The sequence below is a fragment of the Shewanella sp. SW1 genome (assembly GCF_025653545.1).
GTDB classification, from domain to species: Bacteria; Pseudomonadota; Gammaproteobacteria; order Enterobacterales; family Shewanellaceae; genus Shewanella; species Shewanella oncorhynchi.
The window spans coordinates 173,015-230,685 of record NZ_JAKKSG010000002.1; the positions used below are offsets into that span (position 1 = coordinate 173,015).

Below are 57,671 nucleotides of genomic sequence, written 5' to 3' on the forward strand. Positions count from 1 at the left end.
AACGCCATTGAGGTTTCTTGTCTTTATCAATCAAGAGTGCACGAACACCTTCGCAGAAATCACCGTGGGCACACACGTTAACACTTGCGGTTAACTCCCACTTGAAACATTGAGCTAAGCTAAGCTTAGTCCCTAACTGCCCTTGGATATAGACCAAGTGCCAGCTGATAGGGCTACCCGCAAGGAAGGTGTCCCGCGCTTTCATTAACCACTTTTCTTCCGATACCAAAGTTGACATGCGTGCTGCAATATCCTGCAGACTGCCCGCCATAAGCCTGTCGATTATGTCTTGGCTTTCGGCTAATACACTGTCGCCCTTAGGAATATCCACTTGATTAGACAGCTCGTTGATCATGCTATCTAAACGTTGATGATTAAGTGCTGGCGTATCACTCCAATCTAAGGTTGCCATGGCATCAAACATCAGTTCTTTGTCGTCACGGTTCAGGTAATGATCCGCAAGGCCCACATAACAGGCATCGGCGGCATTGAGTTGATAGGCGGTCAATCCCAAAAACAATCCCATCTTGCCCTGCATACGATTAAGGAAATAACTGCCGCCCACATCGGGATACAGGCCGATAGTCACCTCAGGCATAGCGATACGCGAGGTTTCGGTAACGACTCTGTGACTTGCACCCGCCATCAAACCGAGGCCGCCGCCCATGACTATGCCATCACCCCACACCAACACAGGTTTGCCAAAGGTATGCAGTAGATAATCGAGGCGATATTCCTCTTCGAAGAAAACCTTTGCTTCCTCAGTCACTTGCCCATTAGCGGCAATGGAAGCATGGTATAAAGCGCGCACATCACCACCAGCACAAAATGCCTTCTCACCGCTGCCATCTAATACGATGCAAGCGATAAGGGGATCTTTCTTCCACAGATTAAGCTGCGCCGTCATAGCGCGCACCATGCCTAAATCTAAGGCGTTGAGGGCTTTTTCCACATTGAGTGTGACTACTCCAACCAATTTGCCAGAAGCAGTGGCTAAGGTTTGAAACACCACATTTTGTGTGGTCGTGACCTGATTTGCGACATGCTCGACCACGTCATTATCTACTACATTCGTCATTAGCGGTTTCTCCACTCAGCTTTACGTTTCCCTAAAAACGCATTCACGCCTTCGGCCTGATCTTCAGTATCAAATAATCCGACAAATAACTCACGCTCAATCGGTAGCGCTTGGCTACGCGCCATAGTGCGCCCCGCTTGAATAAGCGTCTTACACGCAGTCACGCTGCTTGGGCTTTGATTCGCCACTTTGACGGCTAAGGTGATTGCCGCATTAAGCGCTTCGCCAGTATCGACCACTTCTTCCACTAAACGTAGATTCAATGCCTGAGTCGCATCGATACGCTCACCGCATAAAATCATCCGCTTAGCCCAACCTTCACCGACTAGAGCGGTCAGATTCTGAGTGCCACCCGCACAGGGTAATAAACCGACCGTCGCTTCGGGTAATGCCATTACAGCTTGAATTTCGGCGATACGAATATCGCAGGCCAACGCGACTTCTAAGCCGCCGCCCATGGCATAGCCATTAATCGCGGCAATCGACACACCGCGGAATTGGCTTAAGGTTTCAAAGGCTTCACCAAAATGCTTTGCCATCGTTGCCGCATTACCTTTGTCACCATCGCTAAATAGTTTTAAATCGGCGCCAGCGGAGAAGAACTTTTGCCCTTGGCCCGTTAACACTAAGGCGTAAATATCTTTATTGGCATTCAGCTCAAGCACTTTGGCTTTAAGCGCCTGCAAACTCTCGGCGGTCCAAGTGTTGGCTGGCGGATTGTTCATGGTCAGAATCGCCGTGTGGCCTTCGATACGTTCAACTAAATATTCCATCTTTATAGACTCCTTTTCAGTTATCGCCGACCTGTAAGTCACGCATATTGCGAGTTGAATTACAGGATTTGTCCTGCATTTTCATCGAGTAAACGACGGGCGATAATTAAGCGCATAATTTCGTTAGTGCCTTCTAAAATCTGGTGTACACGCACATCACGGAAATGACGTTCCAGCGGGTACTCCCTTATATAACCATATCCACCATGAATTTGCAGCGCCGCATCGCAGACTTGAAAACCCACATCGGTGGCAAAGCGTTTCGCCATAGCGCAATAAGCCGTGGCCTCAGGATCGCCACTATCGAGTTTAAAGGCCGCAAGGCGCACCATTTGGCGGGCTGCGACTAACTCGGTTGTCATATCGGCAAGTTTAAATTGCAGCGCTTGGAAAGCCGCTAAAGGTTTACCAAATTGCTGACGCTCATTCATATATTGAGTTGCGCGCTCTAAAGCCGACTGCGCCGTCCCCACAGAACAGGTAGCGATATTGATGCGACCGCCGTCTAAGCCTTTCATCGCGAACGCAAAACCTTGGCCTTCTTCACCGAGCAAGTTCGCTACTGGCACGCGCACGTTTTCAAAGGTGATTTGACGGGTCGGCTGGGCATTCCAGCCCATTTTATCTTCAGCTTTACCATAAATAACGCCAGCGGCATCCGCCGGAATCGCAATGGCCGAAATCCCCTTAGGCCCAGCTTGACCCGTACGGCACATCACGACTAAAAGCTCAGTGGCGCCAGCACCCGAGATAAACATTTTCGAGCCTGAAATCACATATTCATCGCCGTCGCGCACCGCTTTAGTTTGCAAAGATGCAGCGTCCGAACCCGCGCCCGGCTCAGTCAAACAGTATGACGCTAACATCTGCCCAGTGGTTAACGGCTCAGACCAAGTCTGACGCAGGGTTTCAGTGCCCCAAGTCGTCACCATCCAAGTCGCCATATTGTGAATGGTCAGCATGGCCGTGGTCGCGGTGCAGCCTTTGGCAAGTTCTTCAAAAATAATCGAGGCATCGAGGCGCGATAAACCCATGCCACCTTCGGATTCTGGCGAATACAGAGAGCAAAAACCTAGCTCACCGGCTTTTTGGATCACGTCTTTGGGGAAATGATGTTCTTCATCCCACTTGGCGGCGAACGGGGTTAATTCTTCCGCGGCAAACTGGCGCGCAAGATCGGCAAACTGACGTTGGTCATCGTTGAAATTAAAATCCATTGGGCTCTCCTATGACTCTATGGTCACTTTTTTATTGAATAAATTGGGCGCCATAAAGACGCCACGGTTTATAATCGAGCTTAGCGTAGGTTAATGCTCATATTTGGCGTTGAAGCTACGGCGATATCGGACTCAAACCAGCGGGAAGTGATGGTCTTGGTCTCGGTATAGAAACGCACCGCTTGCTTACCATAAGCATGTTGATCGCCGTAGAAACTGCCCTTCCAACCGGTAAATGAGAAGAAAGGTAATGGCACAGGAATAGGCACGTTAATCCCCACTTGGCCGACTTCGATTTCGTGTTGATATTTACGGGCCGCCGCGCCGCTAGCGGTAAAGATAGACGTGCCGTTGCCATAAGGGCTGGCGTTGACTAATTCGATAGCGGCTTCTAAGGAGTCTGATTTCATACAACAGAGTACAGGGCCAAAGATTTCTTCCTTGTAGATGCTCATCTCAGTGGTGACTTTATCGAACATGGTTGGGCCAATCCAATTACCGGATTCATAACCTTCTACGGTAAAATCGCTGCCATCGAGTAAACACTCGGCGCCTTCGGCTTTACCTTGGGCGATAAGTTTAAGCACCCGCGCCTTAGCGGCTGGGCTGATAACCGGACCATAACCCGCTTCTTTATCGTCCCATAAACCTGGGCGAACTTTGGCTAACGCTTCTTTTAATTCTGGGATCCACTCTTTCGCGGCACCCACAAACACGGCAACCGAAATCGCCATACAACGCTGACCCGCCGCGCCAACAGAAGCGCCGACTAAGTTGTTGATCACTTGCTGTTTGTTTGCATCTGGCATGATAACGCAGTGGTTTTTCGCGCCCGCAAAGGCTTGCACGCGTTTTAAGTTATCGGTACCTGTTTTATAAATATATTGACCCACAGCCACAGAACCGACAAAGGAAATGGCTTTAATCGCAGGGTCTGCCAGCAAAATATCGACGGCTGTTTTATCACCGTGCACTAATTGCAATACGCCTTTAGGTGCGCCCGCCTCAACAAACAGCTCAACCAGGCGCTGCGGCGTCATAGGGTCTTGTTCAGAAGGCTTTAAAATGAAAGTGTTACCGCAGGCAATCGCCAATGGGAACATCCATAACGGGATCATCGCAGGGAAGTTAAATGGCGTAATACCCGCACACACACCGAGTGGTTGAGTGTAACTGTAAGTATCAATTGAACGCGCGACGTTCTCGACGGTTTCGCCCATCAATAATGACGCCACGTTACAAGCATGTTCAGCAACTTCGATACCACGCCATACATCGCCCTTGGCATCTTCAAAGGTTTTACCAGTTTCCTTTGCAAGAATGGTCGCCAATTCGTCGTGATGTTCTTTTAGCAGATGTTGATAACGCAACATGACGCGCGCGCGTTCAGACACTGGCACTTCTTTCCAGGTTTTAAAAGCCGCTTTGGCGCTAGCAATCGCAGCGTGAACTTCTTCGCTAGTGGCAGCATTAATCACAGCAATCGGCGAGTTATTCGCGGGATTGGTGACAATAATCTGTGATGTGCCCGTACCTTGGATAAACTCGCCGTCAATGTAATGCTTTACTTGTGTGGTCATGTTGCAATCCTTTCCTTGTAGAGTGATGGGCTGGCGGTGCGATATTATGATTATCCTCAAGGGAAGTGATTGCCCTTGCCAGCCCCGTCTTGTTGATTTAACTAAAACCTGATTTGACAAAAACCTTTGCGATTAGACCTCAATCGCCATCGCTGTTGCTTCACCACCGCCGATACACAGCGAGGCGACACCGCGTTTAAGGCCGCGGGCTTTTAAAGCATGGATTAAGGTCACTAGTAAACGTGAACCCGAGCAGCCAATAGGATGACCTAAGGCGCAGGCACCGCCATTGACGTTAACCTTAGCTATATTTAAACCGAGCTCAGACACGGCAAGCATAGTCACCATGGCGAAGGCTTCGTTGATTTCGAATAAATCAACTTCATCCGTTGACCAACCGACATTGGCCAGTAATTTCGCCATAGCGCCGACAGGTGCAGTGGTAAAGAGTGAAGGCTCTTGGGCGTGGGTCGTGTGGCCTTTAATGGTGGCTAATACAGTTAAGCCTAAACGCTCAGCTTCGCCACGCGAGGTCAGCATCAATGCCGCTGCGCCATCGGAAATAGAGCTAGAGTTCGCCGCTGTGATAGTGCCATCTTTGGTAAAGGCTGGGCGCAGCGTAGGAATTTTTTCAGGGCGGGCATTACCGGGTTGCTCGTCGGTATCGATAGTCACATCACCACGACGATCGCTGACAGTAACTGGGGTAATTTCGGCTTTAAAGGCACCCGAGTCAATCGCGGCATTGGCTTTTTCGAGCGAACTTAGCGCAAAGGCGTCCATCTGCTCACGAGTGATCCCAAATTCATCGGCGGTTTTCTGGGCAAACGTTCCCATGGCGCCGCCAGTATAAGCATCCTCAAGACCATCTAAAAACATATGATCGAGCACTTTGCCGTGGCCCATGCGCATGCCGCCGCGGGCTTTATCCAAAAGATACGGCGCTTGGCTCATGCTTTCCATACCGCCAGCGATCACCACTTTTGCACTGCCCGCTTTAATCAAATCGTGGGCTAACATTACCGTCTTCATGCCTGAGCCACAGACTTTGTTCACTGTGGTCGCACCAACGGATAAGGGTAATCCCGCACCCAAAGTTGCCTGACGCGCAGGCGCTTGACCTAAACCAGCGGGTAATACGCAGCCCATCAAGACTTCATCAACATGCTCACCCGCTAATTGAGTCTCCGCCAACAAGCCCTTAATGGCTGTCGCGGCTAAAGTCGGTGATGCAACAGATGACAAACTGCCTTGAAAACCACCCATAGGGGTGCGTTTAGCGGCAACAATAACAATATCTTGATTTAACGCTTCAGTACTCATGCAGGCTCCAACCCAAATTGACCACAAGGCCTAGTGCTAGCCTTGGGACGTTTAATAAAATCGACAATAAACCACTCTGACGTTTACGCGAACGTAAAGCAAGTATTCCTTGGTCTAATGTGTCGATTTTATCGGGTGAAAATTGTCAGTAAGGATTTACAGCGAGGCAGGGATTAAGCGCAGTCAAGCGTGGACAACAGAATCTAAGGGAGAGATAAATTAAGAGCTTTTGGGTATCAGCTTAGGTCACATCCATGTGACCACATCACTATAAAAGGCTAAAAAAAACCTTAGCGCGATTCCCACGGCGTCATCGCCGTCATATCACTTAAGTCATAAGGCGTTAACTGGTAAACGTAATAATTGAGCCAATTACTGACCAACAAACTACCGTGGCTGTGCCAGCGGGCAATGGCTTCGGCTTCTGGATTATTATTTCGATAATAGTTTTGTGGCACATTTGGCGTTAAGCCTTGGGCTAAATCCCTATGGTATTCATCGTTTAAAGTCGATTTTTGATATTCAGGGTGCCCCATTACAAACAAGTTACGGTTATTGCGACTTAATACCAAATAGGCCCCGGCTTCATCGGACTGCGCTAACACTTGCAGCTGCGGGTGTTGCCTAATTTCTTCCACATCCATCTCAGCAAAACGCGAATGGGGTGCAAAGAACTCATCATCAAAACCACGTAACAGTGGGAAATGCTGACAAGTGCGCCTATGTACAAATACGCCAGAACGCTTCTGTTGCAATATTTTTCGATTTAAACCATAGAGATGATACAAGCCCGCATGGGCTGCCCAGCATAAAAACAACACTGAGGTGACATGCTCTTGGGACCAGTCGATGATTTCACGGATATGATCCCAATAAACCACATCTTCGAAATCGATTTGCCCAAGCGGCGCGCCCGTGATGATAAGACCGTCGTAATTTTTATGGCGCACGGCTTCAAAATCACGGTAAAAAGTATTCATGTGGTCGATGGAAGTATGCTTGGACTCTTTGTCGTGAATGCGCAGTAAATCCACATCGACTTGTAAAGGCGTGTTGCCCAGTAAGCGCAATAACTGGGTTTCAGTCTCGATTTTGTTCGGCATCAAGTTCAAAATCAGCACCTTCATCGGCCTGATATCTTGATTCGCCGCCCGCGTCTCGGACATAACGAAAATATTTTCTGACTCTAACACCCCTGCTGCGGGCAGATGATCTGGAATTCTAACCGGCATACCGCGCCTCTTCTGTTCGTAAATACTAACGGATTCGGCGCGTATGTCAGCTCACTTCTGAGCGAGCTAACTAGCCACCGACTTTCTCTAGCAGTATCGTCATTGGCTCAGTGGAATTGAGATCAATGTGATAGGCTTGAGTATTAATAAACAATAACTTATCACCCAACATAATCCGGGCACCTATGGCATAAGTGTGACCGGGTTGGAACTGATCGCTACCAATCGCAAAACTGAATGGCGCGGGTGTCGCAGCACCTTGTTGCACGCGCTCCGCCATCACTATGGCTGGCACATCCATTTTTGAGACATCAAGCAGTTGCACTATGACCTTAGCATCGGCAGGTAAGGCTATCCGTTCGCGATATAAGGTCTCGCCTTTTATCTCAACGATAGCATTCGGTGTCGCACAACCCGATAACACCCCCATTACGGCCATTAATGCTAAGGCTGTTAATCTCAACGCGCTTAAACGCAACCATTTGTTCATTTTGTTTCTCCTAATCATACATAAAGACTTCTAGATGTCCATACGCCCAAGCTATAAATCTTGTCTTGGTGAACATAACTTTCTATCATAAGCCACCATTTCGTTGCCGAAAAATCTATGACCCAAGCAACTGCAATCATTGTGGGAGCTAGCTCACAATTAAGTCGTGAACTTGCAAAGCAATTGGCAGATCAACAGGTTGAATTAGTCTTATTCGCCCAAGATCCAGAATCACTGCGCGATTTTGCCTTATCCTTGCCAACAAAAGTACAAGTTTTTGCACTTCAAATTGAACAACCTCAAGCCATCATCAACCAACTTGAATCAGTCTGGCAAACTCTTGGCGGCGCGCACTTAGTCTTAGTTAATACAGGCCTCAATAGCTATGACCCCGAGTTGCCTTGGCTACCGGAGCAAGACATTATCGATGTCAATGTGCGAGGTTTTGCTGCCATCTGCAATACGGCATTTAGACTATTTCGCGAGCAAGGTTATGGACAACTGGCGGCAATCAACTCGATTGCGGGCCTGCGCGGCGGGCCGAGTGTGGCCTATCACGCCTCAAAAGCCTTTGGCCAGAATTACCTTGAGGGCTTAAGTATGCATGCTCAGCGCCTTAAGTTACCGATTACGATTACCGATATCCAACTTGGTTTGCTCGATAAAGCCGCTATGCAGCAAAGTGCAATGTGGCTTGCACCATTGCCACAAGTCGCAGCGCAAATCATCAAGGCAATGAAACAAGGCAAACGCCGCGTCTATGTGACCAAACGCTGGCGCCTCGTCGCTTGGCTTACTGTGTTATTACCCGAATTTATCTATAACACTCGCCACTGGAAAGCTAAAAAGCCAAAGCGCTAAATCGGCTTAGCCTAAGTGGAACAGAACATGGCGCGATAAAAAGTGCAGAAACGAAAAAGGAGCCTAAGGCTCCTTTTTTACGCTTATCTAATCAGTGGATTAGAAAGTGTAACCCACGCTGACCATATAAACCCATGGGTTGATATCAGTGTCGATAACCACAGTGTCGCCCGCTAATTTAAACTTCACGTCACTGCTAATTTGTGCGTACCACACTGAAGCGTTCACTAACCAGTTTTTGTTAACCTGATAGTCAACACCTGCTTGTGCCGCTAAGCCCCACGAAGTGCTCATGCTCAAGTCAGTTAACGCACCATTTAAATCGTTGGTGAACTCATTGTCGAAGAAATTAGTATAGTTAACACCGACACCCACGTATGGACGTAATTTAGATTGCGCATCACCAAAGTAGTACTGCGCCACTAAAGTGGGTGGTAAATGTTTAGTTTCAGCAATCTTACCTACGCCAGCCAAAGAAACATCGTGGCTAAAAGGTGTGGCAGCTAATAACTCAACCCCAAAGTTATCTGTCAGCATGTAGCCAAAGTTTAAACCCACTTGAGTGTTATTGCTGATTTGGAACTCGCCGTTACCCGCAACATCATCACTTGATTCATTTGGCGCAACAACCACAGCACCCGCACGAACGATAATGTCACCCGCTTGGTGAGCCGATACAGAGGCAGAAAAACCAGCGGCTAAAAGGGTGGCAGCGACCAGTGTAGAAACAGTGTTTTTATTCATCATCATACTCCATATGTACAACATAGGTTTTTGTTTTGTATTACATCCTTAACAATTGACGCCTACACTGCCAGAGATATGCAGCTGATTTATTGATCCAAATCAAAGTGAGTGAGCAATACTCACTTATAGGTACTACACATGGGAGCTGAATCACGAAATTCAAACATTTATTGATAATACCCCTTTGTTTTCTGTGAGCTAAGTGCTGTATTAGCCATCACTAATGACTACCGCAAGAGGTAGTGATCAATAACACCACAAACATTTTAGTAACAATGAAAAGCACTTAACTAAGAGGTTATTTGAACATTAATTTCAAATTATAGAGACGGGTTGAATAATGCTAAAAGCAGAAAATGGACAAATAAAAACGGCTTGAGGATTATACCTATCATGTTAGATAACTAGATTGCATGGAATGACAGTGTGAGGCGGTTAAGTCAGTTTTAGACTGAACGAATAAGAAAGTGAGAAGATTAGCTTGAGTAGCAACACGTAAGCAAAGGATAGCGAGTTAGCCAGCCCTTAGTCGCAACTCTGTGCTCAAACAGTGGTAATGATCGCTTTGGATTGGCGCTCAATTTGAGGGCAAACAGGGAGTTCAGCCCAAAGGGAACCACCAGCTCAATACCGTAATGCATGGAATGATGAGCAGTCTCTGCATCTACCTGAGTATCTGTCTCAACATGAGATTTTAAACACACCCCAACCGCGGTTTCTAACTCTGGCCAATGGGCCATAGCATCAATACAAGATGTGTAAGCCATGTCTTGATTGCGACTATGCATGCGCGCCTGATTCTTAACCGACCAAGGTAACTCAGGGGCAAGCTGATGAAGATAGGTTTCAATCGCCAGATCCCGCTCAGGGCTAATATCTAAAGGGCAAAAATAGATCAGATCGATATCGTTCAGTGGACTCAACTCAAATTCGTGCAAACGATCCCAGACTAAATTACGGACAAATCCCGCCGCCAGACACCACTGCGGCATTGAGTGTACTTTGGCACATTGAAGCGCGAGTTCAAGCGCCCTCACCCGCTCGCAGTCTTGAGCTATCCATTCAAGTAATTGATGCTCTAGCGCTGCTTCACTCATTGCATCATTCATAACATTATTCGTAGCACCACTCATAACAGTATCGCCCGCTTCAATATCAGATAAAAACACGGGAAAGACATTAGGCTTACTCCACTTCGCCATCGGTTTCTGAGCACTTTACGACCTCATGACAGAGTAGTGAAACGAAACTATAAATAGGTGCCATTACCGCAACACAAATCCAAAAACCATGTACATCTTTGTCTAGCAGATTAACGCTAACAGTAAAGATGGGCATGAACAGTAGCATCCATTTTATTACATTGAGTTTGTACAGTATCGGCTTATCACAGTGGCAGCAGCGTCCTTCCTTAATCGGCACATCCTTAGCGCCGAGTTTACATTTGCAATACGGACATTTTTTACTGAAAAGCATTTAAACTCCATCGCTGAGATAAGACTCGCAAAGCAAGCCTCATCATCCATTCTTTCTATTCGTAAAAACCGTATCCGCGCAATTCGTTACACCGCATCCGCTTGACGCTCTGGCGCAGCATCGACAAAGGCTTCAAGCTGATTACACTCAGCCCACACGCGCATGATATTGGGATAAGGCGTTAAATCCACATTAAAACGCTGGGCGTTATACACCTGCGGTACTAAACACAGATCGGCTAATGTCACGCCATTCCCAAAGCAATAACGACCGCTATGCTGTGTTAACAAGGTTTCTAAGGCCGTAAAACCACTTGCGACCCAATGGTGATACCAAGTATTTTTAGCGGTGTCATCAACACCTAAGGTTTGCGTTAAATACTGCAATACCCGCAAGTTGTTTAATGGATGGATCTCACAGGCGACCGTAAGTGCCATAGCGCGCACGTGGGCACGTTCAAGAGCCGATGCAGGCAGTAATGGCGACTGTGGATGTATCTCATCAAGATATTCGATAATCGCTAAAGATTGCGACAATGCATCCACATCCAGCTCATCATCCACCACTAAGGTTGGCACTAACTCTAAAGGATTAAGCGCAATGTAGGCCGCTTTATGTTGCTCGCCGCCATCACGTACGAGATGTACTGAAAACTGTTCGGCTGAAATCCCCTTGAGATTAAGGGCAATTCGAACCCGATAGGCTGCACTGGAACGCCAATAACCGTAAAGTTTCATATTTTCATGTCCTTATAAAAGTCAGTATAAAAACGGGGCAATTAAGCCCCGTTAGTTTGAGTCGGTGTAGCCCTTTAAGGAAAAGCCTTAGGCTTTGTATTCAACCACTTTTTGATCGATAGAACCAAAAATGGTTACATCATTATCATCGAGCATTTCGATACGCACTGTGTCACCAAAACGCATAAATGGCGTAGTGGCTTTGCCTTCGGCAATCACTTCTAACATACGTTTTTCCGCTAAACAGCTCGAACCTGCACTACGGTCATAGTTAGAAATAGTACCAGAGCCTATAATTGCGCCTGCGCCCAATGGACGGGTTTTTGCAACATGCGAAACTAACTGACTGAAATTGAAGGTCATATCAACGCCTGCATTCGGACGACCAAATAATTCACCATTTAAATAGGTGATCAGCGGTAAATGCACTTTCGAATCTTCCCAACGGACACCCAATTCATCCGGTGTCACAGCCACAGGCGAAAAACTGCTCGATGGTTTAGATTGGAAAAAACCAAAGCCTTTCGCCAACTCACCAGGGATCAAGTTACGCAATGACACATCGTTAACTAGCATCAACAATTTAATGTGCTTAGCTGCATTGTCAGTGCTCACGCCCATAGGCACATCATCGGTAATAACCGCAATTTCAGATTCGAAATCGATACCCCAGTCTTCACTCGCCAATGGGATATCCGCTTTAGGGGCAATAAAGCTGTCTGAGCCACCTTGATAAAACAACGGATCTGTCCAGAAGGTTTCTGGCATTTCAGCGCCACGGGCTTTACGGACTAATTCAACGTGATTCACATAAGCGCTACCATCGGCCCATTGGTAAGCACGCGGTAATGGCGACAAGCACTTAGCTTCGTCGAACGATTGCGCGTTATCTAACATGCCTTCATTTAACGCATCGTACAATTCTTGCAATTGCGGTCTCAGTAAATCCCAACCATCGAGTAATTGCTGCATAGTGTGGGCAATGGCAGGAACGGCAACCGTTTTAGTGAGATCGCGGCTGACTAACATCAACTGACCATCACGACGACCATTGTTATAACTTGCAAGTTTCATATTGGCTCCAGTGCTCTTCGGCTAGGTGTACAATTTTATTGTGCTGGAAAACACGCGACGTCACCCAGCTTATATTCGGCGATTTAAATCGAACTTTTTGACTCATTAAGGGCATACATGTTACGCAGTTCGCGCCAACGAGGCATGCTCTGTTACTTGCTTTAACGTATTTGTTGCGCGTAGAAATACCCGATGCAGCTCAAGATTCCTATAGCGTGACCAAAATCACATTTAGGTCAATTATTTCACATTTTGTAAACTAATCATTACGTTTATAACCTAGTTACCGCTTATCAATATCTCGGTAAGCAATATGCCTGAAAAGTCGGCAACTAAGTGGAACGATACTGTTACATTGACTGTGTCAACCCAACGAGACTCTGACTAACGGCGCTTGGCTATCTTGTATTCACGCAGTTTATTAGCAATAGCTGTGTGTGATACACCTAGCTTTTTCGCCAACTGGCGAGTGCTCGGGTAGGCCGGATATAATCGACGCAACAAACTCGCTTCAAACTGCTTCATTGCATCGTCCAGATTGCCCTCAAACTCATTATCAAAGTAACCAAAACCTTCGGCGTATGACGGCAATTTCAGCTGTTCTACCGTCAACTCGGCCGAGCCATCCCACATAGACACGGCTCTAAATACCGCGTTCTTTAATTGGCGTACGTTACCTGGCCAAGCGTAGGTGAGCAAATGATCGCGGCACTGGGCCGAAATCCGCCGAACAGGGCTAGACAACTGTTGACTGTAGTGTTCGAGGAACATTTCCGTCAGTGGAATAATATCGACTTTACGCTCGCGTAAGGACGGAATGTGATAACTCAGCACATGGATGCGATAGTACAAATCTTCCCTAAACTCGCCGGTTTGGCATAGTTCAGCTAAATTTTTCTGGGTCGAGCAAATAATTCGTACATCAGCACGCACTTCTTCATCGCCCCCTATGCGTCTAAAAGTGCCATCTTGCAATAGCCGTAGCAGCTTAACTTGAGCCGCCCTAGACATTTCTGCCACTTCATCGAGAAATACAGTGCCCCCCTTAGCTTCTTCAAAAAAACCTCGTTTGACGACTTTGCCCTGACTGACGTAACCGAATAATTCCTCTTCGGCAGCGCTGTCGGGTAGAGCGGCGCAGTTGATGGCGATAAAAGGTTTTTCACGGCGCATCCCCGCATCATGGCTAGCTCTGGCCATTAATTCTTTGCCAGTACCCGTTTCACCCGTGATCAACAAAGGTGCATCGAGCTGGGCCATACGCCGCGCTTGCTTAAGCACTTCCTTCATCTTGTCACTGCTGGCTAATACATTTTCAAAGCCAGTGGTTTGGTTCTGCAGCGCGTTAAACTGTTTTCCAACGCGCGCAGGGGATTTCAGCGACACCACAGCACCAACCAAGATGGTTTTTTCATCCTCATCGGGTAGGTAAATCGGCAGCATTTCGGCAAGATACTCATTCGGACCAATTTGCACCCGCGCCGCTTGTGGCAATACTTGTGCTTCACTCAACCAACGGCTGAAGTTAAAACCTTGCACCCAATGATTAAGCGACTCTTCAAGCACTTCGTGCTCACCCATACCGATATTGAGCAAGGCGGACTCATTAACGATACGGATACGAGCCTTGGCATCGATAGAAAAAACGGAGTCCGGTAAGGTTTTGAGCAGGGTTTTAAGGGCGTAATGTTCTTGCTCTGAGGGCATAAATGACACCGTACGCACATCGTGGACACTTTCCACTTTGCGGATCTGCGGCATCAAGGCACTCAAGGTTTCAAAACTGATTTCGGCAAATTGTAAGTACAGGAATCCTTGGTTACTGGCATCAATGGCAATTAAATTAATACCATAACGCTCTAACACGACTAAGATATCTTTGGCTAAACCAACACGATCCTGACAGCTGACTTCCAAGCGCATAATGACTGATATTCCCTTTTTTGATTTGAATTTTGGGGATAAACCGTGCAGAGCTATTTTTCGCCTTAGGCTTTACAACAAAAATAACGCTTGCTAGGCAAATCGTTACCTTTGACGAAAACGTCAGCGATGAGGGGAAATAGCAGAGCCCGTATACGTTAGAAGGTTAAACTGAAAGTGGCAAGCCTAGTTTACAGTTGAATTGTAACAGGAAGAAAAAATCAGCATCGTAAAACACATTAAGATGCTGATTAAATTGATTAAATAATTAACCTAGTAACTGGTCTGTCTTGGCGGCCATGATGAAGTCATTCTTATGTAGCCCCTTAATGGAGTGCGACCACCAAGTGACAGTCACTTTGCCCCATTCTGTGAAAATGCCTGGATGGTGGAATTCTTCTTCCGCTAAATCCGCCAGCTTATTCGTGAATGCCATCGCCAGTTTAAAGTTTTTAAACTTGTAGACGCGCTCAAGCTGCATTACGCCGTCACGCACTTGCACGCCCCAATCAGGGATCATACGAATAAGTTCTGCCAACTCTTCATCGGTCACTTTTGGTGCATCGGCTTGGCACGCTTCACATTTCATATTCGATAACGCAGTCATACATACTCCTGTTGGCAACATTAATAGGGATATTCAGTTGCACTTTACTCATTACTTATTACTTATTAATTACTTAAATCACATGACTAAATTAGATGGCGACTCAAATAACACATCGAACTATCCATCGAATCGAGACTAGCTCGCCTTGGCTTTGGGAGGATATTTAGGTGCAAATAAACCTAACTGACGTGCCTTAGTGACATAACTCATGATGTCCATTTTGGCAATTTCATCAAGCATATCAATGTGCTCAATCACATAATAAATCGGCTGCATAATATCAATGCGATATGGGGTTCGTAGCACCTTCAATAAATCAAAGGGCTGACGTTCTGGCACGTCACTTTCCATTGCATATAAAGTTTCACCAGGTGAGCTTAAAATACCGCCACCATAGATACACAAGGGGCCATCTTTAGGCTGTAGCAAGCCAAACTCAACCGTAAACCAGTATAAACGCGCTAAAAATACCCTTTCTTCTTTGCTGGCATTTAAACCTAATTGGCCATACATATGTGAAAAATTGGCAAATGAAGGGTTGGTGAGCAAAGGGCAGTGACCAAAGATTTCATGAAAAATATCAGGCTCTTGCAGGTAATCAAACTCTTCCTTACGGCGAATGAATGTCGCCACAGGAAACTCTTTATTGGCCAGCAGTTCAAAGAAACGGCCGAAGGAAATCAGCGCAGGTACGGCTGCCGTTTTCCAGCCGGTGGTCGCTTGCAATACAGTATCAATTTCAGTAAGTTGCGGAATACGATCCTTTGGCATAGCCAAGGCATCTAGCCCTTGCAAATACTCCTTACAGGCACGGCCAGGCAGGTTTATCGCTTGACGGGCATAAAGCTGGCTCCAAATCTCATGTTCTTCTTGCGGGTAGTTGATAAACCCTGTGTCATCAGCTCTGTGAGCGATGTACTCTGTTCCTTTCGTCATAGTCTTCACTTAGTGGCTAGCGCTCATGGAACCATAGTGATCTAAGCCTTTAAATTTGTTAACTCCCTCACACTTTATTCTTGCACCACTACTGTGACGTAAACGTAAAGCAAATATTACAAGGGTATTAAAAACGCCATGCAAGTGCACATCACCCATGCTGGATTAGATGCACTGTGCTACCTTTGCTAAAACTTACGTCGACTTCGCTGTAAAAATACTTAAATATCCTAAGTTTTCAGCGTTTCTAAATAGCTTTTCTGTGCAGGTCATTTACAATATTGGCCATTAACCGCATCTCCTTGACCTAAAAGGTTCGCAATGAAACAACATCAAATTCGTAAAGCCGTTATTCCTGTCGCAGGCCTAGGCACTCGTATGCTTCCAGCGACCAAAGCAATTCCAAAGGAAATGTTACCTGTTGTCGATAAGCCATTGATTCAATACGTAGTCAGTGAAGCTATCGCGGCTGGGATCAAAGAAATTGTACTCGTGACCCACGCCAGTAAAAACTCTATCGAAAACCATTTCGATACCAGTTTCGAATTAGAAGCCCAATTAGAACGCCGCGTTAAACGTCAGTTACTTGAAGCCGTACAATCCATTTGTCCTAAAGATGTAACAGTGATCAGCGTGCGCCAATCTCAAGCTAAAGGCTTAGGTCATGCGATTTTGTGTGCTAAATCTGTCGTCGGCGATGCACCATTTGCCGTATTGCTACCGGATGTGATCATAGATGAAGCCAGCTGTGACCTTCGTAGCGATAACTTAGCCGCTATGGTTGCCCTGTTTGATGAAACCCAAGTCGGTCAAATCATGGTGGAAGGCGTGCCACATAACGTCGTCAACCAATACGGTATTGCCGATGTGAATGGTCATGATTTACAACCGGGTGAATCTGAGCCATTAGTCGAACTGGTTGAGAAGCCAGCCGTGGATGAAGCGCCGTCTAACTTAGCCGTTGTAGGCCGTTATGTGTTACCTGCCAGCATTTGGCCACTACTGGCTAAAACCCCTGCGGGCGCAGGCGATGAAATTCAATTAACGGATGCGATTGCGATGTTAATGAAGCAAGAAACCGTAAATGCTTACTACATGGAAGGTAAGAGCCACGACTGTGGTAACAAGCAAGGTTATATGCGTGCTAACGTTGAATATGCCCTGCGCCACAGCGAAATCGGTGAAGATTTTGCGCACTATTTAAAAACCGTTGTAAAAGGAATTAAGTAATGACGATTTTAGTGACCGGTGGTGCTGGCTATATTGGCACCCACACAGTAGTAGAACTGCTCAATGCTGGTAATGATGTGATTGTATTGGACAACTTGTCTAATTCAAGCATAGAAGCCTTAAACCGAGTCGAGCGGATCACTGGTAAATCGGTTACTTTCTATCAAGGCGATATTCTCAATAAAGCGTTATTGCAGAAAGTGTTTAACGATCATGCTATTGATTCAGTTATCCACTTTGCAGGATTAAAAGCGGTGGGAGAATCCGTCGCAAAACCCCTGAAGTATTATGAGAATAACGTTACGGGTACGCTTATCCTTTGCCAAGTCATGGCAGAATTTAAGGTAAAAAATCTCGTATTCAGCTCATCAGCAACCGTGTATGGCGATCCCGCAAGTTTACCGATCACCGAAGACTTTCCCACAGGGGCAACAAACCCTTATGGTCAGTCTAAGTTGATGGTTGAACATATATTGGCAGATGTACACAATGCCGATCCGAGCTGGAATATCGCCCGTCTGCGCTATTTTAATCCGGTTGGCGCCCATGCCAGTGGCTTAATCGGTGAAGATCCTAACGATATCCCTAACAACTTAATGCCCTTTATTGCGCAGGTTGCCGTGGGTAAACGCACCGCCTTAAGCGTGTTTGGTAATGATTATCCGACTCACGACGGTACTGGCGTGCGTGACTATATCCATGTCGTGGATTTAGCCAATGGCCATTTAAAAGCGCTCGCAAAATTGGCCACTAAACCAGGTCTAGTGACCTATAACTTAGGCACAGGCCAAGGATATAGTGTATTAGACATGGTTAAGGCCTTTGAAAAAGCCTGTGGTAACACCATTGCCTACCAAATTGCACCACGTCGCCCAGGGGATATTGCCGCCTGCTACGCCGATCCAACCCACGCAAGGGAAGATCTTGGCTGGCAAGCGACTCATACCCTAGAAGATATGGCCAACAGTAGCTGGCATTGGCAATCAACCAATCCGAATGGTTATAACGGCTAATAACTTGAATGGCTTGTGGAAATCTCCCAAGCCATTTTTCTTTACCCTCTAAATACCATCGCTTTACAGCATTAACCACCCGAGGAGCAACATGACTCAAAGTATTAATCACAGCCGTCGCAGCCTCTTTCGCCGGCGTAAAGATAATGCGATAAGGCTGCCTTGGGTACGTGATGATATCGAGTTTACCGATGTGTGTACTCGTTGTTCCGCCTGTCTTGAGGTTTGTGAAACTCACATTATCATCAAAGGTGATGGCGGATTTCCTGAAGTCTCCTTTAAGGACAATGAGTGCACATTTTGTACTCTGTGTGCTAAAGCTTGCCCTGAAAATATTTTCGATTTGACTCAAGCACCTTGGCAATACCAAGCCCATATTCAAGAAAGCTGCTTAACCTTTCAAGGGATCTGGTGCCAAAGTTGTAAGGATGCCTGCGAACCAAGAGCCATCAGTTTTGTGCTCAGTATTGGTCAGGCTCCGAGCCCCAAAATAGACCTTGATCTTTGTACTGGATGCGGTGCCTGCGTAGCTCCTTGCCCTAGCAAAGCCATTGAGATAAAACGACCAACTTGATAGAACACTGTAATTGCATTAACACATGCAGAGCTGTGCTTCTCATGGATTTTAAGCTAGTATCGCGCCTCTGTTGAACTCAGTTAATCCCTTCTCGAATTAAGTTAATTTATGATGATGTTTGTAAAAAAACTGTTTTTCCCGCCTAAAAAAAGTACCTCTTTTAGCTTTATTGCTCGAGGCACTAAACTCACGGGAAATATCGAATTAACAGGCGACGTGCTTGTGGGCGGTGATATCCAAGGTCAGCTGCTTTCTGAGGCCAATATCACCATAGAACAAGGCGGTATAATTCAAGGTGAAGTAAAGTGCCATGAATTTATCGTCGATGGGCACTTCAAAGGCAGACTCATTTGTGAGCGTTTAGTGATCCAACGTAATGGTGTTGTCGACGGCGAAGTGGCAAGTACCTCAATGCAAATCCTTGAGGGTGGCCAATTTATCGGGATGCGGATTAAAGAAGATGCACCAACCATTTATTCCCATACAATAGGCCATACACCAACAGCAGATCCACTCAACTTACCGTCCGTGCAAAACGACGTCATAGAATCTCGCTAATCCTAAATGCATCACTATCGTTTGCTCGCCGCCTTAGGCGAGCAGACTTTGACTCACTCTTTTAGCTCAATCATTCCTTTCCGCCCGATGTTAAACATAGCGCCTACTCATCTAACTCCCCCCTCCCTTTACAATAGTTAAATAATTGTTATTTTGCCGAGAGGGATCACAGTTAATCCGCATGCTGAATGTTAATCTTGGCAGTTAGTATCCATGATATTTGATCGCGGTGGTTCGGGTTATCGCAAGGACACAGAACTCCCCTAATAGCGCCGCAAAAACATTTAAGACTCATACAGGGCAAAATACAAAATGAGCAACTTATTACTAAAACAGATTTGTGAACTCGATGTTTTTACCTTGCTTGTATTTAAAAGTATTTTCGACACTGGACACGCAAATAGCGCGGCCAAAGCGCTAGATGTTTCTGCACCCAAAATAAGCCGCTGCCTCAATGCATTACGCCTAACCTTTAACGATGAACTATTTTATCGTCGTCAACAGGGGCTTAAACCGACGCCTTTAGCAGAAAGTCTCTATGTTGCTATTTGCCAGTTTACTGAATCGGTTTATCACCTCGAACAATCTGCAATCCAGATACAAAATGCGGCCATCAATACCGACTTACCGCTGCATATCGCTGCTTGTAATGGCCTGCTAAGCTTTTTAGCGCCTCAGTTAAGCACTCCTGAACTTGCCCAAAAGCTAGGACAAATACGCTTACATAAATGGCAGGAAAATAGCGCTGAGTTGATCCACGCAGGTGCGCTTGATTTTGGGATTACGTTTGAAAGTGCTGAAAATAAAGAATTAAGTTACACCAAACTTGGCTCAATCAATGGCATTTATATCGTTGCAGCCAAGCAACATCCGCTTTGGGACGTTGAGACAAATATTACCTTAGAGCAAATTTGTCGCCATCCGTTTCTATTTCAAGAACTCAAGGGCTTTAACAGTAAAATCGATCCCTTAGAATTATTTTGCCAACGCCAAGGTATCTTACTGCCTACCGTAGAGAAAGTGATAGACAGGGAGGAATGGTATGCCCATCTATTAACCATGAAGAGTGTGGCTTTTTGTTCCAGCATTGATATGCACACAGTTAAACATATGCCCGGATTACATCTCGAGCGCCTTAGCGACACAGAGCTTAATAGACTCCACGAAACTATGATGGCGCCACATTATTATCTGATTGAGAAACCTGCAGTTCATCGGCGTTACAGCCAAAGCCAGTGTGATCTCGTCGTGCGCTCCTTACTTGCCGCACTCGAACCAGCACACTAATACAAAAATAGATTACACACTAAGTTCATCAACCTAGCTTACGTCATGGATGTTAAATGGGTTAAGTGGGTTTACTAGGCTATACTTCTATTTATCCAAGGCACAATTCAATCACTTTAAAATGCCATATGGTCCCCCATCCTCGCCCTCTTATCCCATTGCTTTTATGCTCAAAACCTTAACATAACGACTTAAGATTTAGGCTCTCTTAACATCGTTCATTTTGCTTAACCGAAAATGAATTCATCATTTCGACCTAAGTTTAAAGATTGAAATTGTGATACACATCATAGGCTAGCAGCTTAATTTCACTATTTAAAATATCAAAATGCAAAGTTTAGAATTACCATTCACAGGTGTTAAATCATCGTTCACATATCAGATACAAATTTGCAAATACCACTTTATAAGTAGATGAATCCTCCTATATTAGAGGCACTGCACACGCAGTCTTATAGATAGAAAAAGGGACGCGATGATGAAAAACTACAATAAATCTCTACTGGCACTGGCTCTCGTCAGTACCTTAAGTCTTACCGCCTGCGGGGACGGAAGCGATGGTCAAGATGGGGCACCTGGCACACCAGGTACACCCGGAACACCAGGCACTCCCGGAACACCAGGTACACCCGGAGCCCCTGCGGGTTCCTTCGCAACGACAGCTCAATCCATTACAGATCTGGCATTCACGTTAAGTCCTGCCGACATTAAAGTGACCAGCAGTGAAGGCTTCAGTGTTAAATTTACTGTTACGGGTAAAAATGCAGGTAAAGTAGTCCCTTTCAAAGGACTGGATAAAATTGCAATTTATTCTTTAACAGCAAATGAAAACACCTCAGGTACTGGCGCGCCGATTGAGTGGCAAAATAATGCCACGGCAAATGCAGCTGGCACTTCGTTAACTTGTACTCTAAACGGCCTGAACGGAACTAAAAACGCTTGTACTTTAACCGAAGATACAGCGACGCCAGGCACTTACACAGCAACTTGGACTTATGGTGGCGCAGCGCCAATCATTAATCCAAATGATAATCCAAACGCAGTACACAGAGTCTTTTTACGTGCTTACAACATCGCCGATAGTACTGGTGTTGTCCTATCTGACAAGATTTTGTCTGTACCCGTTGATTTTATCCCTGCAACAGATGAATTAGGTATATCGGGTAAAGACACAGTATCTAGTGCGGCATGTAAAAACTGTCACGGTGAAGTAGACGGCCATATCGCGAAGATTGAAGCCCACCATAACTACCAAGATGTTAAAAACTGCGTAACTTGCCATAACCCTGATCTCGTTCCAAGTGACGCACAACTGGCCGAAGGTTGGGTATTTGATTTTGCTCCCATGATCCATAGGATCCACGCAGGTCATCACATCAGTGACAGCTTAAGTGGCGAAGCAAAAGAATATTTCGGTGAAGTTGGTTTCCCATCTGATTTGAAAGAATGTAAATCTTGTCATGATGGTGCACCAAGTTATAACACCAATATTTATGCACAAGCTTGTGTGGGTTGTCATATCAATGTGAACTTCACCACTGGCGAAAACCATTCAGAATTTGGTTTAGCCCAAGCTGATGATACTCAATGTAAATCTTGCCATGGCAGCGGTAGCTTAACACCTGAAGCTGTACACAGTGTCGGTAAACGCGCTGAGTATGCAAGCCTATTCAAAGTTGACTTTACCAGTGCTGCAGTAGTGACTTCAGCAGCACCTGGAATGAAAACATTGACATTAAAAGCCAATGTGACCATGAATGGCGCTGCAATTCCTAACGGAACCGATTTAAAAGTGTATAACGCGACAACTAACCCTACTGGTATGTTTGTGGCTAACGGCTTATTACTGGGTAACGTAACTACTGATGGTACTGTTTATGCTTGGAGAGATGTCAAACCAACAGCAATCGCTCTGACACTGAAAGATGGAACCTTATCTAATGGTGAATTAACTTTCGTAAAAGATATTCCCGATGCCCAAGCTGTAGGTACTATCTACGCCAGTTCAGAAGCCAACGTCTGTATCAAAGCAGGTAAAGTGAGTAGCTGTAATGCCACAGGACTTGAATTTGGCCCAACAAATCCAATTGGTAACACTGCTCCAGTTAAATTCTATAGTTTAGATACTACTGCGGTAGTTAAAGCTCGAATGACAGATCCTGCCCGTATTACCGTAGAAGAAGCAAAATGTAACGACTGTCACGGCACCTTAGATTATATCAAGGGCACCAGACACGGAACTTACACTTTTGATCAATGTATGCACTGTCACAACGATACAACGGGTGCATCAGGCCATAAAACAGTGGTTTCTAAAGGTGAAGACGGTAGCAAAGTCATTAATCCAGAAGTCACTTTCAATAACAAAGACCTATTCACCGTCGCCCACCGCTTCCACAGTGGTAACTTTGATGTTATCGCAGGGATCTTCCGCGATGCCAATGGTGAATTAGTCGGTTATCCATCACCAGAAACTGCATGTTCTGCATGTCACAAAGATGATGCAAAACTGTTTGCGACTGACGGTGGTTTAGCTTCTGAGAAACGTTCAATCAAAGTGGGTAGCAACTACATTAGCCCAGTAGCTGAATCATGCCGTAGCTGTCACGCTCACTCTGATGCAGCGGCTGTCGCTCACTTTAGAAGCAACGGTGCTGTGGTTGAAGCTGACGCAATGACAGATCCTAACTTACCAGTAGAATCTTGCGCAACTTGTCATGCTGAAGGTAAAACCTACGGTGTAGATAAGGTACACGCAGAGGTAGCACACTAGTACCTTTGGGTTGCCCCTGCACAACCCAAACTTTATCTCTGCAACTCATTGGGGACCCTAGGGTCCCCTTTTTTATTGCTGATGATCTTCAATTGAGATTGTAGATTTAACCAGCTGAGCAGCTACATTGTGCAATACGTTGTCTAAGTAACTTAATAAAGTCCTTAGGTTCCCTATCTAAACTGTCATGGGGAATATAAAAGTGATACCCTAAACGCGTATCTAACATCACGCAGCGATGTCCAAACATAGCTAATACGCCACGATAACGATCCCCTTCTATCACTAAAGGGCCAAATTCAGCGCCGAGATAAGTTTCTAAAGTCGCTAAGTCTGCATCTTGAGAGGCGGCTGTCACCAGCAAAGGTCGCTGTTCAGTTAATAATCCTGTTGCTAGACGCAGGGAAATATTATCGAGAATGGGATTTAAATGTTTCAGTTTAATGCCTAAATAAGATAACTCTATAGTATCTAAACCATTAGTCACCCGCGGAATATCGACCCGCTGAATATTATCCCAATCGATAGACACTTTGCCGCGGCGATGAAAATAGGTCAGCCCCTTGTCATCTAATGCTAGAGTCGTTTCCGGTTCATATACCTTGGCTAAACCGAGAATTAATGAAATCGCGCCCAAACTAAAAAACATCAAACCAACAGCAAACAAGGCCGGCCACGTCAGAAACAGTCCCAAACCCAGCACCAAACTTAAGCCTCCCAGCCAAGTTAAGGTTAACCCATTTCGTTTCGATAAAGGACGCACAGATACTATTTCTGACTCAATTGTCATTGTTCATATTCCTGTTAAAACTCACTATCTTTAGACTGAACTTGGCAAACCACACCTTTAACTTACGGCCTTTATCCATAACCACAAACGGCCAATGTATTCGTGAATCGCCCGTTGAGAAGCCACTAAATTATCGGCGGTTAACCGCCACCAAAAATCATCTCGGCCAATAAAATCCGTTGGGGCAGCATCGGGGTGTAAGCCTTTAGTGGCGAAAATAGCCATCGCCCTTGGCATATGAGTGGCCGATGTGACTAAGCGAAAGGGCTCCTCCCCTAACTCCCACTTTAAGTATTGCGCTTCTTCTATCGTATCGCGCGCCAGTGGAAATTGAATAATTCGGCTTTTATCAACACCTAGCTCTACCGCGGCTTTAGCCATCATTTCAGCATGGGAAAATTGAGTGAGTTCACCACCCCAGCCGCTGACGATCAACATACACTCTTGACCCAACTTAAGTTGCCGAATGCCTTCAGTTAACCTTGTAAGGGCGACGTCTGATAAGGATTGCACCGCAGTCGCTCCTGCTATATCAGCATGCCCTGAACCTAATACCATCACAAAACAAGCGCCTGCGATGGGCGTGGAATTAATAGGGTAAGCTGATTCTAACGGCCGCACTAAGGTATTCACACTCAGTTGACTGCTTAAAAACAGTAAGAGAAAAAAAGCGCAGGATACTAAGTATTTCGCCATACTGCGACGGCGCCATACTAGAAAAGAAATCAGTAATAACAATAGGATAAAGGGAATCGGCATCATCCCCTGTGAAACAACTTTCTTAACCCAAAACATGATGTCCATGCCAAGCAATCCAAAGGAGCGCAATCATAGCATCAAAATACGGGGGGAATACATCGCACATAAAGCTAGCCCGGCGTTTTACTGGGCTATTGTTTACAAGACTCTGATATCACTAGACGTTGATTTCATAGCGTAATGAGTTCACTGGTTGAGTTTATATCCTCAATAATGGATCACTTTTCCCACAACCAAGCGGCACCGCGCACTCCCGATGAACAACCGTATAGATTCTGCACCACAGGCGTATGACACTCACGTCCCACCACATAATGGGCCAGCAATGCCGGTAATCTTGGGTAAATCGCCGCGACATTCGACATTCCGCCGCCCAACACTATGGCATCGGGATCGAGCATATTGATCACATGTGCGAGTGAACGAGCGAGTCTATCCATATAACGATCAAACGCAGCGACCGCAATCGCATCCCCCTCATCGACTAACAACATAATATCGGCACCTGATTTTGCAGCAGCACGCATTGTGCCCGCCGCCGTCAATGCCGTATTAAAATCACGCACAAAGCCAGTGCCAGAGATAAAGGTCTCTATACAATCGGGATTGCCACAGAAACATCGGGTGGTATTGAACTCTTCCTTGGTCATCCAAGGCAAAGGATTATGACCCCATTCACCGCCGATACCATTACCACCACCGTGCACTTTGCCGTTAATTGCCACGCCAGCACCACAACCAGTACCAATAATCACGCCAAACACCACAGATGCACCAGCGGCGGCCCCATCGACCGCCTCAGATACCGCAAAGCAGTTGGCATCATTGGCAACCCGCACTTCACGCTGCAACAATTCCCCTAAATGTACATCGAGGGGCTGACCATTGATCCACGTCGAGTTAGCATTTTTGACTAAACCTGAATAGGGCGATACCACACCTGGAATACCCACGCCGACAGTGCCTTTCTCGCCAAGAGTCGCTTCCGCTTCCTTAACTAAATCAACCACCGCAGCAAGCGTGCCCTGATAGTCACGTGGCGTCGTCACACGCTTGCGAAATAGCTCATTGCCCTCATCACTCAGTGCGACTAATTCTATTTTTGTTCCGCCTAAATCGACGCCCATGCGCATCATGAATTACTACTCCAGTGTTTAGCTTGCCCTTTCATCAAGTGAGATTGATGCAAGGCAATCGTTATTTTACCCAGCCAGGAGCTGTGGCAATAAAGTAAGGGTTTAAAATGTCAGGTTTTTGATTATAAGTTAATGGTTCACCTGAGTCATAACAGACAACTGTGCCGCCTGCACTTTCGAGCACAGCTTGCGCCGCCGCGGTATCCCACTCACTGGTAGGACCCAGTCTGGGGTACAGATCGGCACTGCCTTCTGCCAACATACAAAACTTAAGCGAGCTACCCACGCTTAAGATGTCATGCTCACCAAACTGTTGTAAATATTGCGCTAAGCCAGGGCTCAAGTGCGAGCGACTGCCGACAATCATCGGCATTTCGCGTGGCGTGTTGGTGCCCAATAAGGGGCTCTCTTGACCCGCTTGTTGGCGCCACGCACCTAAATGTTTAGCGCCGTAATAATAGGTATCGAGCATAGGCGCATATACTACACCTGCGATAGCAACCCCTTGATGGATAAGCGCAATATTAACGGTAAACTCGCCATTGCGTTTAATAAATTCCTTAGTGCCATCTAAGGGATCAATCAACCAATAGGTTTGCCATTGACGACGCACGTCCCACGCGATATCCGCCGCTTCCTCAGACATAATAGGAATACCGACAAACTGCTTTGCCAATGCCGCCACTATCACGTGGTGCGCGGCTAAATCGGCGGCCGTCACGGGGCTATCGTCCCCCTTATGGCTCACCGAAAAGTCATCTTGACCATAAACCGTCATAATGGCATTGCCTGCGGCTTTGGCAATCGCGACCACTTGCAGTAGATCTTGTTTGGTCAATGTCTGCGCTATTGTCGTCTTGTCTGTCACTGAAACTTCCTTAATGCATTAAATATCTTGGCATTATGCCATTGTCATCCAAGGGGAATTTAGAACAAATTCATCATACATCAAGCAAAATAGACTAAGACTCGCAGCTTAAACCGCGGCGCGCAAAACCACAGATAAACAAAGTGATTACGATAGATACTAAGGCAAGCCATCGGCGCTGAGAAGAGGCTTAAGTCCAGCTGCATTCGTATTCACAGCCTATGTTTTCATATTGATAGTCTAAAGCCGTCACTTAAACCTGATTATTGGCGGGATTATTTTTTTCGACAGCGTTAATCACTGCGATAACGCAAACGCTTAACGCCTGATTAAAGCAGCCTAAAGCAAAATGTGAGTCACGCTCATTATCGTCAAGATAACCGCCGCAACATGCAATTCAGTTGCTGACGCCAATCTTGCCACTCCACGTTATCAGGTATCGACTGTGTGTTATTGGTCACCAAAGTGGAGCGTAATTTACCACTGTTCAACACACTATAACTCGGCCTTTTTGCCAAACTCACGCCGCGATTCAATGCTTGTTTAGCATAGTGAGCGCTGGTAATCGGCTGGATAACTACTGGCAGACTTAGCAGATTGAGCGCTAGGGCTTGTCGCTGGATTTCACAGGCAAACTCATACCAACTGCATTGGCCTTGAGCGCTGTAATGAAATACGCCCGAGCACTGTTGCATGACTAATGGCCAAATCACCTTAGCGAGTGCATCACTCCACGTCGGACAGCCGATTTGATCGACTATCACCTGCAATCTTGGTTGAGTGCGCATCAAGTTCAGCATGGTTTGGACAAAATTATGCCCATTTTGACCGTAGAGCCATGAGGTGCGCACAATCGTTGCATCCTCGCCCAGAACCGCCAATACCTTCTGCTCGCCGAGCAACTTACTCTTGCCGTAAGCAGACAACGGCTCGGGAGCATCAAGTTCAACAAATGGCCTTGGTACATGAACTTGGTTTGGATTTGGGTTTGGGTTTGAATTTGAAGCTGAGTCAGGGTTTTGATGCTGTTTAACGCCACTTTCTCTAGCATCACCCACTGCACGTTCAGCTGCATGAGCAATCTCGCAAACAGCATGACCACCAAACACATAATCGCTCGACACATGCAGTAGGCGCGCCCCCGACAGCCAACATTGCTGCGCCAATAACTCAGGGCCGAGTGCATTCACGCGATTGGCTTCGATTGCATCATACTCAGCTGCGTCGACCGCATTATAGGCCGCACAATTGATCACCCAGCTTGGTCGATATTGAGTAAACACGGCAGCAATATTGGCGGCATCGGTAATGTCTAACTGATTGCGACTCAGCGCATAAAGCTTAATTGGTGCGACTGAGTTTGTACTTGTGCTGGTATTTGGGACTAGCTCGCTAATATCGGCAGCGACTCTCAGCAAGGCCTGAGCGAGCTGACTCTTCGCGCCAGTGATTAACACCACTTGAGGAGTGTTAGCGACTGTGGCACTCGCCGCCCCGCATTGAAGTGGCGTCACTTTAGTTGCCACTATTTTCATCACTAATCAACAGCATGGCTCATCGTCACTGAATAAGGGGATCAAATCAGCAACGGTTTCATGGCCACGGGCGGCTAAAAAGGCCAAGAGTGCTGAAGGACTACGATTGAGTAATCGTGATGGCGGATAAGCCACTTCATCGATAATCGCTTGCGCCCGCGCAAAACCGCCTAAGCTAAAAGCCACATGGGAATCAGAGCCCATAACTAAAATCGTGCCAAATTCCTTGGCCGCTTTGGCAATCGCAGTGCAATTGGCTTCGCTGCCCTTACGGGACACTTCAAAGGAGGAATTGTTAATTTCGAGCGCCACACCGTATTCAGCGGCGGCGCGGGCAACGGCTTCAATATCAATTGGATAGGCGGGGTTTCCAGGATGAGTAATGATATCAACCTTGCCGCTCTTAATCGCATTAATCATGGCCTCTGTGTGAGTCGCTTTATCTGACGGAGGATAGACGGGCTCATGAAATCCTGCGAGCACAATATCGAGCTGCTTTAAATAATCACCAAAGAAATCAATCTCGCCGTCGATATTTTTGATATTAGCTTCGATACCCCGCAAAATCCCGACGCCATCAACCATACGTGGCAAAACTCTTAAATTCACAAAGTGCCAAAAATGCGGCGCATCGGCCATCGCAGGCCCATGATCTGTGGTGGCAAATAGGCGAATCCCCTTCTGCTTTGCCACCGCTAAGTAGTCATGAATCGTGCTATAAGCATGGCTCGAAGCCACAGTATGGGTATGAGTGTCGACTTGGTACTGCATGGTTCACCTCAGTCAAATGATTCAATCAATTTAGAAAAACTGGCCACGATTTAGCTAAAGAGCGATAACAGTTCATCGGCGCTTCCTTGCCATGTGCCCTTGCCTTTACCCTCGAGAATACTGTCCGCCAAACTTTGCTTATGCTGCTGCATTTCTTGGATTTTCTCTTCTACTGTACCTTCTGCAATCAGCTTATAGACAAAAACGGGCTTATCTTGGCCGATACGATGGGCTCTATCCGTAGCCTGTTTTTCCGCCGCAGGATTCCACCAGGGATCATAGTGGATCACAGTATCCGCCGCGGTGAGATTGAGCCCAGTGCCGCCCGCTTTTAAGCTGATTAAGAACACAGGCGTATCGCCCTCTTGGAACTTATCTATCTGCGCTTGGCGCAGGCGAGTTTGTCCTGTGAGCTTACTGTAATCGAGCCCCAAGTCCACCAGCTCAGCTTCAATTAAACTGAGCATGCTAGTGAACTGGCTGAAAATCAATATCTTACGCCCCTCTTGCACCATTTCTGGTAAGTTCTGCTTCAGCCAGTCTAACTTAGCATTATTCTTCACTTTCTGCGCTTGCTCTAACTTCACCAAGCGCGGATCACAGCAGGCTTGGCGTAGCTTAAGTAAGGCATCGAGAAACTCGATATGACTGCTACCAACGCCTTGAGTGGCAAATAAATCCCGCAGTTTTTTCTCCATCACCAGTCGAATACTCTCGTAGAGATTACGCTGATCTTTTTCTAACTCTAAACTCTGGTAAATTTCGGTTTTAGGGGGTAATTCACCGACCACTTCATCTTTGGTTCGACGCAACACAAAAGGCGCAATCCGCTGACTCAAGATTTGCGCTTGCTCCATATCGCCATAACGTTCGATTTTGTGCCTAAAGGATTTGTTAAAGAAGGCATTCGTGCCGAGTAATCCTGGCAAACTAAAATCCATCAAGGACTTAAGTTCGCCTAAGTGATTTTCAAGCGGCGTACCCGACAGGCACAATCTAAACGGCGCTTTAAGATCTTTAATCACTTGAGTCACTTTCGCCTGCGCATTTTTTATCTGCTGCGCTTCATCCAGCACGATATGTTCAAACACCTGCCGTTGATAATAGTCACTGTCGCGCACAATCAGCGGATAGGTCGTCACCACAATATCAAACTCATTTAAGCGTTCGAGCAAAGGCTTGCGTAAAGCACCATGAATAACGACTAGCTTTAACGAAGGCGCAAATTTCGCGGCTTCTTTCGCCCAATTACCCACCAAGCTCGTTGGGCAAATAATTAAACTCGGTGAACAACTTGCCACCGTGGATTTTAGTTCTTGCTGCTTGAGTAAAAAAGCCAAGGTTTGAATGGTTTTACCCAGCCCCATATCATCGGCCAAAATACCGCCAAGCTGATATTCCTTTAAGAAACAGAGCCAATTCAACCCTTGCTGTTGATACTGACGTAATTCAGCATTTAAGTTGTCTGGGACTGCGACCTCTAACACACCGTTAAAATTTTCGAGCTTAGTCGCTAAACTGCGCACTCGTTCACCATTAAGCAGACGAATATCACTGTCGGCAAAATCATTTAATAGGTGGGCACGGTATTTAGGCAAAGACACGCTGTTGCCTTTGTGGCTATCGAACAGTTCTAAAATAATGCTGATCAGCGGCTTAATCACGCTGGCTTTGACTTTTAACCAATCACCATTTGGGCTTGGTAACAGTAGTTCTGCATCATCGGCGGGCTCACCGTACTGCTTAAGCCAAGTGGCAATTAAGGGCAACATAGGCACGATTTGACCATCGATATCAGCATTCAGTGACAGAGAAAACCACCCCTCTTGCGTATCATCCAGCTCAATCGCCAGCGGAGTCTCAATGACATTTAAGCTGAAATTGTCGGCAAAATGCACTTGGTAGCCCAAGGCCTCCAGGATCGGGATTTCCTGTTGAATAAAGTGCAACCAAGCATCAATCGTTTCAGGCAGTGAACCTAACCCCCAAATACTGACATAGCTGCCACTGTTTGGGATAAAAGAAGGCGCCAGCTCCACCAGTTCCAATGCCATCAGACGATTAATCGCATCCATTTCCGCATCGAGTTGACGCACGACTTGATAGGTTTTGCCTTGATGAGTGACTAAGGACAAGGGCTCGTCGGGATATTGGCCGCCGAGCACCACGTCTTGATAGACAAATTCCAACAGCACTAATGGCTGCGCCATAGCAAACTCAGGTAAATCCTGCGAGGTTAAGGTCAACCTAACTTGAAGCGGCACTTGCAGCTCGACAAAATCAATCAAAGCAGGTGTAGGTACCGTTTTCGCCGAAAAATGCTTAATCAGTTTGTGGCTCACCAGTTCAATCTGTGAGCTAGGCACTGGAGGCATCTGACTGAGTAATAACAGCTTTTCAACACTGATCTCAGTGTCCAATGCGCCCACTTTAAAATAATCTAAATCGATATAAGTCGGTGGCTCACAGGGGATAAGCTCCCAATTGTCTTTATTGGGCAGCATTAACTGCATTTGTTTATGCTCGGCATCCTTATCTAGCCAAATGAATTCAGGCTTGCTCGCTTCACCTCGGGTGAGCGGTAAACGACTCTCCTCCCAAAAACACCGCCCAGTGACGAGCATTTTTTCCAGTGCCATGGCACCTAACTGAGCTTTAAGATACAGACGCGAGGCACCATGGCGACGGGTTGACATGATGAGATTAATGATGAGCACATCTTCTGCGCCAATCCAAGCGGGCATATAATATTGCACGTCAGACAAAGCGATTTTCGAGCCTTTGTTATAGCCGCCATTCTTTGCCAACTTGCCTTTTCTTAGCTCAAGAAACACACCGTTATCATCTTTAGATAATACGTAGAGCACGCGATCGTCGTAGAGTAAATCGACATTTGAAACCATGAGATCATCACTTTCGTCTAGCAGATGTAACCACTGAGCAATACGTTGATCTTCAACGGTTCTATCACTCAGTAAACTGTAAAGTACGGCAGCAATATGTTTGCAATGCCCAGTGGCGGGACATGAACAGAAGCCATTCATGATCAACTTATGGTTCATGCTGACAAGGCGAATATCCTGCCGATAGGGCTGGGATTCCGTCCCCATGACACGACCTTCAATATGACGAAAATCGGCGTTCGCTTTAGCGCTCAACACCCGTCCTTTCATCACATAATCACGGGCGCGCATTAAGGTTGGCGGCGTGAATAATGACTCTATAGTGGTTCGAGTCAATTGGATAGGATCTTGGGGGGACAAGCGATTCATGTAAAAACCTTGAAACTAAAAATATCAACTCCGAGCAATAGCAAGCCATTGCCGCGCGACATTTATCAATAAGTTGTGTGGGATTGTATTGAAAGCCTTGGCCGAAAGCCAGAATGATAGCCACGATAGACTACCCCACCATGCCCGCAGGATAAAAATAACAAACTTATCCGCAGACATGGAATTGGCCTCACTTGGATGTAAGTAATTGATAAATAATGCTTTACTATTAATATCCAAGCATTAACTGTTACCGCCAAACGCTAAATTTTCGCTTTAGCGTCAGTGGCTTTAGCCCCAGCACTTTTTTTATCAGCAATGTAGCGGTCGACCAGTGTTTCTAAGATATCCAAAGGAACTGCACCATTCTTCAGAACTACATCGTGGAAATCCCTGAGATCGAACTTATCACCTAAGGCCAACTTGGCTTTTTCGCGCAGTTCGAGAATTTTCATCATGCCAACTTTATAAGCCGTCGCTTGACCTGGCATAACGATATAACGCTCAATCTCAGCCGTGACATCGCGATCGGACATGCCAGTATTTTTCTTCATATAGTCAATCGCTTGCTCGCGAGTCCAACGACTATGATGAATACCCGTATCCACCACTAGACGCACAGCGCGGAACAACTCAGCCTGCAGACGACCGATATTATCAAAGGGATCCTTTTGAAAACCGAGCTCCCAAGCCAAACGTTCGCTATATAAAGCCCAACCTTCAATGTACGCCGTAAAAGGCGCCATCTTACGAATAAGTGGCATACCTTCTAACTCCATCGCCACCGCAATTTGGAAATGATGCCCAGGGATCCCCTCGTGGTAGGCTAAAGTGCGCATACCGTATTTAGGCGTGGCCTTGATGTCATATAAATTGGCATAGAAACGCCCTGGACGACTACCGTCAATCGCGGGCTGCTGATAATAGGCACCCGGTGCCGTTTTCTCTTTAAACTCAGGAATACGCACCACTTCCATGCCCGCTTCGGGTCGAATACGAAAGGCATCACCGAGTCCCGCATTCACTTCATCAAGAATCGCTTGATAATCGACGAGGATTTGCGCCCTACCCGCATCGCTATCCTCGTAGTAAAACTTAGGATCGGCGGCTAATGCTTCAATCGCGACCGAGAAACCTTGGCCCACATCGTAACCTTCAGCGGCTAATATAGTCATGATTTCATTTTGAATGCGATCTACCTCAGCGAGCCCTTTGGCATGGATTTCGTCCGCAGTGTAATTAGTGGTCGTAAAGAACTTCAGCAATTGCTCATAGGCAAGGTTACCATTTGGCAGCGCCCAATAACCATCATCCGTCCCAGCTTTGGCTTGTAGCTGGGTAAGGTAGTCGATAAATAATTGATACGCTGGATGCACGTAACCTTTAATGTCCGCTTCCACCGCTGCCAATAACCGTGCTTGCTCATCGGCACTGATATCCGTGTCAGCCAATTTAGTTTTGAAGGAACTGTAGAGAATATTGTCTTGAATCGGCGTCGCGACAAAATCATTCATCTCGGTGAGCACCCGCTCAATCACGAACTTAGGCGGAATAATCCCTTTAGCCTCACGAATTTTTAAACCTTCGAGAGTTTGCGCAAACTTAAGTTTCACCTTTTGTAAACGCGACAGATAGTTTTCTGCATCGCCCACAGAATGCACTTGGTGCTGCGCCTGCATAAAGCTTGGATACCCGTTTTGCACGCCAAATAACTGATTCAGCGGATAGTTATGGTAACGATACGGCTCAGAGACCAATGCGAAATCGGCAAGATATAGGGCAATATCCTTGGAGATACGTTGATTTTCATCTAAATCCGCATCGGAATAGCTCAATAGGGTTTCACGCAGATCTCGCACTTGCCCGAAAGTCTTATCCATCGCCTCTGGACTATCGTCATCCAACTCGGCGTTATGGCCTGTAATCCCTACCGATTCTAAGAAACCCAATGAGGTTAAGGTCTCAGGGCTTTCGAAAGCCATCTTGACCACACTGCGGTCTAGAAATGCGCGAAAGAAAAACGGCTTTTTCGCAAACCATTCATGGGCGGCCAGCGCCACTAATAACAGCACTAAGACTAAGCTGCCGAGTCCAATCCGTTTTAGTACTGTTTTCAACGTCATTCTCCATTCTTATTATATTCAATCTAAAGTTATCGTCCTGAATCCATAGCTCAAGCACGTTTTTATTGAATGACGAGAATACCATCAACCACAAATAAGCAACAATTCAATAACGTAACAGATCGTGACAGAATTCTTACCTAAGCATACAAGCCGCATTTAAACCTCATGGAACGGATTGAAAGGTTAATCGCAAGTCAGTCTGGCAAACATAAAAAATATTTTTACACTAGCCAACAATCAAACACAAACCTATTACTTTGAATATTAAGAGTTATATCTAATTTCGCACTCAATAAATCGCAAAAAAGCAGTTTCGAGATGAGAGGTATTTAAAAATAAAACTATACAAACCCCTAGAGTATGTTAATCTGCACTCCGGCCTGTGATTCAGACCTATTTATAAGCAATATTATGTATTTGAAAACCTTCGCTACGCCTGTAATATTTTTTTTGCTGTCATGAAGCTTTCCACTCATAACTTATCATCAATGTAAATAATTCTATTTCTGGCTAACATACCGCATAATTGCGAATTATTTGTTTGAAAATTTTGGAGACATTCATGTCTAAAACTACTGGTGTAGTTAAATGGTTTAACGAAGATAAAGGTTTTGGTTTTATTTCTCCTGACAATGGTGGCGCTGACGCATTCGTTCATTTCCGCGCAATCGTTTCAGAAGGCTTTAAAACTCTTGCTGAAGGTCAAAAGGTTTCTTTTGACATCGAACAAGGCCAAAAAGGTCCTCAAGCTGCGAACGTAGTTATTCTGTAATTAGACTTTGTCTAATTTAAGTTAACAAGTTCCAGACAAAAATGCCGACACTATGTCGGCATTTTTATATCTGCATTTTCATCCATCTCAAAAGAGTGAACCTCAGGCCTTTAGCCATGTAAGAGCTTAGCCTCAGCTTTCTCAAGTCGTCGTGGTTTACCCACTATCAGTAAGATATCCCCTGCACGAAAAACCCAGTCCTGCTCAGGATGTTCCACTTCAGCGCCATTGCGACGAATCGCCCTTAGCTCTACTTTCAGTGTTTCCCACAGGATATCGGCAACGGTTTTACCAATCGCATCTGCACCACGCGGTAACGCCACCGCATGCAATGACTCTAAGGTGAAGTCGGTTTCTGTACCGGAAAAGAAGCCATGTAAAAATTGATAATGATTGCGCCGCTCTGACTCTAAGCGTTTTAAAATGCGCGCCAGTGGCACACCACATTGATGTAACACCTGTGACACTAACATCAGGCTGCCTTCCAAAGATTCTGGGATCACTTGATTGGCACCGGCTTTTTTCAGTAAGTCTAAATCACTGTCGTCTTTAGTTCTGACTAAAATTTTAGCGTCTGGCGCCAATAACTTACATAAGGGTAGAACTTCTTCCAAACTGCGCGACTCACAAAAAGTGATGACGATCATCTTGGCCTGCTTAACGCCTATTTGTTTTAACATCGCCCGTTTACACACATCACCAAAATAAATAGGTTCGCCAGCACGGCGCGCCTCAGAGACACGAGTCGGATCGAGATCCATGACCAGATAAGGTACGGCTTCGGTTTTCAAAAAACGGGCAATGGTCTGCCCGACTCGGCCGTAACCAAAAATCATCACCAGATCATGCTCATCCATCAAGAGTGGCACAGCTTCATCCACATGTTTTGCCTGCCTTATTCCTAACACCCACTTAGCAATATCCACGCTATGGCGAACTAACCACGGGGCTATCGTCATGGAAAGCACGGCGACCATGACTAACATGGTACTGATTTCATTATCTAGAAGTTGATAGTTAACCGCTAAAGCCAACACCACAAAACTGAACTCGCCCACTTGGGCTAGGCTCATGGCGGTGCTCATCGCAATCCGAAAGGGTTCACCAACCGATCTTAAGATCCCATGAATGATCAGCGCCTTACCGAGTACAACGGCCACTAAGATCAACAATATCTGCCACCAGAAACGCATCACTAAGGTAAAGTCGAGCATCATGCCGATGGAAATGAAAAACAGCCCCATCAATAGATCGCGAAACGGTCGTATATCCGCCTCAAGTTGGCGGCGGTACTGGCTTTCTCCCAGCAGCATACCCGCCATAAATGCCCCCAGCGCCATAGATAATCCTAGCCACTGAGTAAAAGCCCCTGTGACAAGCGCAACGACTAAGGTCGATAATACAAACAGCTCATTGGAGCGAGAACGCGCAACCTCATCAAATATCCGCGGCAACGCCCACTTACCAAACGCCATTAAGAGGAAAAAAGCCAATATGCCTTTAAGCAAGGCAAAGGCGATGTCCGCGACCATCAAAGGTTCGCCACCATTGGCCAATAATGGCAATAGGATCAACAACGGCACAACCGCTAAATCTTGGAACAAAAGCACGCTGACGGAGAGTTCACCGTGACGGCGCCTCAGCCATCCCTGTTCATTGAGTAATTTGAGGACAATAGCAGTAGATGACAACGCGATGGCAGCACCGATAACCAAGGCTTCAACCCAATTCAGGCCGCACAATAGGGCCACGCCCATAGTCAACAGGGTCGTGATCACCATCTGCGCACTGCCTAAGCCAAATACAGTGCGGCGCATGGCCCACAGCCGCGGCACAGAGAACTCTAAGCCTAAGGTAAACATCAGTAGCACAACCCCAAGTTCAGCGACAGATTGCATTTGATGCTGGGTAAACCAATGAAAACCGCTCGGTCCACTCACAACACCTGTGAGTAAATAAGCCAGAATTGCGGGTAGGCCCAAACGGCGCAGCACAGCAATGGCCACAATGGCAATCACGAGCATAAGTAATACTTGGATTAAAAAGCTATGTTCCATTGGGGCTATGACTCCTGTCAAAATGCTGACGTGTCAAAAAATCTAACTCTCAGTTTTAAGCTTAACTGAATGACTAACAAAGACAAATTTTATTAAAAAATATTGCGGCACGGTATTTGCTTAGACTAGGTTAGAGATGTATCGCACTAACATTTGCTGGAGTGATGATTATGGACTTTGGCCTAGCGACCGAGCTGTATCCCGACGAATATCGCTATCAAACAGAACATTATAGTCCCAATGATAATCCATTGGACTTGATACAAGTGATCCAACAACTGCACGCCAGTTTAGATCCAAGGACAGTCTTTGCCTGCTATGGCAAAGTGCTGGGACAACACTTGCCGATCCAAGGCGTGCGCTTAACCTATGGCGAGCACAAATTCAGCTGGGGCAAACGTTATGGTATCAGCGTCAAACGACAGCTCATGTGTGCAGGAATGCCATTAACGATTCAGTACCAACTGGTGACGCCATTTACGCCATCACAAACCTCAAACTTACAGGATATTGAACCGCTGTTATTGCAACCTTTATTAAATGCGTTGCAATATCAAGAAATGTCGATGCAAGCTATGTTTGACTCGCTCACTGGCTTAGGCAATCGCCATTATTACAGTCAGAGTCTCAGTAATGCGACCGCCAGAGCCCATCGAAAACAAGGAGCAGTCGCTCTCATAGTGCTCGATCTTGATAACTTTAAACAACTTAATGATAAATTCGGCCATAAATGTGGTGACTATATTCTGAAGGAATTTGGTGACATCATTCGTGCAACCATACGCAACACAGATCAAGCCTTCCGGATTGGTGGTGATGAATTCGTCATTATTGTCCAAGGCAATATTCATGCGGCTGGCTTGTTATGTGAACGGATTGTCTCGGTAATCAATCAGCACAGTAGTTTCAATCAATTTGGGGTGAGCTGTAGTTTAGGGGCGGCAGAATCACACGATACTATTGAAGCCGAACAACTTTATGAACTTGCCGATAAGGCGCTTTATCAAGCCAAAGCCGCCGGACGTAACTGCTATAAACTCAGCCAAAATCAATTAGTTTAACACGCGCAGGGATGCCAAATGAAATGCGATAACTCACTCGCAGCGCGTACCCCATAAAGGTCTAAATCAAACTGACGCGCTGCGTTCCACTCTCCTCTCGCTTTCCTAGAACACACCAATATTCCAGGATTAACTCTCGACTAGAATTCCTTTGCTTCCTCAACAAACACCTGTAAACCAAGTCCATTCGACTCAACAATAAAGCCCTTTTCAACCCACAGTCCAATTGCCATCACCAGTTGCTCGCCATAAAACACAAACCCCACCTTTTCGCGTACCCAAGGCGGAATGGCAAACTCTTGCCACAGTTTCTTTAATTCTCGCCCCTTACCCCGAGAATGCGGGTGGCAGCGAAATTGTCCCGCAAGTTGATAACGCACACTAACGACTTCATCAGGCAAAGGTAAACGGACTCTGGGACCTTGTTCTGTCACTATCAGCCTAATCTGCTCACCATTCGCTAAGCCCTCTGGCAACACGACTAATTCGGTACTATCTCCCTGTAATAAAGAAATAAAGTCATGCTGTGGCAAGGTCCAACTCACAGGCTGAGTGTGACGTTTGTGAGTTTGATACTTGAATAAATAGACTTGATTAGCAAAGCGGCGGATTTCACACTCACCCACTCGAATATGCACTTTAGCATCGTCTTTCGCGTTAAGAAGCTGAGTGATGATTTGCTTAAGCTGCACCTTTGAGGGCAAAGCAAAACCTTGGGATTCAATAAAGCCACGCAAGAGTAACGCTTGCCAGTCGGCTGACTGTTCGGCAAAACCATCGAGCTTGAATACACTTTGAGTATGGTAAGGCGCTTGGGTTAACCATAAAGGTAAACGTTCACTCACCTGTAAATCCAGCGTCGCCTGTTGTTCGGCGCACAATGCCGCACTGCGACTCGCAGTTGTCGCAATACTCGGCCAACGCGCTTTTAAGCGGGGAATGATTTCTAAGCGTAAAAAATTTCGATCGTACTTATCGTCTTGATTACTTTCATCTTCAATATGCACTAAGCCCTGCTGTTTTGCGTAGGCTTCAATCTGCTCACGGCTGATATCCAATAACGGCCGCAATTGTTTGCCTTGTGCTAATGCTTGTACTTGCCCCATGGCCGCCAGCCCTTTCGGGCCTTGACCACGTTTGAGCGCCAGCAGAATAGTTTCGAGCTGATCGTCTTCATGGTGAGCTGTCAACAACACATCATTTTCGCTTAAATGCCGTTCAATCGCTTGATAACGGACTTTTCGAGCTTCGGCTTCAAGGCTCAATCTTGGTCCACGATTAACCGCGACTCGCTCAACCGTCACGGGCAGGTCGTAATACTGGCCCCGCTCAAGGCAATGCTGTGCCCAAGCCTCAGCGTTATCGCTTAGGCCATGGTGTACATACACTAGCTGATAATTAAACTCCGGATGTTGCCGTGCAAACTGGCTTAAACCAAAGGCCAAGACTTCGGAATCAACCCCACCACTGTAAGCCAGTACTAACTTGCTGTCAGGCGCTAAGGATTGCGCAGCCAAAAAATCACAGATATGCGCGCTGAGATCGCCAGCAGTCGACGCTTCGTCACGCTTAGCCGACATAAGTTAACTTCATCTGTTTACACCTAAGACATTCGCCAACATTAGAATAAAATTCTCACCTTGTTTGGCCCGAGGAGCGATTCGAGCGAGAGCATCAAGTCATCGGTCGGATTCACTCGCCAAGCATCGGCTAACCTAAACTGACCTTTGGCTTGAGCTTGAGTGTAATTGATCACCACAGGCACGGCGCCGTTACGCCACGGGCTTAGGGCTTGCTCGAAAGTGTCTAACGCCGATGGCGTTAACTCGCTGCCATCCATATCAATTTCCAGCGCTTTGGCAAAGTGGCTGCGCGCCTCACTGATATCTATGATGTTACGCGCCGTCATACGGTTGCCGCCGGCAAAATCATCGTAACTCACCTCACCTTCACAAATGAGGATGCGGTCTTTCTCCAGCAGATGATTAAACTTTTCAAAGGCTTCGGTAAACAACATGATTTCAAGACGTGCGCTCTTATCATCGAGCGTCAACAGACCCATTTTCGAGCCGCGTTTGGTCAGCATCACTCGCGTTGCCACCACTAAACCCGCAGCCTTAGCGGTTTTACCGCGTTCGGTGGGATGCACATCTTTCAAACGACCGGACGTGTAATGCTTAAGCTCTTTTAAATATTGATTGATCGGATGACCGGTCAAATACAAGCCTAGGGTTTCGCGCTCGCCTTCGAGCCAAATTTTATCTGGCCATGGGGTACATTCGACAAACTGCTGCTTACTGTCTTCGGGTTCACTGTTGAGCAAACCAAACATATCGTGTTGGCCAATCGCCTCTGCTTTTGCATGTTGATCGGCAGCGCGAATCGCTTCGGGCAAGGTTGCCATCATAGACGCACGATGCGGCCCAAGAGTATCGAGTGCGCCCGCGCAGATCAGCTTTTCAATCACGCGCTTATTGAGCTTTTTCAAATCAATACGGGCACAGAAATCGAATAGATCCACGAAGGGGCCATCTTTACGCGCCTCTAAAATCGATTCAACTGGACCTTCACCCACGCCTTTAATGGCGCCAATGCCATAAACGATGCGCAAATCATCATCGACGGTAAATTTGAACAAGCCTTTGTTCACATCCGGAGGAATGAGCGGTAGCCCCATACGCTCACATTCATCGACCAAAGTCACAATTTTATCTGTGTTGTCCATATCGGCCGACATTACCGCCGCCATAAACTGCGAAGGATAATGGGTTTTTAGCCATAATGTCTGATAAGACACAAGCGCATAGGCGGCTGAGTGAGATTTGTTAAAACCGTAGCCGGCGAACTTTTCCACTAAGTCGAAGATCTTCATCGACAAGTCGCCGTCGACACCGTTATTGATTGCGCCCTCTTTAAAGATACTGCGCTGCTTGGCCATCTCTTCGGGCTTTTTCTTACCCATAGCACGGCGCAACATGTCGGCGCCGCCAAGGGTGTAACCCGATAACACCTGTGCAATCTGCATCACTTGCTCTTGATACAGAATAATGCCGTAGGTCGGCGATAGCAGTTCTTTTAGGGATTCATGCTGGTACTGAGAATCGGGATACGATACTTCCTCGCGCCCATGCTTACGCTCGATAAAGTTATCTACCATGCCCGATTGCAAAGGCCCAGGACGGAACAATGCCACCAGTGCGATCATGTCTTCAAAACAGTCGGGCTGCAGACGTTTAATCAAATCCTTCATACCGCGGGATTCCAACTGGAATACCGCGGTGGTTTCATATTTTTGCAACAAGCGGAAAGATGCAGCATCCGTTAACGGAATCGCTTCGATGCGCACAGGTGGGCGACCGTTTTTGACCTCGACCTTGTTCACCATCTCCAGTGCCCAGTCGATGATTGTCAAAGTACGTAAACCCAAAAAGTCGAATTTAACTAAACCTGCGGTTTCAACGTCGTTTTTATCGAATTGCGTTACTGGGTTTTTACCTTCAGCATCGCAATAGAGTGGCGCAAAATCGGTAATTTTTGTTGGTGCAATCACCACACCACCAGCGTGTTTACCCGCGTTACGCGTCACACCTTCGAGCTTGCGACACATGTCGATCAGATCTTTTACGTCTTCATCGGCATCATAGGATTCTTGCAGGGCTGGCTCGACCTCAAACGCTTTCGCCAGCGTCATCCCAGGTTCTGGTGGAATGAGTTTAGAAATTCGGTCAACGAAGCCATAGGGATGACCCAGCACACGGCCAACGTCACGAATAACCGCTTTTGCCGCCATAGTTCCGAAGGTGATGATTTGCGATACCGCTTCGCGGCCGTACAATTCGGCCACATGGTCGATCACTTCATCACGTCTATCCATGCAAAAGTCGACGTCAAAGTCGGGCATAGAAACCCGCTCAGGGTTGAGGAATCGCTCGAACAGTAAGTCAAATTCCAATGGGTCTAAGTCGGTAATCTTAAGCGCATAGGCCACGAGTGAACCCGCGCCCGAGCCACGACCAGGCCCTACTGGAATACCGTTATCTTTACCCCATTGGATGAACTCCATCACGATCAAGAAGTAACCGGGGAACCCCATCTGGTTGATCACTTTAAGTTCAATGTCGAGGCGCTCATCGTATTCGCCGCGTTTCTCGGCGCGCACCTCAGGATCAGGGAACAAAAACTCGAGCCGCTCTTCAAGACCCTTCTTCGAACAGTCGACCAGAAAGTCTTCAATGGACATATCGCCCGTCGGGAAATTAGGCAGGAAATATTCGTATAAACGAATCGTGACATTACAGCGTTTAGCGATTTCGACACTGTTCGACAACGCCGCAGGAATGTCGGCGAATAGTTCACACATTTCCTCTTCGCTACGTAAATACTGCTGTTCACTGTATTTTTTAGGTCGGCGAGGATCCGCAAGGGTAAAGCCATCGTGAATTGCCACCCGAATTTCGTGGGCATCAAAATCTTCGGGTTTAAGAAACACCACCTGATTAGTAGCCACCACAGGGATGCCCTTCTCCTGCGCTAAGGCCACAGCCATATGCAGATAACGCTCTTCATCGGGGCGACCTGTGCGGATAAGTTCGAGGAAATAACGGTCAGTGAAATGGGTCTGATAAAAGTCGCATAAAGATTCGACTTGTGTGCCATTGCCCTTGAGCAGTGCCTTACCCAGATCGCCTTCTTTGGCGCCCGATAACAGCAAAATGCCTTCGTTATAAGTGAGTAACCACTCTTGGTCTATCACTACACGGCCGGCCACTTGGCCACGCAAATAAGCCTGACTGATGATTTGGGTCAGATTTTGATAACCGACATTGTTCATCGCAATAATGGTTAAGGCGCACAATTCGCCTTCAAATCCGGGCACTTGCATCCAAAAATCGGCACCAATAATCGGCTTGATCCCCGCACCATGGCAACCACTGTAAAACTTCACCAAACCACAAAAGTTATTTTGGTCAGTCAAGGCGACCGCAGCCATTCCCTGCGCTTCCACCTGCGCCAAAATAGGCTTGACCTTGGCCACGCCATCGGTCATAGAGAAGTCACTGTGGACACGAAGATGCACAAAACGAGGATCGGACATAATTAGGATTATCTTTGAATAGCAGGTTAACAATAACTAGAAAGCAGACTAACAAAGTCACGCAGCCAGAGCCAGTGACTTTGCTGGATAACGGGAACTTATACCCAAACAACCTGAAACTCGTATCTTCAGGTAGCTTGGGAGCACAGCTTATAGTCCCAGTAATGCCTTGACGGGTTTAAAACTTTTACGATATTGGTCAAACACCCCATGTTCGGCGATGGCCTCAAAATGCGCCTTAGTCGGATAGCCCTTATGCTTAGCAAAACCGTATTGCGGATAAGCAGCATCGAGCACATCCATCTCACGATCCCGCGTCACTTTGGCGATAATCGATGCGGCACTAATACTGGCAATTAAACCATCACCTTTAATGATGCTGTGACTGGTAAGCCAGACGCCATTATGGGCAACAAATGCCGGACTGCGATTGCCATCGACTAACACCAACGCAGGCGCAATCTTAAGCCCTGCAACCGCGCGCTGCATTGCCAACATAGTGGCATGCAAGATATTAAGCGTATCGATTTCAGCAGGACTGGCGCGGCCCACGTGATAACACAGGGCTTTTTCACAAATCTCATCAAACAAAGCTTCGCGGCGCTTCTCACTGAGTTTCTTGGAATCATTCAGACCACTGATGGGCTTGTTTGGATCTAAAATCACAGCGGCAGTCACCACATCACCAACTAAAGGCCCACGGCCGACTTCATCCACACCAGCAATTAATCCCGTCGAAAAGGCCAGCAAATCGGCTTCGGTTAAACTTTTAAAAGTTGCCACTAGTTAGCCTCCAGCGATTTAGCATGACTTGGTTTAGGCTCAACCAGTGCCATTACCGCTTCAGCGGCTTTTAAGCTCGCATCACGGCGTAACACTTGGTGCAGGGCATCAAACTCAGCTTTGAGCGGCGTAAAATCTCGATTTAACTCGACTGTGACCGCCGCAGCTATTTTCTCTGGCGTGCAATCTTCTTGAATGAGCTCAGGGACGAGATCTTTGCCAGCCAGTAGATTCGGTAAAGAAAAACGCTCGACCTGCATCATGCGCTTAGCAATCCAATAGGTCATAGGGCTAACACGATAAGCCACCACCATTGGACGCTTGACCAACATGGCTTCTAACGTCGCGGTACCAGATGCTAATAAAATGCCATCGGCAGCCGCCATGACTTCGCGCGACTGGCCTTCGACCATATGAATTTCGAGATCCGGTGCAAAATCCTTCAGCGCTTGCTCAAATTGCTCACGGCGTTTTTGATTGACCAGCGGCGTCACAAAACGTATATCAGGGAAGTTCTGCTTAATCAGTAAAGCCGCCTTCACGAAAGGCTCAGCCAGTTGCTTTAACTCGCCACCACGGGATCCCGGTAGAATCGCTAAATATTCTGCATCGGCATCGAGTTCAAGTAACTGGCGCGCCGCCGCTTTATCGCTTCGCAACGGAATATCATCCGCTAAGGTATGACCCACAAAGGTACAAGGTACTTGATGCTTGTCATAAAAAGCTTTCTCAAATGGCAATAGCGACAACACCATATGGGTCGCCTTCGCGATTTTGAATATACGTTTGGGGCGCCATGCCCACACGGATGGGCTCACATAATGAACGGTTTTAATACCGCACGCTTTGAGTTTAAGCTCGAGGCCTATATTAAAATCCGGTGCATCTATACCAATAAAACAATCGGGCTTAAGCGCGGTGATCTCTTTAATCAAGGATGACCGCACTTTTAATAAGCGAGGTAGACGGGATAACACTTCAACGATTCCCATCACTGCGAGTTCTTCCATCGCAAACAGGGATTTGAAGCCGAGGGCTTCCATGCGGGGTCCACCGATACCGACAAAGCGCGCATCGGGATGGGTCTTTTGCAGCGCAGCCATTAAACCTGCACCTAAAATATCGCCTGAGAGTTCTCCGGCAACCATGGCAAACACTAATGGAGTTTTATTGCTCATAAACCAATCACGTCTCATGAATTAATGGCATTGGATGAAGAGGTAAACCGCACCTAAAATGCATCGTTCCAAGCCTACACTTATGTTAAGTTAATGATTCAATTAATGACTAAGCTCATTTATGGTCGAATGCATTGATGAATAAACGCATTTTTAACGACTACGTCTACCACAAAAAAGGCTTAAACCAATAATACAAAAGGGCATAAAAATGCCCTTTTGTTGTCTTGTGGTCATCAAGTTAGCGAATAATGCCGCGACTCGATGACTTTACAAACTCAAGCAGTAATTTGACTTGCTCATCGTTCTGCGCATCTTCAGCTAATGCTTCAATCGCTTCTTCTACCGTTAAACTACTACGATATAAGGTTTTATAAGCACGACGTACGGCTAACTGGCTTTCTTTAGAAAAACCGCGACGCTTCATACCCTCGCTGTTTAAGCCGCGAGGCACCGTCGGTTGACCCGCTGCCATCACAAAGGGAGGCACATCCTGCAGTACTAAAGAACAACCAGCAGTAAACGCATGGGCACCAATATGCACAAACTGATGCACACCTGTCATACCGCCTAAAATAGCCCAATCACCAACGTGCACGTGACCTGCAATAGATGCGTTATTCGCCATGATGACATTATCGCCTACCACACAGTCATGGGCGATATGCACATAGTTCATAAACAGGTTATTCGACCCAATACGGGTTTCACTGTTATCTTGAACTGTACCACGGTGAATGGTCACGTTTTCACGGATGACGTTATTGTCGCCAATGATCAGTCGTGTCGGCTCACCAGCGTACTTTTTGTCTTGGCATTCTTCACCAACGGAGGCGAATTGAAAAATACGATTCCCTTTGCCGATAATCGTTGGGCCTTTGACCACCACATGGGAACTCAACCAACAATCATCACCAATTTCGACGCCCGCACCGATATAGGTCCAAGGGCCAATAGTGACGTTATTGCCAATTTTTGCATCGGGATGCACAAACGCTAATGTATCTATCACTGACTAATCTCTCTGCGGGCACACATGATTTCAGCGGAACAAACCACTTCACCATCCACTTTGGCCTCACCGTAGAAAACGCCAATCCCGCGGCGCTCTTTAATCATTTTGACATCAAAATGAATTTGATCTCCTGGCTCAACCACACGTCTAAAACGCGCATTATCGATACCAGCAAAGTAATACAACACACCTGGTGGTGGTACATCACTACTCATCGTTTTAAAGGCTAACAGGCCAGTTGCCTGTGCCATCGCTTCTAAAATAAGCACACCTGGCATCACAGGTTGTATCGGGAAATGTCCCTGAAAAAATGGCTCATTTATTGAAACGTTTTTGATCGCCTGCAGACTAACACCAGGAGTGTAATCAAGCACACGATCGATCAATAGGAATGGATATCTATGGGGTAGATATTTAAGTATTTCTTTAATATCCATAGTGTTCATTTGATTAGACACGAACCGAGTTCCTCAAATTGCCTTGGGGCAATTAATCTGGTGTTTTTAAATTTTTTTCCAACGTTTTAACACGCTGGAACAGTTCATCTAACTGACGGAAACGAACTGTATTTTTACGCCAAAGTTTATTGTCCATTGCCACGGTGGCAGAAGAGTATAAGCCAGGCTCACGCATATTAGTGGTGATATTGGTAGCACCAGACACATGCACACCATCGGCAATGCTCAAATGACCTGCGATGGCACAGCTACCGCCAATAATACAATATTTACCAATAGTGACACTGCCAGCAACAGTAGTACTGCCTGCAATAGCAGTATTTTCGCCGATTATATCGTTATGGGCAATTTGCACTTGGTTATCAATAATCACACCGTCGTGGATCTCTGTATGGCCTAATGCCCCACGATCTACCGTTGAATTAGCACCAATCTCAACCCGATCGCCAATACGCACGCCACCTGTCTGCGGAATTTTAATCCACTGACCACGTTCGTTAGCATAACCAAAACCATCTGAGCCTAATACGGCACCCGAATGGATAATACAATCCTGTCCTAAATGCACATCGTGATAGACGGTGACATTAGCCCACAAACGTGTTTTTGAGCCAATAACCACATCTTGTCCCAGCACAACACCGGCACCAATCTGCACATTTTCACCTAAAATGACGTTCGCACCAATCACAGCATTCGCGCCAATAGCGACACCTTCCCCTAAATGGGCTGAAGGATCAATTTGTGCCGAAGGATGGATACCCACCGCCGCTTTGGGTGTAGTGTCCAAATACTGAGCAACACGAGCAAAACCGACATATGGATCTTTTACAATTAACGCAGTACCTTGATAATCCTGCGCATCTTTAGCTGACAATAACACCGCACTCGCTTGAGTTGCCTCAAGCTGAGAGCGGTATTTACTGTTGGCTAAAAAAGAGATCTGACCCGCCTTGGCATTTTCTAAGGTCGCCACACTATTAATAATTAGCGTTTCGTCGCCTTGGATATCACCGTCTAATAACAGGCATAGCTCTTTTAAAGTCACACTATTCATCTATTACTTGCCTTTGCTTAAGGCTTCAACCACTTTGCCACTGATGTCAGCGTTAGGCTTAACATAAATGACAGCACCACGTTGTAATACCAAATCATATTGGTCTTTTTCAGCGATAGTGTTGATGGCTTTTTGCACTTTAACTAACAGTTTATTTTGCTCTTCACCTTGGCGACGACGTAGGTCTTCATCCAATGCTTTGCCTTTTAACTGATATTCAGATTTTAGCGATTCCATTTTACGAACCAGCTCAGTTTTTTGTGCATCGTTCATTAATGCACCATCACGTTGCTGCTTCTCCATCAGAGAACGCATTTCTTCTTGCATTTTTTGGACATCAGCTACGCGATCACCAAACTCTTTCTTCAGAGATTGGGAGATCTGTTCACGTTGTGGGAGCTGTTCAAACACAGCGCCCATATCCACTACGGCAATTTTCTCAGCATGTGCCACTAACGGCGCGCCTAACAAAACTAACGTCATCAGCGCGCAATTTACCATCTTGTTCAAAATAAACTCCTTGTTACCTTGTTATTGTCAGCAAAACTTGCCGAGTGTATGCCTTTTAAAAAGTTTTGCCAATATTGAAAGAGAAGATCTCCGTTTGGTCACCTTCATATTCTTTAAGCGGCCACGCCAAGCTGAACACCATAGGTCCCATAGGTGATAACCATTGCACACTCAAGCCCCAAGAGGCGCGCAGGCGAGCTGGATCACTATAGTCTTGTAACTTAGCAAACTCGTCCGCCGGAAGTGTTTGATATGACTCGTAATCAAACTCAGTATCCCAGACGTTACCCGCATCGACGAAGAAGCTAGTACGAACTGAGTTAGTGTAAGCCTCATCCAGGAATGGGGTTGGTACAATCAACTCCATACTTGCCGTTGCAAGGGCATTACCACCGATAGAGCGGCCAGAACTGACTTGGATACTATTAGGATCGCCAGGCAAGCTACAGCCATCGCCCGAAGGATCCGGTGCACACGGCTCACTACCTCGGTAGAGATAGAATGAACGTGGACCTACAGAGTTCGACTTAAAGCCACGTAGCGAACTACTACCACCTGAGTAATAGTTTTCCCAGAAAGGTAAAATTTGGTCATTATCATTAAATTGACCATAACCGTTACCATAACCTAATCGACCACGGGCCAAGAGCACAACGCTCTGACTGCGGTTAACAGGGAAATAGTAGTTAGTGTCAAAGTCTGTCTTAAAATACTGTAAATCAGACCCTGGCGAAGTCATTTTGCCGTTCAGACGCTGGGACGAGCCATCTGTTGGGAAAGTGCCACGGTTCAAGGTGCTACGATACCAGCCCAGACTGAGTTCAAAGTTATCGAAACTTAAGTCCGCGTTTGGATCGTCATCACGATAGATGTTATAGAAACGCAGCGCCTGCTCATAAGCTGAGATCTCAGAAATCGTGTTGTGACGATAGCCAATACCACCATTGATACGGTTGTATTCGTTAATCGGGAAACCCGAGTTAAGCGCCACACCATACGAACTGTTTTTATAGCGTTCTAAGTTAGCTTCATTGGCGTCAAACTCACTCCAATAAACGCTCCCGCCTAAACTCACACCGTCTTTTGTCCAGTACGGATCGGTATAGGATAAGTTAACGTTTTTAGAGTACTTGTTGGTGCTCAAGCTAATACCCGCTTGATTACCTGTACCTAAGAAGTTGTTTTGTTGTACACCAAACTGCAAGCTCAGGCCTGATTCAGTACCATAACCGACACCCGCGTTAAATGAGCCCGATGGCTGCTCTTTCACTTTAACCGCAACATCAACTAAGTCATCAGTACCCGGCACTTGAATAGTTTCAGTGTCAACGGTTTCGAAGAAGCCCAAACGGTTAAGACGCGCTTTAGATTGCTCAACTTGCGCAGAGTTTAACCAAGCCCCTTCCATCTGACGCAGCTCACGGCGCATCACTTCATCTTTAGTCACTGTGTTACCAGTGAAGTTAATCGCCCGTACGTAAACACGTTTACCCGGTTTAACATTGATGTTTAAGGTGACTTCTTTAGTCTTATCATCAATTTCAGGGTAGGTTTTCACTTCAGGGTAAGCATAACCGAAGCGGCCTAAATACTTGCTGTACATTTCTTCGGTGAAAGTCACATCACCGCCGTTGTACATATCACCCGCTTTGATTGGCAGAATTGATTTCATCAACTCTTCACGGCCCATCAAATCACCCGTCAGGTTTACTTCTTTAACTTTATACTTCTCACCTTCATCTACGTTGATGGTGATATATAAACCTTTACGGTCAGGCGTCATAGCCACTTGAGTCGAGGTGACTTCGAAGCGGATATAACCTTTATTGTGATAATAGGTTTTGATGGTCTCGAGATCGGCCTGCAGTTTTTGCTTCTGATAACGACGCTCACCAAACAGATCCCACCAAGCCACATAATCTTTAAGTTCCAACATGCCGATCAGTTCAGCATCGGTGAACTCTTTGTTACCGACCACGTTAATTTGGCGGATTTCGGCCGCTAAACCTTCGGTAAACTTAAATTTCAGCTCAACCCGATTACGGGGTAAGTTAATCACTTGGGCTTCCACTTTCGCGCCGTATTTACCCACGCCGTAGTAGAAATCCTGCAGACCCTTTTCAATACCAGTCAACATAGTACGATCGAGCGACTCACCGACTTTAACGCCAGAACCGTCCAGACTTTCCTGTAACTGTTCGTCTTTAATGTCTTTGTTGCCATCGAATGTCACGGCACTGATGGTGGGACGTTCAGTGACTTTCACCACTAATACGCCGCCATCTCGACTCACGGAGACATTTTCAAAGTTAGTCGATGCATACAAGCTTTTAATCGCTTGCTGGATTCTTAACTGGTCAACAGTATCACCTACTTTTACTGGTAAGCTTAACAAGGCAGCACCGAGTGCAACTCGTTGCAAACCTTCAACTTGGATGTCGGTCACTTCAAACGGTTGGAAAGTATCTGCCAACACAGTCCCTGAAAACGACGCACCGACGAATAACATCGAGGCAAAAAGTTTATTCAATCTCATAGAGCACTTCTAATTATTAGTCTGTCCTTGCTCAGAGTCGGGCAAAATCATTGAAAAGCGCAACGCTCATCAACATCAGCAGTATTGCTGCCCCAAATCTGAATCCTATTTCCTGCACCTTTTCAGGTACAGGTTTACCAGTTATTACTTCAATAAAGTAATACAGCAGGTGTCCCCCATCGAGCACAGGTAAAGGCAGCAAGTTAATGATGCCTAAATTGACGCTGATGAGCGCGAGGAACCCGAGAAAATAGACCAAGCCATAGTTTGCACTACTGCCCGCACCCTGTGCGATCGAAATGGGTCCACTCAGGTTTTTCACCGACACATCGCCGGTAAATAATTTGCCAATCATCTTAAAGCTCACAGCAACAAGTTGCCATGTTTTATCTGCTGCTATACCGAAAGAATCGATTGGTCCATATTCAAGTTGTAAACGCATATTGTCTGGCCATTGTGCTTGGGTTGGGCTCACCCCGAGCATACCTATCTCTTGGCCATCGGCATTTTTACTGCTTAAGGGTGTCACTGCCACATTAAACTGTTCGCCATTGCGACGCACTGTTAAACTCACAGGCACATTGGCAGAATGTTGAATAATGTCAACAAAAGCCTGCCAATCAGTATAATTTTTACCATTTATTGCGACTAAGGTGTCACCGACTTTTAGCTCACTATTCGCAGCGGCACTGTCAGGACTAATCGCAGCAATGGTGGGGACGATTTCGGGACGATAAATCCCTAACCCTAATGCCGTAATCGGGGATTCTTTTTCAGGATCAAAACGCCAATTACGCGTATCTAAGGTATAAGACCGCGCACTAGAGTCTAAACCTTGCAAACCATTCAATGGCGTTAGCGATACACTCAGACTTTCATCACCTATGTGGCCGACTAAAGCTAAATTCACTTCTTCCCAGTTACGCACAGCCTGACCGGAAATGGCCGTTATTTGCATTGGCTCTGTGATTTGAATTTGCGCAGCAGCAGTCCCGGGTATCGTCGAGGTGATCACAGGCTTAAGTGATGGCACACCAATCAGATACATAAAATACAGGGCAACGATGGCAAAAATAAAGTTAGCAATTGGACCTGCGGCCACAATCGCAATACGTTGCCATACGGTTTTACGATTGAACGCTTGATCTTTTAATTCATCGGGAACATCTTCAACACGCTCATCGAGCATTTTGACATAGCCGCCAAGGGGGATCATGGCTAACACATATTCAGTGCCGTCTTTACCAACACGGCGCCAAATAGCCTTACCAAAACCAATGGAGAAACGTTCGACTTTCACGCCACAACGTCGCGCGATATAGAAATGGCCGTATTCGTGGGCAGTAATTAACAGACCCAGTGCAACGATGAAAGAACCTAAGTTCCATAAAAAATCTAACATCCCACTCCTTACGTTATAAATTTAATCACTCAGCTATTGCTAAGTGATGCTTGCTAATGTCTCACGCGCATAGACGCGGGTTTGCGCATCTAAGGCTAAAATATCTTCTAGACTACCCATAGGACGTTTAGGCACAGTGACTAAACAAGCCTCATTCACTTTTGCAATTTGCGTAAAACCAATTTGCCCCTGCAAGAATGCTTCAACAGCAACCTCATTGGCAGCATTTAATACGGTTGTTGCCTCTTGGCCTTGGGCACACGCCTCCATAGCCAAAGCCAAACAGGGGAAACGTTCAAAATCAGGTTCATAAAAGCTTAACTGTCCGACTTTGAAAAAATCTAAAGGTTCAACGCCCGAATGAATTCTTTGCGGATAAGCCATGCAATGGGCAATAGGCGTACGCATATCTGGGTTACCCATTTGGGCGATAACTGAACCATCACGGTACTGCACCATAGAGTGGATCACGCTTTGCGGATGAATAACCACTTTAAGTTGCTCAGCCTGAGTGTTAAACAACCACCGCGCCTCAATGAACTCTAAACCCTTATTCATCATAGTGGCGGAGTCAACAGAGATTTTAGGTCCCATGGACCAATTAGGGTGTTTACAGGCTTGGGCAGGCGTCATGGCCGCAAGTGTCGCAAGCTCCGACCGCAGGAAAGGTCCGCCAGAACCGGTTAACAAAATATGGGATATACCCGACGCAGCTAAATCGCAACGGCCGAGGTTAGCCTGCACTTCTAGGGGTAAACATTGAAAGATAGCATTATGCTCACTGTCCACGGGCAATAGCACAGCACCAGAGCGCTTAGTCGCCTCAATAAACAACTCACCCGACATGACTAAAGCTTCTTTATTGGCCAGTAATACTCGCTTTCCCGCCTTCACGGCTTCAAGGGTTGGTACTAGCCCTGCCGCCCCGACAATCGCTGCCATTACAGTATCCACTTCAGCAGCCGTCACTAAACCGAGTAAATCGTTCATGCCAGTAGTGACTTGGATATTGAGCGCAGCGGGTAAAACGGCGCGTAACTGTTTCGCAGCCTCTTCATCCACCATATGCGCGACTTTCGGTTTATGGGCTACACACAAAGCCAGCATCTTATCAACGCTCGTATTGGCCACCAATCCATAGATGCTATAAGCCAATGGATTAGCCGAAATCACGCTTAAGGTACTAGCACCAATTGAACCGGTAGCACCCAAAATCACCATATTTTGCATAGCGTTACATCCAGAATGCAATGTAGATCAGGGTAAACACCGGCAAGGCTGCAGTCAGGCTGTCGATGCGGTCGAGCACGCCGCCGTGACCGGGCAAAATAGTGCCAGAATCTTTAATACAGGCCGCACGCTTAAACATACTCTCAGATAAATCGCCCAGCGCTGACACTAAAGCAACAAATAAGGTCACTGCCACAACTAAACCCAGTTCTTGCTCTGGCGAATAATACATAACACCTGCAACCACGAGCATAGTCGTCACTAAACCACCAACTAGGCCTTCCAAGGTTTTAGCAGGGCTCACTGCAGGCATCAGTTTCGTTTTACCTATCGCTTTACCGACGAAGTAAGCCCCAGAATCCGCGGCCCACACAATCAACATCACTAACAGTACTAACACTGGGCCGTAATAGGGTGAAGTTTGTGAGCTAATGGATTTGAGTGCGATAAGAGCAACAAAGCAAGGCACTAAGGTTAACTGTCCAAACATGGACTTAAACATAGGATTCTTTTGCCAGAACTTAGCGCTTTTAGGATAAGTTACCACTAATAATAGTGATGCTAACCACCAGAATGCGCCTATATAAAGAATGGCCAAATAAATAGGATGTAACTGATGGCTTAACCAAACTGCATCGATTGGCACAATCAGATTAATTGCCACCAATAGGATGCCGACTGTAAACGTAAAGCTCCACTGGGTGACATCACACTGATTATCGATAATTCTTCCCCATTCCTTTGCTGCAATAAGGAAGACGGCAACTAAGGCCCAGGCGAAGTAGCTGGCAGGGAGCAAAAATATCGCCCCTAAAACTAATGGAACTAACCAAGTTGCTGTTATTATTCGTTGTTTTAGCAAAAAAAATCCCTCATGAGGTTTTACAATGCACGCATCTCATCAATCTGACTTCCAGTCAGACCAAAACGGCGCTGGCGACTTGCAAAAATGGCTATCGCTTCATGAAAAGCCTGTTCATCGAAATCAGGCCAAAGGGTGTCGGTAAACACCAATTCTGCATAGGCCGCCTGCCACAGCACAAAATTGCTGATGCGACAGTCCCCGCCCGTGCGGATCATTAAATCAACTTCACTCTGATTTTGCATGCACAAATGTGCACTTAAGGCTTCTTCGGTGAACTGACTGCTGGTCATTTCGCCAGTTTCGACCTTTTCCGCTAATTTTTGTGCTGCTTGAAGTATGTCCCAACGGCCACCATAGTTAGCCGCAACATTCAGAACCAAGCCAGTATTGCGAGATGTCTTCTCTTGGGCAGCAGCAATTTGCTTCTGTAATCGCGCCGAAAAGCGGCTGATATCGCCAATAATGTTGAGCTTAACCTGATTCTTATCCAGCAATTTAATTTCGCGCTGTAATACGGTAAAAAACAACTCCATCAGCAAGCTGACTTCTTTATCGGGTCTACGCCAATTCTCGCTAGAAAATGCGAATAAGGTTAGCGATTCAATGCCTAATTGGCTTGCCGTGCTTACGGCTCTTCTAACGGCCTTAACACCAGCCTTATGTCCCATCACTCGTGGTTTACCTTGGGTTTGTGCCCAACGCCCATTGCCATCCATGATAATAGCAACATGCTTAGGTAACGACTGTTTCACGAGTTCGGGTAATTGTCCCGGCAAGGTCGTTTGAGTGTATAAATCACTCTCACTCGTCCTAGGGTGCGGATCAAGTTCCACTGTGGATGACATCTAATACAGCCCTTTAAAATAGACAAACGCCGTGTAGTATACCCCTACACGGCGCATCAACTCTAGCTTATCGAACTGAGATTAGACTTCCATCAACTCAATTTCTTTGGCCGCTAAAATCTCATCGACCTTTTTAATGTGAGCATCGGTGAACTTTTGCACTTCTTCTTCACTGCGACGCACATCATCTTCAGTACAAGCTTTAGCTTTTTCAAGCTTTTTCACTTCAGAAATCGCATCACGACGCACGTTACGGATAGCAATACGACCGTTTTCAGCTTCGTTACGCACCACTTTGATGAAGTCTTTACGACGTTCTTCGGTCAGCGCGGGTAATGGAATACGTAATGTCGCGCCAGCTGACATAGGGTTCAGACCTAAATCAGAGCTCATAATAGCCTTTTCAACGGCTTGGATAGCACTACGGTCAAACACAGTCACAGACAGAGTGCGTGAATCTTCAACGCCCACGTTAGCCACTTGGTTTAGTGGCGTCATAGTGCCGTAGTAAGAGACTTGAATGGAATCCAACAGGCTTGGGTGGGCACGACCGGTACGCACTTTTGCCATTTGGTTTTTAGTCGCGTCAACGCATTTACCCATACGCTCTTGCGCATCTTTCTTAATGTTCTCAATCACGTTAAATGTCCTTCTTGGTCATTAAATAACTTTTTTCGCTCTGATCAGCGTGCCTTCTTCTTCACCCATGATAACGCGGCGTAGAGCGCCAGGTTTATTCATGTTGAAGACTAAAATAGGCATGTCGTGATCACGCGCCATAGTAAAGGCGGCTAAGTCCATTACTTTTAATTCTTTTTCCAGAATTTCCGCATAAGTCACTTCATCATACTTAACAGCATCTGGGTTCTTCATTGGGTCTTCAGAGTATACACCGTCGACTTTAGTGCCTTTCAATACGACTTCAGCTTCGATTTCAATGCCGCGTAAACAGGCCGCAGAATCGGTCGTGCAGAAAGGATTACCTGTACCGGCAGCAAAAATAACCACTCGGCCAGATTTTAGCAAGCTGATCGCTTCAGCCCAATTGTAATCATCACACACACCCTTTAACGGGATAGCTGACATCAGACGAGCATTAACATAGGCACGGTGCAGGGCGTCTCGCATTGCCAAGCCGTTCATAACCGTTGCCAGCATACCCATGTGATCGCCCACCACACGGTTCATGCCTGCTTTTGCTAGGCCTTCACCGCGAAACAGATTACCACCACCAATAACCACACCCACCTGAATACCCAGCTCAACCAGCTCTTTCACTTCCTGAGCCATGCGATCTAATACTTTAGGGTCGATGCCGAAGCCTTCGTCGCCCATCAGTGCTTCGCCACTTAATTTAAGAAGAATGCGTCTAAATGCGGGTTTTGGATTGGTGCTCATAATTTTTATCCTGGTCATAACAAGACCGCAGCTATTGCCGCGGTCTTGGGGGTATTTAGCGTTGGCGATTAAGCCTTTTTAGAAGCAGCGATTTGAGCAGCAACTTCAGCCGCGAAATCTTCTTCTTTCTTCTCAATACCTTCACCCACTTCTAAACGAATGAAGTTAGTGACTTTAGCGCCTTTCTCTTTCAGAATTTCGCCAACAGTTTTCTTTGGTTCCATGATGTAAGCTTGACCAGTCAGAGAAATCTCACCGGTGAACTTCTTCATACGACCAAGAACCATCTTCTCAGCGATCTCTGCCGATTTGCCTTCGTTCATTGACATTTCGATTTGCAGAGCTTGTTCTCTTGCAACGATTTCTGCAGGAACATCTTCTGGGTTCACGTATTCAGGCTTAGAAGCAGCAACATGCATTGCGATGTGCTTTAAGGTTTCTTCGTCAGCTTCACCGGCAACAACAACGCCAATGCGCTCACCGTGACGGTATGAAGATAGGTTTGCACCATCGATGTACTCAACACGACGAATGTTGATGTTTTCACCGATTTTAGTTACCAATGCAACGCGTGCATCTTCGAACTGTGCTTTTAAATCTTCAAGAGTCACTTTAGATGCAGCAGCGGCATCTAATACTGCGTTCGCGAATGCTAAG

The 57,671-nt window shown here is 46.3% G+C and carries 48 protein-coding genes (2 of these 48 running past the window's edge); 9 read left to right on the forward strand and 39 right to left on the reverse strand.

Annotation, left to right across the window (positions count from 1 at the left end):
• The 7 genes from L5M71_RS02630 to L5M71_RS02660 all read right to left on the reverse strand — a co-directional run.
• Nucleotides 1–1,078, reverse strand: partial view of an enoyl-CoA hydratase/isomerase family protein gene (locus L5M71_RS02630; RefSeq protein WP_028760562.1) — the 5' portion only. Its footprint begins 92 nt before the window's first position; only the first 1,078 of its 1,170 coding nucleotides appear in the window; the start codon lies at nt 1,076–1,078; the stop codon falls past the left edge of the window.
• Entirely contained in the window at nt 1,078–1,851 is a 774-nt protein-coding gene (locus L5M71_RS02635; protein WP_263206287.1) for an enoyl-CoA hydratase, read from the reverse strand. The genes L5M71_RS02630 and L5M71_RS02635 overlap by 1 nt, the downstream gene beginning before the upstream one ends.
• Before the next feature lie 59 nt (nt 1,852–1,910).
• The gene (locus tag L5M71_RS02640) at nt 1,911–3,068 is read right to left on the reverse strand and encodes an acyl-CoA dehydrogenase family protein (protein ID WP_263206290.1); all 1,158 of its coding nucleotides are present in this window, start codon (nt 3,066–3,068) and stop codon (nt 1,911–1,913) included.
• A gap of 80 nt (nt 3,069–3,148) precedes the next feature.
• Nucleotides 3,149–4,648: a CoA-acylating methylmalonate-semialdehyde dehydrogenase gene (locus L5M71_RS02645; protein ID WP_263206292.1), complete on the reverse strand. Its 1,500-nt coding sequence runs from the start codon at nt 4,646–4,648 to the stop codon at nt 3,149–3,151.
• A gap of 132 nt (nt 4,649–4,780) precedes the next feature.
• On the reverse strand, nt 4,781–5,971 hold the full coding sequence (locus L5M71_RS02650) for a thiolase family protein (protein ID WP_263206294.1): 1,191 nt from the start codon (nt 5,969–5,971) through the stop codon (nt 4,781–4,783).
• Nucleotides 5,972–6,261: 290 nt separating this feature from the next.
• The gene (gene metA, locus L5M71_RS02655) at nt 6,262–7,203 is read right to left on the reverse strand and encodes a homoserine O-acetyltransferase MetA (protein WP_028760567.1); all 942 of its coding nucleotides are present in this window, start codon (nt 7,201–7,203) and stop codon (nt 6,262–6,264) included.
• A gap of 70 nt (nt 7,204–7,273) precedes the next feature.
• The gene (locus L5M71_RS02660) at nt 7,274–7,693 is read right to left on the reverse strand and encodes a YbaY family lipoprotein (protein WP_173245790.1); all 420 of its coding nucleotides are present in this window, start codon (nt 7,691–7,693) and stop codon (nt 7,274–7,276) included.
• Between the two features lie 117 nt (nt 7,694–7,810).
• Between L5M71_RS02660 and L5M71_RS02665 the strand changes: the two genes are divergently transcribed.
• The gene (locus L5M71_RS02665) at nt 7,811–8,554 is read left to right on the forward strand and encodes an SDR family NAD(P)-dependent oxidoreductase (RefSeq protein ID WP_028760569.1); all 744 of its coding nucleotides are present in this window, start codon (nt 7,811–7,813) and stop codon (nt 8,552–8,554) included.
• Nucleotides 8,555–8,653: 99 nt separating this feature from the next.
• Here L5M71_RS02665 and ompW read toward each other — a convergent pair whose 3' ends face one another.
• The 7 genes from ompW to phhA form a co-directional block, all read right to left on the reverse strand.
• Nucleotides 8,654–9,301, reverse strand: a complete 648-nt coding sequence (ompW, locus tag L5M71_RS02670) for an outer membrane protein OmpW (RefSeq protein ID WP_028760570.1) — start codon at nt 9,299–9,301, stop codon at nt 8,654–8,656.
• Between the two features lie 476 nt (nt 9,302–9,777).
• Complete coding sequence (locus tag L5M71_RS02675) at nt 9,778–10,434, reverse strand: nucleotidyltransferase family protein (protein ID WP_263166101.1); 657 nt, start codon at nt 10,432–10,434, stop codon at nt 9,778–9,780.
• Between the two features lie 429 nt (nt 10,435–10,863).
• Complete coding sequence (gene maiA, locus L5M71_RS02680) at nt 10,864–11,514, reverse strand: maleylacetoacetate isomerase (protein WP_113938938.1); 651 nt, start codon at nt 11,512–11,514, stop codon at nt 10,864–10,866.
• 87 nt (nt 11,515–11,601) lie between these two features.
• Nucleotides 11,602–12,588, reverse strand: coding sequence for a fumarylacetoacetate hydrolase family protein (locus tag L5M71_RS02685; RefSeq protein WP_113938939.1), 987 nt, complete (start codon nt 12,586–12,588; stop codon nt 11,602–11,604).
• 384 nt (nt 12,589–12,972) lie between these two features.
• Nucleotides 12,973–14,511 carry a transcriptional regulator TyrR gene (gene tyrR, locus L5M71_RS02690; protein ID WP_113938940.1) on the reverse strand — a complete coding sequence of 513 codons (1,539 nt, stop codon included), beginning with the start codon at nt 14,509–14,511 and terminating at the stop codon, nt 12,973–12,975.
• 268 nt (nt 14,512–14,779) lie between these two features.
• Nucleotides 14,780–15,118 (reverse strand): 4a-hydroxytetrahydrobiopterin dehydratase, encoded by a 339-nt coding sequence (locus L5M71_RS02695; protein WP_106650051.1) that lies wholly within the window; start codon nt 15,116–15,118, stop codon nt 14,780–14,782.
• 138 nt (nt 15,119–15,256) lie between these two features.
• The gene (phhA, locus tag L5M71_RS02700; RefSeq protein ID WP_263206297.1) at nt 15,257–16,057 is read right to left on the reverse strand and encodes a phenylalanine 4-monooxygenase; all 801 of its coding nucleotides are present in this window, start codon (nt 16,055–16,057) and stop codon (nt 15,257–15,259) included.
• Nucleotides 16,058–16,378: 321 nt separating this feature from the next.
• Between phhA and galU the strand changes: the two genes are divergently transcribed.
• The 6 genes from galU (at nt 16,379) to L5M71_RS02730 (ending at nt 23,495) form a co-directional block, all read left to right on the forward strand.
• Nucleotides 16,379–17,287 (forward strand): UTP--glucose-1-phosphate uridylyltransferase GalU, encoded by a 909-nt coding sequence (gene galU, locus L5M71_RS02705; RefSeq protein WP_028760578.1) that lies wholly within the window; start codon nt 16,379–16,381, stop codon nt 17,285–17,287.
• Nucleotides 17,287–18,300 (forward strand): UDP-glucose 4-epimerase GalE, encoded by a 1,014-nt coding sequence (gene galE, locus L5M71_RS02710; protein WP_028760579.1) that lies wholly within the window; start codon nt 17,287–17,289, stop codon nt 18,298–18,300. The genes galU and galE overlap by 1 nt, the downstream gene beginning before the upstream one ends.
• A gap of 91 nt (nt 18,301–18,391) precedes the next feature.
• A complete protein-coding gene (gene napF, locus L5M71_RS02715) occupies nt 18,392–18,874 on the forward strand; it encodes a ferredoxin-type protein NapF (RefSeq protein ID WP_263206300.1) in 483 nt (160 codons plus the stop codon).
• A 111-nt stretch (nt 18,875–18,985) separates the two neighbouring features.
• Nucleotides 18,986–19,435, forward strand: a complete 450-nt coding sequence (locus tag L5M71_RS02720; protein ID WP_263206302.1) for a polymer-forming cytoskeletal protein — start codon at nt 18,986–18,988, stop codon at nt 19,433–19,435.
• Between the two features lie 312 nt (nt 19,436–19,747).
• Nucleotides 19,748–20,722, forward strand: coding sequence for a LysR family transcriptional regulator (locus tag L5M71_RS02725; protein WP_113938944.1), 975 nt, complete (start codon nt 19,748–19,750; stop codon nt 20,720–20,722).
• Between the two features lie 475 nt (nt 20,723–21,197).
• Nucleotides 21,198–23,495: an OmcA/MtrC family decaheme c-type cytochrome gene (locus tag L5M71_RS02730; RefSeq protein WP_263206304.1), complete on the forward strand. Its 2,298-nt coding sequence runs from the start codon at nt 21,198–21,200 to the stop codon at nt 23,493–23,495.
• Nucleotides 23,496–23,601: 106 nt separating this feature from the next.
• Here L5M71_RS02730 and L5M71_RS02735 read toward each other — a convergent pair whose 3' ends face one another.
• From L5M71_RS02735 to L5M71_RS02770, 8 genes are all read right to left on the reverse strand, one after another.
• Nucleotides 23,602–24,285: a DUF2982 domain-containing protein gene (locus L5M71_RS02735; protein ID WP_263206306.1), complete on the reverse strand. Its 684-nt coding sequence runs from the start codon at nt 24,283–24,285 to the stop codon at nt 23,602–23,604.
• A 57-nt stretch (nt 24,286–24,342) separates the two neighbouring features.
• Entirely contained in the window at nt 24,343–25,044 is a 702-nt protein-coding gene (locus tag L5M71_RS02740; RefSeq protein ID WP_212600078.1) for a YdcF family protein, read from the reverse strand.
• Nucleotides 25,045–25,262: 218 nt separating this feature from the next.
• Nucleotides 25,263–26,180: a fructokinase gene (mak, locus tag L5M71_RS02745; protein ID WP_263206308.1), complete on the reverse strand. Its 918-nt coding sequence runs from the start codon at nt 26,178–26,180 to the stop codon at nt 25,263–25,265.
• Nucleotides 26,181–26,241: 61 nt separating this feature from the next.
• On the reverse strand, nt 26,242–27,048 hold the full coding sequence (cysQ, locus tag L5M71_RS02750) for a 3'(2'),5'-bisphosphate nucleotidase CysQ (protein ID WP_263206310.1): 807 nt from the start codon (nt 27,046–27,048) through the stop codon (nt 26,242–26,244).
• A gap of 371 nt (nt 27,049–27,419) precedes the next feature.
• Nucleotides 27,420–28,583 carry an SDR family oxidoreductase gene (locus L5M71_RS02755; protein ID WP_263206312.1) on the reverse strand — a complete coding sequence of 388 codons (1,164 nt, stop codon included), beginning with the start codon at nt 28,581–28,583 and terminating at the stop codon, nt 27,420–27,422.
• Between the two features lie 6 nt (nt 28,584–28,589).
• Nucleotides 28,590–29,354: a phosphatase gene (locus L5M71_RS02760; RefSeq protein WP_028760589.1), complete on the reverse strand. Its 765-nt coding sequence runs from the start codon at nt 29,352–29,354 to the stop codon at nt 28,590–28,592.
• A 50-nt stretch (nt 29,355–29,404) separates the two neighbouring features.
• Nucleotides 29,405–32,626, reverse strand: coding sequence for a DEAD/DEAH box helicase (locus L5M71_RS02765; protein ID WP_263206314.1), 3,222 nt, complete (start codon nt 32,624–32,626; stop codon nt 29,405–29,407).
• Between the two features lie 263 nt (nt 32,627–32,889).
• A complete protein-coding gene (locus tag L5M71_RS02770; protein ID WP_263206316.1) occupies nt 32,890–34,749 on the reverse strand; it encodes a DUF885 domain-containing protein in 1,860 nt (619 codons plus the stop codon).
• Nucleotides 34,750–35,314: 565 nt separating this feature from the next.
• Between L5M71_RS02770 and L5M71_RS02775 the strand changes: the two genes are divergently transcribed.
• Complete coding sequence (locus tag L5M71_RS02775; RefSeq protein WP_006080998.1) at nt 35,315–35,524, forward strand: cold-shock protein; 210 nt, start codon at nt 35,315–35,317, stop codon at nt 35,522–35,524.
• 110 nt (nt 35,525–35,634) lie between these two features.
• On the opposite strand, the gene L5M71_RS02780 is transcribed toward L5M71_RS02775, so the two are convergent.
• Nucleotides 35,635–37,581, reverse strand: a complete 1,947-nt coding sequence (locus L5M71_RS02780) for a monovalent cation:proton antiporter family protein (RefSeq protein ID WP_263206319.1) — start codon at nt 37,579–37,581, stop codon at nt 35,635–35,637.
• A 170-nt stretch (nt 37,582–37,751) separates the two neighbouring features.
• On the opposite strand from L5M71_RS02780, the gene L5M71_RS02785 reads away from it, so the two are divergent.
• Nucleotides 37,752–38,642, forward strand: a complete 891-nt coding sequence (locus tag L5M71_RS02785) for a GGDEF domain-containing protein (RefSeq protein ID WP_105249714.1) — start codon at nt 37,752–37,754, stop codon at nt 38,640–38,642.
• A gap of 140 nt (nt 38,643–38,782) precedes the next feature.
• On the opposite strand, the gene tilS is transcribed toward L5M71_RS02785, so the two are convergent.
• The 16 genes from tilS to tsf all read right to left on the reverse strand — a co-directional run.
• Entirely contained in the window at nt 38,783–40,222 is a 1,440-nt protein-coding gene (tilS, locus tag L5M71_RS02790; RefSeq protein ID WP_263206321.1) for a tRNA lysidine(34) synthetase TilS, read from the reverse strand.
• 41 nt (nt 40,223–40,263) lie between these two features.
• Nucleotides 40,264–43,737 carry a DNA polymerase III subunit alpha gene (gene dnaE, locus L5M71_RS02795; RefSeq protein WP_028760595.1) on the reverse strand — a complete coding sequence of 1,158 codons (3,474 nt, stop codon included), beginning with the start codon at nt 43,735–43,737 and terminating at the stop codon, nt 40,264–40,266.
• Nucleotides 43,738–43,887: 150 nt separating this feature from the next.
• Nucleotides 43,888–44,520, reverse strand: a complete 633-nt coding sequence (rnhB, locus tag L5M71_RS02800) for a ribonuclease HII (RefSeq protein ID WP_263206323.1) — start codon at nt 44,518–44,520, stop codon at nt 43,888–43,890.
• On the reverse strand, nt 44,520–45,698 hold the full coding sequence (gene lpxB / locus L5M71_RS02805; protein ID WP_198573603.1) for a lipid-A-disaccharide synthase: 1,179 nt from the start codon (nt 45,696–45,698) through the stop codon (nt 44,520–44,522). The genes rnhB and lpxB overlap by 1 nt, the downstream gene beginning before the upstream one ends.
• Nucleotides 45,699–45,939: 241 nt before the next feature.
• Entirely contained in the window at nt 45,940–46,710 is a 771-nt protein-coding gene (gene lpxA / locus L5M71_RS02810; protein WP_028760598.1) for an acyl-ACP--UDP-N-acetylglucosamine O-acyltransferase, read from the reverse strand.
• Nucleotides 46,707–47,171, reverse strand: coding sequence for a 3-hydroxyacyl-ACP dehydratase FabZ (fabZ, locus tag L5M71_RS02815; RefSeq protein ID WP_006080990.1), 465 nt, complete (start codon nt 47,169–47,171; stop codon nt 46,707–46,709). The genes lpxA and fabZ overlap by 4 nt, the downstream gene beginning before the upstream one ends.
• A gap of 31 nt (nt 47,172–47,202) precedes the next feature.
• Entirely contained in the window at nt 47,203–48,228 is a 1,026-nt protein-coding gene (lpxD, locus tag L5M71_RS02820) for a UDP-3-O-(3-hydroxymyristoyl)glucosamine N-acyltransferase (RefSeq protein ID WP_105249717.1), read from the reverse strand.
• Nucleotides 48,229–48,231: 3 nt separating this feature from the next.
• Nucleotides 48,232–48,729: an OmpH family outer membrane protein gene (locus L5M71_RS02825; RefSeq protein WP_028760600.1), complete on the reverse strand. Its 498-nt coding sequence runs from the start codon at nt 48,727–48,729 to the stop codon at nt 48,232–48,234.
• Between the two features lie 64 nt (nt 48,730–48,793).
• Entirely contained in the window at nt 48,794–51,274 is a 2,481-nt protein-coding gene (bamA, locus tag L5M71_RS02830; RefSeq protein ID WP_131523800.1) for an outer membrane protein assembly factor BamA, read from the reverse strand.
• Nucleotides 51,275–51,305: 31 nt separating this feature from the next.
• Nucleotides 51,306–52,676: a sigma E protease regulator RseP gene (gene rseP, locus L5M71_RS02835; protein WP_173245843.1), complete on the reverse strand. Its 1,371-nt coding sequence runs from the start codon at nt 52,674–52,676 to the stop codon at nt 51,306–51,308.
• A 39-nt stretch (nt 52,677–52,715) separates the two neighbouring features.
• Nucleotides 52,716–53,906 (reverse strand): 1-deoxy-D-xylulose-5-phosphate reductoisomerase, encoded by a 1,191-nt coding sequence (gene ispC, locus L5M71_RS02840; RefSeq protein WP_263206327.1) that lies wholly within the window; start codon nt 53,904–53,906, stop codon nt 52,716–52,718.
• Nucleotides 53,907–53,910: 4 nt separating this feature from the next.
• Entirely contained in the window at nt 53,911–54,768 is an 858-nt protein-coding gene (locus tag L5M71_RS02845) for a phosphatidate cytidylyltransferase (RefSeq protein ID WP_105249720.1), read from the reverse strand.
• 20 nt (nt 54,769–54,788) lie between these two features.
• On the reverse strand, nt 54,789–55,616 hold the full coding sequence (locus L5M71_RS02850; RefSeq protein WP_028760605.1) for an isoprenyl transferase: 828 nt from the start codon (nt 55,614–55,616) through the stop codon (nt 54,789–54,791).
• An 81-nt stretch (nt 55,617–55,697) separates the two neighbouring features.
• Nucleotides 55,698–56,255: a ribosome recycling factor gene (gene frr / locus L5M71_RS02855; protein WP_012088724.1), complete on the reverse strand. Its 558-nt coding sequence runs from the start codon at nt 56,253–56,255 to the stop codon at nt 55,698–55,700.
• Between the two features lie 21 nt (nt 56,256–56,276).
• On the reverse strand, nt 56,277–57,014 hold the full coding sequence (pyrH, locus tag L5M71_RS02860; RefSeq protein WP_006080981.1) for a UMP kinase: 738 nt from the start codon (nt 57,012–57,014) through the stop codon (nt 56,277–56,279).
• A gap of 68 nt (nt 57,015–57,082) precedes the next feature.
• On the reverse strand, nt 57,083–57,671 hold the 3' portion of the coding sequence (gene tsf / locus L5M71_RS02865; protein WP_028760606.1) for a translation elongation factor Ts. It continues 263 nt past the right edge of the window; only the last 589 of its 852 coding nucleotides appear in the window; its start codon lies off the right edge, out of view — the gene reads right to left on this strand; the stop codon is at nt 57,083–57,085.

Coding starts and splice junctions, on each gene's coding strand:
- L5M71_RS02635 (WP_263206287.1), bottom strand. CDS start 1,851: ATGGAATATTTAGTTGAACGTATCGAAGGCCACACGGCGATTCTGACC.
- L5M71_RS02640 (WP_263206290.1), bottom strand. CDS start 3,068: ATGGATTTTAATTTCAACGATGACCAACGTCAGTTTGCCGATCTTGCG.
- L5M71_RS02645 (WP_263206292.1), bottom strand. CDS start 4,648: ATGACCACACAAGTAAAGCATTACATTGACGGCGAGTTTATCCAAGGT.
- L5M71_RS02650 (WP_263206294.1), bottom strand. CDS start 5,971: ATGAGTACTGAAGCGTTAAATCAAGATATTGTTATTGTTGCCGCTAAA.
- metA (WP_028760567.1), bottom strand. CDS start 7,203: ATGCCGGTTAGAATTCCAGATCATCTGCCCGCAGCAGGGGTGTTAGAG.
- L5M71_RS02660 (WP_173245790.1), bottom strand. CDS start 7,693: ATGAACAAATGGTTGCGTTTAAGCGCGTTGAGATTAACAGCCTTAGCA.
- L5M71_RS02665 (WP_028760569.1), top strand. CDS start 7,811: ATGACCCAAGCAACTGCAATCATTGTGGGAGCTAGCTCACAATTAAGT.
- ompW (WP_028760570.1), bottom strand. CDS start 9,301: ATGATGAATAAAAACACTGTTTCTACACTGGTCGCTGCCACCCTTTTA.
- L5M71_RS02675 (WP_263166101.1), bottom strand. CDS start 10,434: ATGAGTGGTGCTACGAATAATGTTATGAATGATGCAATGAGTGAAGCA.
- maiA (WP_113938938.1), bottom strand. CDS start 11,514: ATGAAACTTTACGGTTATTGGCGTTCCAGTGCAGCCTATCGGGTTCGA.
- L5M71_RS02685 (WP_113938939.1), bottom strand. CDS start 12,588: ATGAAACTTGCAAGTTATAACAATGGTCGTCGTGATGGTCAGTTGATG.
- tyrR (WP_113938940.1), bottom strand. CDS start 14,511: ATGCGCTTGGAAGTCAGCTGTCAGGATCGTGTTGGTTTAGCCAAAGAT.
- L5M71_RS02695 (WP_106650051.1), bottom strand. CDS start 15,118: ATGACTGCGTTATCGAATATGAAATGTGAAGCGTGCCAAGCCGATGCA.
- phhA (WP_263206297.1), bottom strand. CDS start 16,057: ATGACGAAAGGAACAGAGTACATCGCTCACAGAGCTGATGACACAGGG.
- galU (WP_028760578.1), top strand. CDS start 16,379: ATGAAACAACATCAAATTCGTAAAGCCGTTATTCCTGTCGCAGGCCTA.
- galE (WP_028760579.1), top strand. CDS start 17,287: ATGACGATTTTAGTGACCGGTGGTGCTGGCTATATTGGCACCCACACA.
- napF (WP_263206300.1), top strand. CDS start 18,392: ATGACTCAAAGTATTAATCACAGCCGTCGCAGCCTCTTTCGCCGGCGT.
- L5M71_RS02720 (WP_263206302.1), top strand. CDS start 18,986: ATGATGATGTTTGTAAAAAAACTGTTTTTCCCGCCTAAAAAAAGTACC.
- L5M71_RS02725 (WP_113938944.1), top strand. CDS start 19,748: ATGAGCAACTTATTACTAAAACAGATTTGTGAACTCGATGTTTTTACC.
- L5M71_RS02730 (WP_263206304.1), top strand. CDS start 21,198: ATGATGAAAAACTACAATAAATCTCTACTGGCACTGGCTCTCGTCAGT.
- L5M71_RS02735 (WP_263206306.1), bottom strand. CDS start 24,285: ATGACAATTGAGTCAGAAATAGTATCTGTGCGTCCTTTATCGAAACGA.
- L5M71_RS02740 (WP_212600078.1), bottom strand. CDS start 25,044: ATGCCGATTCCCTTTATCCTATTGTTATTACTGATTTCTTTTCTAGTA.
- mak (WP_263206308.1), bottom strand. CDS start 26,180: ATGATGCGCATGGGCGTCGATTTAGGCGGAACAAAAATAGAATTAGTC.
- L5M71_RS02755 (WP_263206312.1), bottom strand. CDS start 28,583: ATGAAAATAGTGGCAACTAAAGTGACGCCACTTCAATGCGGGGCGGCG.
- L5M71_RS02760 (WP_028760589.1), bottom strand. CDS start 29,354: ATGCAGTACCAAGTCGACACTCATACCCATACTGTGGCTTCGAGCCAT.
- L5M71_RS02765 (WP_263206314.1), bottom strand. CDS start 32,626: ATGAATCGCTTGTCCCCCCAAGATCCTATCCAATTGACTCGAACCACT.
- L5M71_RS02770 (WP_263206316.1), bottom strand. CDS start 34,749: ATGACGTTGAAAACAGTACTAAAACGGATTGGACTCGGCAGCTTAGTC.
- L5M71_RS02775 (WP_006080998.1), top strand. CDS start 35,315: ATGTCTAAAACTACTGGTGTAGTTAAATGGTTTAACGAAGATAAAGGT.
- L5M71_RS02780 (WP_263206319.1), bottom strand. CDS start 37,581: ATGGAACATAGCTTTTTAATCCAAGTATTACTTATGCTCGTGATTGCC.
- L5M71_RS02785 (WP_105249714.1), top strand. CDS start 37,752: ATGGACTTTGGCCTAGCGACCGAGCTGTATCCCGACGAATATCGCTAT.
- tilS (WP_263206321.1), bottom strand. CDS start 40,222: ATGTCGGCTAAGCGTGACGAAGCGTCGACTGCTGGCGATCTCAGCGCG.
- dnaE (WP_028760595.1), bottom strand. CDS start 43,737: ATGTCCGATCCTCGTTTTGTGCATCTTCGTGTCCACAGTGACTTCTCT.
- lpxB (WP_198573603.1), bottom strand. CDS start 45,698: ATGAGCAATAAAACTCCATTAGTGTTTGCCATGGTTGCCGGAGAACTC.
- lpxD (WP_105249717.1), bottom strand. CDS start 48,228: ATGAATAGTGTGACTTTAAAAGAGCTATGCCTGTTATTAGACGGTGAT.
- L5M71_RS02825 (WP_028760600.1), bottom strand. CDS start 48,729: ATGGTAAATTGCGCGCTGATGACGTTAGTTTTGTTAGGCGCGCCGTTA.
- bamA (WP_131523800.1), bottom strand. CDS start 51,274: ATGAGATTGAATAAACTTTTTGCCTCGATGTTATTCGTCGGTGCGTCG.
- rseP (WP_173245843.1), bottom strand. CDS start 52,676: ATGTTAGATTTTTTATGGAACTTAGGTTCTTTCATCGTTGCACTGGGT.
- ispC (WP_263206327.1), bottom strand. CDS start 53,906: ATGCAAAATATGGTGATTTTGGGTGCTACCGGTTCAATTGGTGCTAGT.
- L5M71_RS02850 (WP_028760605.1), bottom strand. CDS start 55,616: ATGTCATCCACAGTGGAACTTGATCCGCACCCTAGGACGAGTGAGAGT.
- pyrH (WP_006080981.1), bottom strand. CDS start 57,014: ATGAGCACCAATCCAAAACCCGCATTTAGACGCATTCTTCTTAAATTA.